This is a genomic window from Flavobacterium xizangense, from assembly GCF_054075145.1.
Genome location: NZ_JBSIPG010000016.1, coordinates 1 through 56677 on the forward strand (window position 1 = coordinate 1; position 56677 = coordinate 56677).

Here is a 56677-nt window from a genome sequence, read left to right on the forward strand (position 1 = left end):
CTGAACCCAAAACCACGGCACGCAGTCTTGACGTTTCGTTCTTTACATTTAATTGCAACATAACTTTATTATATTTTGAGCAAAGATAAAAAAAGCTTCACATGTAAGTGAAGCTTTCTATTTTTTATTTGTTAGGCTTAAATTCTCTTAACGGATGCCCTGTGTAAATTTGCCTTGGTCTTCCAATTGGCTCTTTGTTTTCACGCATTTCTTTCCATTGTGCGATCCATCCCGGCAATCTTCCGATAGCAAACATTACTGTAAACATATCTGTTGGAATTCCTAACGCTCTGTAAATAATTCCTGAGTAAAAATCAACATTTGGATATAAGTTTCTTGATTTGAAGTACTCATCTTCAAGAGCTGCTGTTTCTAATTTTCTAGCAATATCTAAAATTGGATCTTCAACACCTAAAGTTTCTAAAACTTCTTTAGCTGCTTTTTTGATAATTTTTGCTCTTGGATCAAAGTTTTTATAAACTCTGTGTCCGAATCCCATTAAACGGAAAGGATCATTTTTATCTTTAGCTTTAGCCAAGAATTTATCAGTATCTCCACCGTCTTTGTTGATTTCTTCCAACATTTCAAGTACAGCCTGATTTGCTCCTCCATGAAGAGGTCCCCAAAGAGCAGAAACTCCAGATGAGATTGAAGCAAATAAACCAGCATGAGATGAACCTACCATTCTTACTGTTGAAGTTGAACAATTTTGTTCGTGATCTGCGTGAAGAATAAATAATTTATCCAATGCATCAACAACAACAGGATTTGCTTTGTAAGGTCCTGTAGGCAATTGAAACATCAATTGCATAAAGTTCTCAACATAACCTTTTGTATTGTCATAATAGTTCAATGGATATCCCATTGATTTTCTGTATGTCCAAGTTGCAATAACTAAAAATTTAGCCATTGTTTTGCAAATTGCCTCATACATTTCTTTTTCGTTATCCACATTTACTGCTTTTGGGTTGAAAGCAGTTAAAGCGCTTGTCAAAGCTGACAAAACACCCATTGGATGTGCTGTTTTTGGGAAACCATCAATGATATTTTTCATTTCTTCGTTAACTAACGAATGTTTTTTAATACCATTTTCAAAGTTTTCTAATTCTGCAGCTGTTGGCAGTTCTCCAAAAATTAAAAGATAAGATACCTCTAAAAAACTAGCCTTTTCAGCTAAATCTTCAATTGAATATCCTCTGTAACGTAAGATTCCTAATTCTCCGTCTAAGAAAGTAATTTCACTTGTACAAGATCCAGAGTTTTTATAACCTGGGTCGATTGTAATAATACCAGTTAAATCACGTAATTTGTTAATATCGATAGCTGATTCATTTTCGCTCCCTGTGATAACCGGAAGTTCAATTTTTTTACCATCTACTTCTAATGTAGCTATTTTTGACATAATATAATCGGAAATAATTCTATAAAATAATAATTTATCAAATCTAAGGAATTTAAGACTAACTAAAAAAAGAATCCTGCTATGAATTTGTTAAAACTCCAAAAAAAAACCATTCGTTAAAACGAATGGTTTGAAATCAATATATAACTCTTACAATTATTTAATTTTGAAAGCGTTCAAGCCCGGGAAATAAGCAGTACTTCCAAGTTCTTCTTCAATTCTTAATAACTGATTGTATTTAGCCATACGGTCAGAACGTGAAGCAGAACCAGTCTTGATTTGTCCACAGTTTAAAGCAACAGCTAAATCTGCAATTGTATTATCTTCAGTTTCTCCAGAACGGTGAGACATTACAGATGTATAACCAGCATTTTTAGCCATGTTTACAGCTGCAATAGTTTCAGTTAAAGTACCAATTTGATTTACTTTTACTAAAATTGAATTAGCAATTCCTTTTTCAATTCCTGTAGACAAACGCTCAACATTAGTAACAAATAAATCGTCTCCAACTAATTGAACTTTGTTTCCAATTTTTTCCGTTAAGTATTTCCATCCATCCCAGTCATCTTCATACATACCGTCTTCGATAGATATAATTGGATATTTAGCAGCAAGTTCAGCTAAATAATCAGCTTGTTCTTCAGAAGTTCTGATTTTTCCAGTTTCACCTTCAAATTTAGTATAATCGTATTTACCGTTTACGTAAAACTCAGAAGCAGCACAATCAAGAGCAATCATGATCTCGTCACCGAAAGAATATCCAGCTTTTTCAACCGCTAGTTTGATAGTATCTAAAGCATCTTCAGTACCACCAGCCAAGTTTGGAGCAAAACCTCCCTCATCACCAACAGCAGTACTTAAACCTCTATCGTGTAATACTTTTTTCAGGTTGTGAAAAATTTCAGTTCCCATTTGCATAGCATGTGTAAAAGAAGTTGCTTTTACAGGGAAAATCATAAACTCTTGAAATGCAATAGGAGCATCAGAGTGAGAACCACCATTAATGATATTCATCATTGGAACTGGCAATGTATTAGCAGAAACTCCACCAACATATCTGTATAATGGCAATCCTAATTCATTTGCAGCGGCTTTAGCAGCAGCTAAAGAAACTCCTAAAATAGCATTAGCTCCTAATTTAGATTTATTTGGAGTACCGTCTAAATCAATCATTAGTTGATCGATAGTATTTTGTTCAAAAACAGAAGTTCCAACTAATTCTTCAGCAATAACAGTATTTACATTATTCACTGCATTCAAAACTCCTTTACCTAGATAAGCTTTACCTCCATCACGTAATTCAACAGCTTCGTGCTCTCCAGTTGATGCTCCAGATGGAACAGCAGCTCTACCTAAAACCCCATTTTCAGTTACTACATCAACTTCAATAGTTGGGTTTCCTCTAGAATCAAGAATTTGTCTTCCGTGAACTTTAATTATAATACTCATTATTTTTGTTTTTTTATTAATAAATTATATTTTTTTTCGAAATTATAAAAATATTTAATAGAAAAAATGCATTCTCATTATTAAACACCTTTATTTATTAACTATATCGTTTTAGCAGAAGCTTCTTTAATGTTCTTTACGAATTGATCAAACAAATAAGACGAATCGTGTGGCCCAGGACTAGCTTCTGGGTGATACTGTACAGAAAAACAGTTTTTGTTTTTCATACGCATACCCGCTACAGTACCATCATTTAAATGCAAGTGTGTAATTTCTAAATCCGGATGATTATCCAACTGTTCTTTATTAACAGCAAAACCATGATTTTGAGAAGTGATTTCACCTTTACCCGTAATTAAATTTTTCACAGGATGGTTAATTCCACGGTGTCCATTAAACATTTTATAAGTTTTAACTCCATTTGCCAAAGCAATAACTTGGTGACCTAGACAAATTCCGAATAATGGCTTATCATCAGCCAATATCTCCTTTGCAACTTCGATAGCTCCAAATAAAGGATCTGGATCTCCAGGTCCGTTTGACAAGAAATATCCATCAGGATTAAATTCAGACATATCTTTATATGTCGAATTATACGGATACACTTTAATATAACAATCTCTCTTTGCAAGATTTCTTAAAATATTCTTCTTAATTCCAAGATCTAGTGCTGAAACTTTGTAAGTCGCATTTTCATCACCAACAAAATATGGTTCAGTTGTAGACACTTTAGACGCAAGCTCTAGACCTTCCATATTTGGAACATCTGCTAATTCCTTTTTCAAGTCTTCAATTGAAGTACCATCTGTACAAATTACAGCATTCATTGCTCCATTGTCACGAATATAACTTACAAGAGCTCTTGTATCAACATCAGAAATACAAATTAGGTTTTGCTTAGTAAAGTAATCTTCTAAACTTCCAGAAGCACCTTCTCTTGAATAATTAAAGCTAAAGTTTTTACAAACCAAACCTGCAATTTTAATGCTGTCTGATTCTACTTCTAAATCATTAACACCATAATTACCAATATGCGGATTAGTCGCAACCATAATTTGACCAAAATAAGAAGGATCTGTAAAAATCTCCTGATATCCGGTCATTCCAGTATTAAAACAAACCTCACCAAAAGTTTTACCGCTAATACCGATAGACTTTCCGTGAAAAATAGTTCCATCACTTAATAATAAAATGGCGCTTTGTCGTGTTGTGTATTTCATTCTTTAATTTGTATTGTTTTTTTTAATTGTGCATGAAACTTGAAAAGCTTCATTTGTAATTAGATATTTTGCAAATTTACTTCTTTAAAAGAGCGCTTCCAAGATTTTTTAAAACTTTCATTCGTAAAAATAAAACCTAACATTTTAAATAAGTTACATTTTTATAGGTTTCAAAAAAAAAACAAAAAAAAAAGGATAAACTAACAATTAGTTTATCCTTGATTTTTATAGAATCATTACTTTCATAATTATTCAGAAGCTTCTGTAGTCGTTTCTGATTCAGCAGCTGGAGCTTCAGGAGCAGTTCCTTCAGCTTTTTTTGCTTTACCACCACGACGGCTTTTAGCTTTTTTAACTTCTTTTTTACCTCCATTGTAAAGCTCATTGAAATCAACAAGTTCGATCATCGCCATATCAGCGTTATCTCCCAAACGATTTCCAACTTTAATGATACGAGTGTATCCACCTGGACGGTCACCAACTTTAGCAGCTACATCTCTGAACAAGTCAGTTACAGCATATTTGCTACGTAAGTAAGCAAAAACAATACGACGGTTGTGAGTCGTATCTTCTTTTGATTTTGTAATTAAAGGCTCAACAAATTGTTTAAGCGCTTTAGCTTTAGCAACAGTAGTATTAATACGTTTGTGCTCGATAAGAGAACAAGCCATATTAGCCAACATAGCTTTTCTATGTCCAGTCTGTCTACTTAAGTGGTTGAATTTTTTTCCGTGTCTCATGACGTGTTTTTTTTATCTTCATCTTGCTACAATCCACTATGGAGAGCAAAATATGAAGTAAATTATTCTTTATCTAATTTGTATTTAGCTAAATCCATCCCGAAAGTCAAATTTTTAACTGCAACAAGTTCATCAAGTTCTGTTAAAGATTTTTTACCGAAATTACGGAATTTCATTAGGTCATTTTTATTGAACGATACTAAATCACCAAGTGTATCAACTTCAGCCGCTTTCAAGCAATTTAATGCTCTTACAGATAAATCCATATCAACAAGCTTAGTTTTAAGCAATTGTCTCATATGCAATGACTCTTCATCATACGATTCTGTTTGTGCAATTTCGTCAGCCTCAAGTGTAATTCTTTCATCAGAAAACAACATGAAATGGTGAATTAAAACTTTAGCAGCTTCAGTAAGAGCATCTTTAGGATTAATAGATCCATCAGTTTTGATTTCAAAAACTAATTTTTCGTAATCTGTTTTTTGCTCTACACGGAAATTTTCGATTGCATATTTTACATTTTTTACCGGAGTAAAAATAGAATCTGTAAAAATTGTTCCAATTGCAGCATTCTGTTTTTTGTTCTCTTCAGCAGGAACGTATCCTCTACCTTTTTCGATCGTTAAATCGAAGTTCAATTTGATTTTAGAATCTAAATTACAGATAACAAGGTCTGGATTCAAAACTTGGAAACCTGAAATAAATTTCTGAAAATCACCTGCTGTTAGCTGATCTTTACCAGAAACAGAAATAGTAACTGCTTCATTATCAATATCTTCAATTTGACGTTTGAAACGAACTTGTTTTAGATTAAGGATAATTTCGGTAACATCTTCAACAACACCTGAAATAGTAGAAAACTCATGATCTACACCTTCGATACGAACAGATGTAATTGCATAACCTTCTAACGCTGAAAGCAAAACTCTTCTAAGTGCATTACCAACTGTCAATCCGTAACCAGGTTCCAAAGGTCTAAATTCAAATTTACCTTCAAAATCGGTTGAATCGATCATGATAACTTTATCGGGCTTTTGAAAATTAAATATTGCCATAAATTTCGACTAAGTCAATTATTATTTGTTGTACAACTCTACGATTAATTGTTCTTTAATGTTTTCTGGAATCTGAAGTCTTGCAGGTACAGAAACGAAAGTTCCTTCTTTAAGATCATTGTTCCAAGTAATCCATTCATAAACATGACTTGAATTTGATAAAGAACGTTCGATAGCTTCTAAAGATTTAGATTTTTCACGAACTGCAACTTTATCACCAGGTTTAAGGTGGTAAGAAGGAATATTTACAACTTCACCATTTACAGTAACGTGTCTGTGAGATACGATTTGACGTGCACCTCTTCTAGAAGGAGCGATACCCATTCTAAAAACAACGTTATCTAATCTTGCTTCGCATAATTGTAATAAAACTTCACCAGTAACTCCTTTAGTAGCTGATGCTTTTTCGAATAAATTTCTGAATTGTTTTTCTAAAATTCCGTAAGAATATTTAGCTTTTTGCTTTTCCATTAACTGAACAGCGTACTCAGATTTTTTTCCTCTTTTTTTAGCCATCCCGTGTTGTCCAGGTGGGTAATTTCTTTTTTCGAAAGATTTATCATCTCCGAAAATTGCTTCGCCAAATTTACGGGCGATTCTTGTGCTAGGACCAGTATATCTTGCCATTTTAAATTGTTTAAGATAGAGATTATGAATTCAGGTCTTATCCTTCGATAATCTATGTTCTATCTAGGTTATACTATAATATTTTTGAGTATTAAACTCTACGTCTTTTCGGAGGACGACATCCGTTGTGAGGCATTGGAGTAACATCGATAATCTCAGTAACTTCAATTCCACCGTTATGAATAGAACGGATAGCAGACTCACGTCCGTTTCCTGGTCCTTTTACATAAACTTTTACTTTTTTAAGTCCTGCTTCAAGAGCTACTTTACTACAATCTTCTGCTGCCATTTGAGCTGCGTACGGAGTGTTCTTTTTAGAACCTCTGAAACCCATTTTACCAGCTGAAGACCAAGAAATAACTTCACCTTTCTTATTAGTCAAAGAAATGATAATATTGTTGAAAGTCGCAGAAATATGAGCTTCACCCGTTGATTCAACGATAACTTTACGTTTTTTTGCAGTTGCTTTAGCCATATTACTTATTATTTAGTTGCTTTTTTCTTATTAGCAACAGTTTTTCTTTTACCTTTTCTTGTTCTAGAGTTGTTTTTAGTTCTTTGTCCTCTTAATGGAAGACCAGATCTATGACGGATACCTCTGTAACAACCAATATCCATTAAACGTTTGATGTTCAAAGAAACCTCAGAACGCAATTCTCCTTCAATTTTGTAAAATGAAACTGCATCACGAATTGCTCCGATCTCGTCATCATTCCAATCTTGAACTTTTTTATCTTGGCTAACTTGAGCTTTTTCTAAAATCTCAATAGCTCTACTTTTTCCTAATCCGAAGATGTAGGTAAGTGCGATAACACCTCTTTTGTTTTTTGGGATATCTACCCCTGCTATTCTTGCCATAATTATCCTTGTCTTTGTTTAAATCTAGGATTCTTTTTGTTTATTACGTACAGTCTCCCTTTTCTACGCACGATAATGCACTCGGCACTTCTCTTTTTTACTGATGCTCTAACTTTCATAGTAATTATCCTTTAATATCGATAAGTAATTCTTGCTTTTGACAAATCATAAGGACTCATTTCCAGTTTCACTTTATCACCAGGTAATAATTTGATGTAATGCATACGCATTTTACCAGAAATATGAGCAATTACAATATGTCCATTTTCTAACTCTACACGGAACATAGCATTTGATAATGCTTCAATGATTGATCCGTCTTGTTCTATTGCTGATTGTTTTGCCATAAATATATTAAGCTACTGCTTTTCTATTTTTACCAGTCTTCATTAAACCATCATAATGTTTGTTTAACAAATATGAATTGATTTGCTGAATAGTATCTATTGCAACTCCAACCATAATTATTAATGAGGTACCTCCAAAAAACATTGCCCAAGCATCTGTTACACCAATAACACTAACTACAATAGCTGGGAACACAGCAATCAAAGCAAGGAATAAAGAACCTGGAAAAGTTATTAAAGACATCACTTTATCAAGGAAGTCTGAAGTTTCAGCACCAGGACGAACCCCAGGAATAAAACCACCACTTCTTTTCAAGTCATCAGCCATTTTGTTAGTCGGCACAGTGATTGCAGTATAAAAGAATGTAAACACAATAATTAAAGTTGCGAATAATAAATTATACCAAAAACCAAACATGTCTTTAAATACTACAAGAATGGATTGTGATGTTTCTGACTGAGATAACCCAGCTACAGCTGCAGGTATAAACATAATTGCCTGAGCAAAAATAATTGGCATAACCCCAGCAGCATTCAGCTTCAAAGGAATCCATTGTCTATTACCACCTGCTAAATCTTGCTCATAATCACCAGTAGTCGTACGACGAGCGTACTGAACAGGAATTCTACGTACTGCCATTGTAAGCAATACACAAGAAATAATCACTAATAACCACAAAATAATTTCAATAACTAACAACATTGGTCCTCCATTGTTATTGGTAACTCTCGTAGTAAACTCTTGAATAAAAGCTTGCGGTAAACGAGCCAAGATACCAACCATAATTAATAATGAAATTCCATTTCCAATACCTTTATCAGTAATTTTTTCACCAAGCCACATAGCAAAAATTGTACCAGTAACTAAAATGATTACAGAAGAGAATAAAAACTCAGGTGAGTTAAAGCCTAGTAGAAAAGCACTACCAGGCAATGTTCTGTATAAATTGTAGATATAGGTTGGACCTTGAACCAATGTAATAGCAATAGTTAACCAACGTGTAATTTGATTAATCTTTTTTCTACCACTCTCTCCATCATTTTGAAGTTTTTGCAAATAAGGAATAGCAATTCCCATTAACTGAACAACAATAGATGCAGAAATATAAGGCATAATACCTAAAGCAAAAACTGAAGCTTTAGAGAAAGCACCTCCTGTAAACATGTCTAGGACAGAACCTAAACCTTGTTTAGTTTGCCCTGCTAAACCTGTTAATTGAGTTGCATCAACTCCAGGAAGGGTAACGTGTGCTCCAAAACGATATACTAAAAGTAATCCTAAAGTAATCAGGATTCTATTCTTTAGTTCTTCGATTTTCCAAACATTGCTAATTGATTCAATAAATTTCTTCATACAATAGAAAAATTATATTGTTACAGCCTCTCCACCAGCAGCTTCAATAGCGGCTTTTGCAGTAGCAGTAAATTTGTGAGCAGTTACTTTTAATTTTGCTTTCAACTCTCCTCTACCTAAAATCTTAACGATTTCATTTTTGGTAGCTAGACGATTTGCAACAAATTCTGTCATAGAAACAGAATCAGTAATTAAACCATTGTCTACTAATAATTGAAGCGTATCTAAATTAACACCTTCGTATTCTTTACGGTTGATGTTTGTGAAACCAAACTTAGGTACACGTCTTTGAAGTGGCATTTGTCCACCCTCAAAACCAATCTTTTTAGAATAACCAGAACGAGATTTTGCTCCTTTGTGACCTCTTGCAGCAGTGCCACCTTTTCCAGAACCTTCTCCTCTACCTAATCTTTTATTTTGATTGTGCGTTGATCCTTCAGCTGGTTGTAAGTTACTTAAATTCATAACAGTATTTGTTATTTAGCTTCTTCAACAGAAACTAAGTGTTTAACTTTGTTTATCATACCAAGGATAGCAGGATTTGAATCATGCTCTACAACTTGTCCCATTTTACGTAGACCTAAAGCTTCCAAACCTCTTTTTTGAGAAAGAGGACAGTTGATTTTGCTTCTTACTTGTTTTACTAATAATTTAGCCATAATTTCCTTGAATTAACCTTTAAAAACTTTTTCTAAAGAAACACCTCTTTGTTTTGCAACAGTATGAGCGCTTCTCATTTGTAATAAAGCATCAAAAGTTGCTTTCACTACGTTATGAGGATTTGATGATCCTTGAGATTTAGATAATACGTCGTGAATACCTACTGATTCAAGAACTGAACGAACAGCTCCACCAGCAATAACTCCTGTACCATGAGACGCAGGAATTAAGAATACACGTGCACCACCAAATTTACCTTTTTGTTCGTGAGGAACTGATTGACCATTCAAAGGAATTTTTACTAAATTTTTCTTTGCATCTTCCACTGCTTTCGCAATTGCTTCAGAAACGTCTTTAGATTTTCCTAATCCATGACCAACTACTCCATTTTCATCACCTACAACTACAATAGCAGAAAAACCGAAAGCTCTACCTCCTTTTGTAACTTTAGTAACACGATTCACACTAACTAGACGATCTTTAAGTTCAAGACCACTAGGTTTTACCAATTCTACATTTTTGTATTTAGACATAATATATTAGAATTTAAGTCCAGCGGCTCTTGCGCCTTCTGCTAATGATTTAATACGACCGTGATATAAATATCCACCTCTATCAAAAGTGATGGTATCAATCCCAGCTTTTAACGCTTTTTCTGCAACTAGTTTTCCAACAGCAGCAGCTACTTCAACGTTAGTACCTTTTCCTATTTCTTTTTCTCTAGAAGATGCAGCTAATATAGTAACTCCATTTACATCATCAATAATTTGAGCGTAAATTTCTTTATTACTTCTAAAAACAGAAAGTCTTGGTCTTGCAGCAGAACCACTAACCGATTTTCTAATTCTGAATTTAATTCTCTGTCTTCTTTCAGATTTTGTTAATGACATAATCTTATTTTTTAAGCTGATTTACCTGCTTTTCTTCTTAATACTTCACCCACAAATTTAACACCTTTTCCTTTATATGGCTCTGGCTTACGGAAACCTCTGATTTTCGCAGCAACTTGACCTAAAAGTTGTTTATCAAATGATGTTAATTTTACGATAGGGTTCTTACCTTTTTCAGATATTGTTTCTAAAGCTACTTCTGGAGCAATTTCTAAAACAATATTGTGAGAATATCCAAGAGCTAAATCTAATTTTTGACCTTGGTTTGAAGCTCTATAACCAACTCCAACTAATTCTAGTTCTTTTGTGAAACCTTCAGATACACCAACAACCATATTACTGATCAAAGATCTGAATAATCCGTGTTTTGCTCTATGGTCTTTATGATCAGACGATCTTTCTACTAAAACTTGATCGCCTTCAACAGTTACATTTACGTCCGAAAACTCCTGAACTAGTTGACCTTTTTTTCCTTTTACTGTAATAATACCGTCTTTAACTTCAACAGTTACACCAGCAGGGATTACAATTGGGCTTTTACCTATTCTTGACATCTTATCTAGTGTTTAAAATTAGTATACGTAACAAATTACTTCACCACCTACATTTAATTGCTTAGCTTGTTTTCCAGTCATCAAACCTTTTGATGTAGAAACAATAGCAATTCCTAATCCGTTAAGGATTCTAGGTAATTTGGCAGCACCTGCGTACTTACGTAAACCAGGTTTACTAATTCTTTGGATATCTTTTATTACAGGCTCTTTAGTATCTTTATCATACTTCAAAGCAATTTTGATAGAACCTTGTACAGTGTTCTGCTCAAATTTGTAACTTAAGATATAACCTTGATCAAATAAGATCTTAGTTATTTCTTTTTTAAGATTAGAAGCTGGAATTTCAACAACTTTGTGGTTTGCAGCCACAGCGTTACGAACTCTAGTCAAATAATCTGCAATAGGATCTGTATACATATGTATTTGATTGCGATTATGGTTTTCGGGAGACACTCGTCCCCCGAACCTTTAATCAATTAAAAATTATTTTTTGGTTTGCAAAAGTAATAACTTATTGCGAGATTACCAAGACGCTTTTTTAACTCCTGGAATTAATCCATTATTAGCCATTTCACGGAAAGTTACACGTGAAATACCAAATTGACGAATATAACCTCTAGGTCTACCTGTTAATTTACAACGATTATGTAAACGAACTGGTGAAGCATTTTTAGGTAATTTTTGTAAGCCTTCATAATCTCCAGCTTCTAATAAAGCTTTTCTTTTTTCAGCATACTTAGCTACCGTTTTCTCTCTTTTCACCTCACGGGCTTTCATTGATTCTTTAGCCATGTCTTAATTCTTTTTAAAAGGTAATCCTAATTCAGCCAATAATGACTTTGCTTCCTTGTCTGTTTTTGCAGTAGTAACAAATGTAATATCCATTCCTGAAATTTTGTTTACTTTGTCAATATCAATTTCAGGGAAAATGATTTGCTCTAAAACTCCAAGATTGTAGTTACCTCTTCCGTCGAAACCAGTAGCTTTAATACCACCAAAATCTCTAACGCGCGGTAAAGCAGAAGTAATAAGTCTATCTAAAAACTCATACATTCTTTCACCACGTAAAGTTACTTTTGCTCCAATAGGCATCCCTTTTCTTAATTTGAAAGACGCAACGTCTTTCTTAGAAATTGTAGATACTGCTTTTTGTCCAGTGATCTTTGTCAACTCATCAACCGCATAGTCAATAAGTTTCTTATCAGATACAGCTGCACCAACTCCACGGCTCAAAACGATTTTTTCAAGTTTAGGAACTTGCATTACGTTTGTATATCCGAACTCTTCTTTAAGAGCAGAGATTACTCTACTCTTATATTCTTCTTTTAGTCTAGGTGTATATGCCATTACTATAGTACTTGATTAGATTTTTTTGAAAATCTTACTTTCTTATCTCCTTCTACTCTAATACCTACTCTAGTTGTTTCCTTAGTTTTAGGATCAATTAAAGCAATGTTAGAAATTTGAATAGAAGCCTCTTTCTTAACGATACCACCTTGAGGGTTTTTAGCACTTGGTTTTGTATGTTTCGAAACCATGTTTACACCTTCAACTATCGCTTTATTTTTCTCACGGTAAACACGTAGAACTTTACCTTCAGCACCTTTATGGTCTCCAGCAATAACCCTTACGATATCTCCTGATTTTATTTTTAGCTTTATCATCTTAAAACGAATTAAAGCACTTCTGGTGCTAATGATACAATTTTCATGAATTGTTTTTCACGAAGTTCTCTTGCTACCGGACCAAAAACACGAGTTCCTCTCATTTCTCCTGCAGCGTTCAAAAGAACACATGCATTGTCATCGAAACGGATATAAGAACCATCAGCTCTTCTCACTTCTTTTTTGGTACGTACAACAACTGCAGTTGAAACAGCTCCTTTTTTAACGTTTCCGTTTGGAGTTGCATCTTTAATAGATACTACAATCTTGTCACCAACAGAGGCATACCTTCTTTTGGTACCTCCTAAAACACGGATAGTTAAAACTTCCTTAGCTCCCGTGTTATCTGCTACTTTTAGTCTTGATTCCTGTTGTACCATAATTATTTAGCTCTTTCTAAGATTTCAACTAATCTCCAACATTTTGTTTTACTTAAAGGACGCGTTTCGCTAATTCTTACAGTATCTCCAATGTTACAGTCGTTTGTTTCGTCGTGTGCAACATATTTCTTTGTTTTCAACACGAACTTACCGTATAATGGGTGTTTTACTTTTCTTACTTCAGCAATAACAATAGACTTATCCATTTTATTTGAAGTAACAACACCTATTCTTTCTTTTCTTAAATTTCTTTTTTCTTCCATCTTTCAGCAGAATACAATTATTGTAACTCTCTTTTAGTTAACTCTGTAGCCAATCTTGCAACTGTTCTTCTAACGCTTCTAATTTGAAGTGGGTTAGCAATTGGAGAAATAGCATGAGCCATTTTTAGGTCAGCATATACTTTCTTAGTTTGACTAAGCTTTTCTTGCAACTCCGCTGCAGAAAGATCTTTTATTTCTGATTGTTTCATAATAAATATAAATTATGCTTCGAAATCTCTAGCAACGACGAATTTAGTTTTTACTGGAAGTTTCTGAGCTGCAAGACGTAAAGCCTCTTTTGCAACTGACAATGGAACTCCTCCAACTTCAAACATAATTCTTCCTGGTTTAACAACAGCAGCCCAATACTCAACTGCTCCTTTACCTTTACCCATACGTACTTCAAGAGGCTTCTTAGTGATAGGTTTGTCTGGAAATATTTTAATCCATAATTGTCCCTCTCTCTTCATGTAACGAGTTGCAGCGATACGCGCAGCTTCGATTTGACGAGAAGTTAAGAACATTCCATCTTCATGTACAGATTTAATACCAAACATTCCATTAGAAAGTTCATGCCCTCTTTGAGAGTTACCTTTCATCTTACCTTTTTGTACCTTACGGTATTTTGTTCTTTTAGGCTGTAACATTTTTCTTTAGTTTAAAAATTTACTTTCTTTTACGAGCGTCTGGTTTACCACCTTTGTTAAAAGGTTTTCTATCTCCTCTAGGAGAATCTCCACCTTTACCACCACCAGTTCCAGATTGTTTTTTATCCATTCCTGCAAGTGGAGAAAGATCTCTCTTTCCGTAAACCTCACCTTTCATGATCCACACTTTGATACCCATTCTACCGTAAGTAGTGTGAGCTTCAGCCAAAGCATAATCAATATCAGCTCTGAAAGTTGATAGAGGAATTCTACCTTCTTTGAAACCTTCTGAACGCGCCATCTCAGCACCATTCAAACGACCAGAAATCAAAACTTTGATACCTTCAGCGTTCATACGCATAGAAGCAGCAATAGCCATTTTGATTGCACGTCTGTAAGAAATACGGCTTTCGATTTGACGAGCGATGCTTGTCGCCACAAGGTAAGCATCTAACTCAGGTCTTTTAATTTCAAAGATGTTGATCTGAACCTCTTTGTCAGTAACTTTCTTAAGTTCTTCTTTTAACTTGTCTACCTCTTGTCCACCTTTTCCGATAATGATACCAGGTCTAGCAGTAGTGATAGTAACGGTTACAAGTTTCAAAGTTCTCTCGATGATTACTTTTGATACACTAGCTTTTGATAAACGAGCATGGATATACTTTCTGATTTTGTGATCTTCGGCAAGTTTATCACCGTAATCATTTCCACCATACCAGTTTGAGTCCCACCCTCTGATGATACCAAGTCTATTTCCAATTGGATTTGTCTTTTGTCCCATGCTGCTTAAGAATTGCTTTGTGTGTTATTGATAGCTCCAAGCACGATTGTAACGTGATTAGAACGCTTTCTGATTCTGTGTGCACGACCTTGTGGAGCTGGACGAAGTCTTTTCAACATCATTCCACCATCTACTCTGATCTCTTTAACAAATAATCCAGCTTCTTCTAAATTACCTTCACTATTTTTTTGCTCCCAGTTGTTGATTGCAGATAATAATAGTTTTTCTAATTTTCTTGAAGCTTCTTTAGAACTGAATCTTAAAATGTTAAGTGCTCTTTCTACCTTCTGACCTCTTACCAAGTCCGCTACTAAGCGCATTTTTCTAGGTGAAGTAGGGCAGTTATTCAATTTTGCGAAAGCAATAGACTTATTAGCCTCTTTTCTCGCATCTGCTGTTTCTCTTTTACGAACTCCCATTGCTTCTTATTTTTTACCTTTATTTTTTGCTCCAGCATGACCTCTAAAAGATCTAGTTGGTGAAAACTCTCCTAATTTGTGACCTACCATGTTTTCTGTTACGTAAACTGGTACAAATTGACGACCGTTATGAACTGCGATAGTTTGTCCAACGAAATCTGGAGTAATCATTGAAGCTCTAGACCAAGTCTTAACAACTGCATTTTTACCACTTTCTACGTTTTCCTGAACTTTCTTGTCTAATTTATAATGAACGAAAGGTCCTTTTTTTAATGAACGTGCCATATCTTATTATTTCTTTCTACGTTCTACGATATACTTGTTACTCGGGTTTTTCTTAGAACGAGTTCTGTAACCTTTAGCTGGCAATCCGTTTCTTGAACGTGGGTGCCCTCCAGAAGAACGTCCTTCACCACCTCCCATAGGGTGATCAACTGGGTTCATCGCTACTGGTCTAGTTCTAGGTCTTCTTCCTAACCATCTTGTTCTACCTGCTTTTCCAGATACAACTAATTGGTGATCAGAATTAGAAACAGCTCCAATTGTAGCCGAACAAGTTAACAAGATCAATCTTGTTTCACCAGATGGCATTTTAATTGTTGCATATTTCCCGTCTCTTGCCATTAACTGAGCAAAAGTTCCAGCTGAACGAGCAATAACTGCCCCTTGTCCTGGACGTAACTCAATACAAGATATAACAGTTCCAAGAGGAATTCTGCTTAAAGGTAATGTATTACCAATTTCAGGTTGAGATTCTGGACCAGAAACTAATTTCTGACCAACTTTCAATCCGTTTTGAGCAATTACATAAGTTTTCTCTCCATCAGCGTAAGCTAATAAAGCGATAAATGCAGTACGATTTGGATCGTACTCGATTGATTTCACTGTAGCCGGAATTCCGTCTTTAGTTCTTTTGAAATCAATAATACGATATCTCTGCTTGTGACCACCACCCGTATAACGCATGGTCATCTTTCCTTGACTATTTCTACCTCCAGAGTTTTTTATCGGCGCTATCAAAGAGCGTTCCGGCTTATCAGTTGTAATGGCGTCATAACCATTCACAACTCTAAATCGCTGACCTGGGGTAATAGGTTTTAATTTTCTTACTGACATTTTTCTATCTTAGATATTGTTGTAAAAATCAATTGTTTCTCCTTCTTGTACTTGAACAATCGCTTTTTTAATTGCATTTGTCTTTCCACTGATTAAACCACTTTTAGTGTATTTAGTAGATCTGTCTGGTCTCACATTCATAGTGTTAACAGAAACGATAGTTACTCCATAAGCAGCTTCAACAGCTTTCTTAATCTGAACTTTGTTCGCTTTTTTGTCAACAACGAATCCAAAACGGTTTAGAACTTCACTTTCTTTGGTTACTTTTTCCGTTACTATAGGTCTGATAATGATGCTCATATTCCTATTATTTACTTAAATTTTCTTCAATTAACTCTAAAGAACCTTCCAAAAGCACTAAATTATTAGCGTTTAATATTGCGTAAGTGCTTAATTCTGAGCTAGTTACGACGTTTGAAGCCTTTAAATTACGTGACGACAAATATACATTTTTATTTGACTCACCCAATACAAATAGAGATTTTTTATTTTCTAACCCTAAAGCTTTCAAAACGTTAATGAAATTTTTAGTGTTTGGCGCTTCAAAATTAAAGTCTTCTAGAACAACAATATTTGCCTCTTTTGCTTTAATTGAGAAAGCTGATTTTCTAGCCAATCTTTTCAAGTTTTTATTCAATTTGAATGAATAACTTCTTGGTCTTGGCCCGAAAACTGTTCCACCACCTTTAAACAAAGGATTTTTAACACTTCCTGCACGAGCAGTACCAGTTCCCTTTTGTTTTTTAATCTTACGCGTACTTCCAGTTACTTCAGCTCTTTCTTTAGCTTTATGAGTACCTTGTCTTTGATTAGCAAGATATTGCTTAACATCAAGATATACTGCGTGATTGTTTGGTTCAATTGCGAATACTGAATCAGAAAGTTGAACTTTTCTTCCAGTATCTTTTCCGTTGAAATCTAATACTTTTACTTCCATTACTTCTGAATGATTACATAAGAGTTTTTGTGCCCAGGAATACACCCTTTAACAACAAGCAGGTTCTTTTCAGCAACTACTTTTAAAACTCTAAGGTTTTGAACTTTCACATTTTCTCCTCCCATTCTTCCAGCCATACGCATTCCTTTGAATACTCTAGATGGATAAGAAGAAGCTCCTACAGAACCTGGCGCTCTTAAACGGTTGTGCTGACCATGAGTAGCTTGTCCAACACCACCAAAACCGTGACGTTTAACAACACCTTGGAAACCTTTACCTTTAGACACACCTTGTACATCTACAAATTCTCCTTCTTCAAAAATAGAAACATCAATAAGATCTCCTAATTTTTGTTCAGTTGCGAAATCTTGGAATTCAACGACTTTTTTCTTAGCAACAGTTCCAGCTTTTTTAAAGTGACCTAAAGCCGCTTTAGTAGAATGTTTCTCGTTTTTGTCATCGAAACCAAGTTGCAACGCTTCGTACCCGTCAACACCTTTGGTTCTGACTTGGGTAACAACACATGGACCAGCTTCGATTACTGTACAAGGAATGTTTTTCCCGTTTTCATCAAAAATACTAGTCATGCCGATTTTCTTACCAATTAACCCAGACATAAATATTAATTATTAATTACTAAAATTCCCTTCAATTTGAAAATAACAGAAATTTCCAAACAGGGAGTGCAAAAGTAGACATTAAAATTGAATATACCAAACGGTTACAAAAATTAAATCGCTCATTATCAAAATCCAAGGTCTAAAATGACATCAAAAACAACTTTGCTTATCTCAAAATTTCAACCTTTTTTTTTAATCTTAAGACAATTCAGACTTAACAATTACTTAATAAAATTGAAACAAAAAACTTTGGCACCACCTTAAAACAAAGGCGTTTACACAAAACCAAAAGACTACTAAAATCGTAAAACACTCAAAAAATAAGCAAATCAAAATCATCTTTCAAAAACAAAAAAAAGCGAGACATTTCTGTCTCGCTTTTTATATAAAAAAATATAAAAAAATTATACTTTTATCTCTACTTCTACTCCACTTGGCAATTCAAGCTTCATTAAAGCATCAATAGTTTTAGATGAAGATGAATAAATATCAATCAATCTCTTGTATGACATTACTTCAAATTGCTCTCTCGCTTTTTTGTTAACGTGCGGAGAACGTAATACAGTGAAAAGTTTTTTGTGAGTTGGCAACGGAATAGGACCTGTTACAACTGCTCCAGTAGTTTTTACTGTTTTTACGATCTTTTCAGCAGATTTATCCACCAACATGTGATCGTAAGACTTTAGTTTTATTCTGATTTTTTGACTCATTTTCTTAAGAATTAAGCGTTACCTTTTGCTTTTTTAATTACCGCTTCTGAAATATTAGAAGGCGTTTCTGCATAGTGAGAAAACTCCATTGTTGAAGTAGCTCTACCTGAAGACAATGTTCTTAATGTAGTAACATAACCAAACATTTCAGATAAAGGCACATCAGCCTTGATAGTTTTAGCCCCATTTCTATCACCCATATCATTAACCTGACCTCTACGACGGTTCAAGTCACCAACGATATCACCCATATTTTCTTCAGGAGTAATAACTTCGATTTTCATGATTGGCTCAAGAATAACAGCTCCAGCAGCACGTCCAGACTCTTTATAACCCATTCTAGCAGCTAACTCAAAAGAAAGCGCATCAGAATCCACTGGGTGGAAAGACCCATCCAACAAAGTTACTTTTAAACTATCAACAGCATATCCAGCCAAAGGTCCAGTTTTCATAGCTTCACGGAAACCTTTTTCAACAGCAGGAATATACTCTTTAGGAACGTTACCACCTTTTACCTCATTCACAAACTGTAATCCAACAGGAACTTTACCATCAACTTCATCAGCAGGTTCGATTCTAAATACGATATCACCGAATTTACCACGACCTCCAGATTGTTTCTTGTAAGTTTCTCTATGTTGAGCAGATTTTGTAAACGCTTCTTTGTATTCAACCTGAGGCTCACCTTGATTAACCTCCACTTTAAATTCACGTTTCATACGATCAACCAATATGTCTAAGTGAAGCTCACCCATACCCGAAATAATCGTTTGACCTGAAGCCTCGTCAGTTCTAACTGTAAATGTTGGATCTTCTTCAGCCAATTTAGCCAGAGCCATACCCATTTTATCTACATCAGCCTTAGTTTTAGGCTCAATAGCAATACCGATTACTGGATCAGGGAATTTCATAGATTCCAAAATAATTGGATTCTTTTCATCACATAAAGTATCTCCAGTCTTAATATCTTTAAATCCTACAGCAGCTCCAATATCTCCAGCCTCAATAAATTCGATTGGATTTTGTTTATTAGCGTGCATTTGGTAAATACGAGAAATTCTTTCTTTGTTACCAGAACGAGTATTTAAAACATAAGAACCAGCATCTAAACGTCCAGAATAAGCACGGAAGAAAGCTAAACGACCTACGAATGGGTCAGTAGCAATTTTAAATGCCAAAGCAGCGAATGGCTCTTTTACATCTGGCTTACGTAAGATTTTAGTTTGATCTTCTTCTAACAAATCAGCATCATCAGGATGAATACCTTCGATACCTTCTTTATCTAATGGAGATGGTAAATACTTACAAACAGCATCTAACATGAACTGAACTCCTTTATTTTTGAAAGAAGAACCAGCAAGCATCGGAATGATTGCCATATCAATAGTAGCAGCTCTTAATGCATTATTGATTTCCTCCTCTGTAATAGAGTTTTCATCTTCCATGTATTTATCCAAAAGATTTTCGTCATAAGTAGCAATCTCTTCGATAAGAATAGAACGATAATGCTTTACATCATCAATCATATCAGCTGGGATGTCAACAATATCAAAAGTAGCTCCTTGCGTTTCATCATGCCATACGATAGCTTGATTTTTAACCAAGTCAACAATACCTTTAAAATCAGCTTCATCACCAATAGGCAAAGTAATTGCAACCGCATTCGATTTCAACATATCTTTAACCTGTCCGCATACAGCTAAAAAGTTAGCACCTTGACGATCCATTTTGTTCACAAATCCCATACGAGGAACTCTATATTGATCAGCAAGTCTCCAGTTAGTTTCTGATTGTGGCTCAACACCATCAACGGCACTAAACAAGAAAACTAAACCATCAAGTACACGCAAAGAACGGTTTACCTCTACAGTAAAGTCTACGTGCCCAGGAGTATCAATAATATTAAAGTGATAAGGTAATGATTCTGGAAGAACTTTACCTTGCTCAGTTGGAAAATTCCAAGTACAAGTTGTAGCAGCAGAAGTAATTGTAATACCTCTTTCCTGCTCTTGCGCCATCCAGTCCATTGTTGCAGCACCATCGTGTACCTCACCAATTTTATGCGACTTTCCAGTGTAAAAAAGAATACGCTCAGTTGTTGTTGTTTTACCAGCATCAATGTGAGCAGCAATTCCGATATTTCTTGTATATTTTAAATCTCTAGCCATTTCTTACGAATTAAAATCTAAAGTGAGAGAATGCTTTGTTAGCTTCTGCCATTTTGTGAGTATCCATTCTTTTCTTAACCGCAGCACCTTCTTCTTTAGCAGCCGCTAAACATTCTGACGCTAAACGCTGTGCCATAGATTTTTCATTTCTTCTTCTTGAATAAAGTATTAACCACTTCATTGCCATAGAAATTTTTCTATCTGGACGAATCTGCATCGGGATTTGGAATGTAGCTCCACCAACTCTACGGCTACGTACTTCTACGTGAGGCATAACGTTTGTTAAAGCATCTTTCCAGATCTCTAATGAAGTTTTCTCATCATTTTGCTTTTTAGATTCGATGATATCAATTGCATCATAAAATACTTTAAAAGCTGTAGATTTCTTACCGTCCCACATTAAGTTATTTACAAAACGTGTTACCAATTGGTCGTTAAACCTCGGGTCTGGTAAAAGTGGTCTTTTCTTTGCCGCTCTTTTTCTCATGTCTTTTTCTTAAAAGTTTTTAAATTACTTTTTTGCTTCTTTTGGGCGTTTAGCACCGTACTTAGATCTTCTTTGCGTTCTTCCTGCAACTCCTGACGTGTCAAGCGCTCCACGAACGATATGATATCTAACACCTGGTAAATCTTTTACCCTTCCGCCTCTAACTAATACTATCGAGTGCTCTTGTAGATTGTGTCCTTCTCCAGGAATGTAAGCATTCACCTCATTACCATTTGTCAAACGCACACGCGCAACTTTACGCATTGCAGAGTTTGGTTTTTTTGGTGTAGTAGTGTAAACACGCGTACAAACCCCTCTTCTTTGAGGACAAGAATCTAAAGCAACCGATTTACTCTTCTTAGTTATCTGAGTTCTTCCTGTTCTTACTAATTGTTGAATTGTTGGCATAATTAATACTAAAAATTATTATGTTTATTAAATTCCCGCTTTTTACGGGGTTGCAAATGTATAAAATATTTTTCACTATACAAACGTTAATTCATTAATTTTCAAGAACATTATTTAACCTTATGTTTTTACAAACAAACAATAGATATTTGCAATACTATTAACAAATGAAAAAAAGCTTTTGAAACTCTTATTACAAATATCCCTTCTTTGCTTAATGAGCTTATCTAGCTATGCACAAAATTTTCATTTAACAATAAAGGGAACAAACAAAACTGAAAATCAAATCATTGATTCTTTAAACTACAGCAAAGAGCACTTAAATATAAAATCATTAACTGATGAGATAAAAAACATATCAGAAAAACTATCAAAAATTGGCTATACAGAAAACAAGATTCAAAACACAATTAAAATAAACGACAGCATTTATACTGCAGAAATTGACTTAAAAGAACAAACAAAATACATACATATATATATAGGTACAAATAATTCTTTTTTTTATTCGGAAGAACCAACAAATGACACCATAATTATTCCATACATTAAGGTAGAAAACTATTTAAATCAAAAAATCATTGATGCAGAAAAACAAGGTTTCGCACTAAGCAAAATCAAACTTGAAAATATCCGAAAAAAGAAATCCATAATTTATGCAGACTTAAATTTCAAATCAGAAAAAAAAAGAACTATAAATTCAATTATTCTCAATTACACAAATTCGAAAGCAAAAGATTTTTTCCCTAAAGGACACCTCAAACAACTTAACAAAAAATATCTAAACAAGACATTCAATCAAGAAACAACACAGCAACTTTACGAAGACATAAACAGTTATGAATTTATTTCGCAAACGAAATATCCCGAAATACTATTCACCACTGATTCAACAAAAATTTACACTTATATAGAAAAAAGAAAAGCAAATACTTTTGATGGTTATATTGGATTCTCAAACGACGATGAGAGTAAAATGAATATAAATGGATATATAGACATTACCTTATTAAACACGCTTCATGCTGGCGAACAATTTTCTTTGTACTGGAAAAGCGATGGAAACCAACAAAAAACTTTCAACGCAAAATTAGAAATTCCGTACATCTTCAAATCTCCATTAGGAATAAAAGCCCAATTGAACATATTCAAACAAGACAGTACTTTTCAAAACACAAAAAACGCAATTGATTTAGGATACTACATAAATTACAATTCCAAAATTTATGTAGGATATCAATCAACGGAATCGAGCGATATTCAAAATATTAACAATTTACAAATCAGCGATTTTAAAAACGCATTTTTAACGTCAAGTTTTGATTACAAACGAATTGACCACAAAAACAATCTAGTTCCGCGAAAAGCATTTGTTAACTGGATAATTGGTTACGGAAAAAGAAACACAAACAATGATCCTGAAACAGCTGGACCGAGTACGCAATTTTACACAAATTTAAATGCATCGTATAATTTTGAGATTAACTCCAAAAATTTCATTAACATAAATTCACAAAATTTTTATCTTCAGAGCAAAAATTATATCTCTAGCGAATTGTTTCGTTTTGGCGGTATGAATTCCATTAGAGGATTTTTAGAAAACAGTTTGCAATCAAACTTTAATTTTTTAATTCTTACAGAGTATCGATATAAATTCACACCAAATATTTATATACATACAATAGCAGATTATGGCATATATCAAGACTTAACATCCGCAATTGACCCAAACAAAACAAAAAAATTAATAGGATTAGGAATCGGCACAGTTTTACAGACACCAAACGGATTATTAAAAATAAATCTCACAAATGGTGGTCAAAATATTGAAGAGTTACAATTATATAACACTATCGTAAACATATGTTATAATGTTAAATTTTAGCAGTAACTGAAAAAAGTTTAATCTAATATTAGGATAGTTAACAAATTATTAAGAGTTTTGCGATACTAATTCAAAATATTTAAAAATGAAACTAAAGTTCAATGGATTCTTAGTGCTTTTATTAGTGCTAGTGGCGCAACTTACTTTTGCGCAAGAAAGAGCCGTTTCAGGGACAGTTTCTGACAATGCCGGAATGCCTTTACCAGGTGTGAGTGTATTAGTTAAAGGAACAAAAGCTGGAACGCAAACTGATTTTGATGGTAAATTTACTATCAAAGCAACATCAAGCCAAGTCTTGGTATTTAGCTACATTGGAATGAAAACCCAGGAAGTAGCAGCAAGTTCTACTTCATTAAACGTAAAATTAGCAGCAGCCGCTCAAGAACTTGAAGGAGTTGTAGTAACGACTGCTTTAGGTATTAAAAGAGAGAAAAAATCTCTTGGTTATTCTGCTCAAACAGTATCAGCTGAGCAAGTTGGAACTGTACCAACAGGAAACTTTACTAACAACTTATCTGGTAAAGTTGCTGGTCTTAGTGTAACTCAGGGTACTAACTTTGGAGGATCTACAAACGTGGTTCTTAGAGGTTTCAAATCACTTTTGGGTGACAACCAGGCTTTATTTGTAGTTGATGGTGTGCCAATTTTGAACAACAACGTAAACAGTAATGATCAAAAAAGTGGTAGAGGTGGTTACGATTACGGTAACGCTGCATCAGATATCAACCCAAACAACATTGCTGAGATCAACGTATTAAAAGGTGCTGCTGCAACTGCACTTTACGGATCTAGAGCACAAAATGGTGCAATCATCATTACAACTAAAAAAGGAAAATCTAGAACTGATTTATCAGTTGAGTTCTCTTCTTCTTACACTATGTCTACTGTAGACAAAACAACTTTCCCTAAATACCAAACTGAATATGGTCAAGGTTATTTCGGACAAAGATTCTCTACCTACAACGGACAACCAAGATCTAGATCTGGAGACGATGCTTCTTACGGACCAAAGTATGATGGCTCATTAGTATGGCAATATGATGCTTTTACTCCAGATTCTCCTAATTACGGAAAACAAACTCCATGGAAAGTTGCTAGCAATGGTCCAATCGAATTTTTTGATACAGGAACATCTACAATCAACAACATCTCGTTAAACGGAGGTACTGAAAAAGCTACTTACAGATTAACTTACGCAAATACAGACAGCAGAGACATTTTGCCAAATTCATTATTAAGCAAAAACAACTTTAACTTTGCCGGTACTTACAAATTCAACGACAAATTAAGTTCTACTTTCAATGCGACTTATGTTTCACAAAACACAAGAAACAGAAACTCAACTGGATACGGAGGAAACCAATTAGCTGGTTTCAGACAATGGTGGGCAACAAACGTTGACCTTAACGAGCAAAGAGATTTATATTTCGCACACCGCCAAAATTATACTTGGAACATCAAAAGTGCTGCAGATATTACTCCAGCATACTGGGATAACCCTTACTTCCAAAGATATGAAAACTACAACAACGATAGCAGACAAAGAGTTGCTGCTAACGCAAGTATTACTTACGACGTAAATAAAAACTTAAGCTTTACAGGTAGAGTTGGTACTGACGGCTTCAACTTAAAAACAGAAGACAGAATTGCTCCAGGTTCAACTCCAGCAACTCTTGGTTCTAACTCAAACCTTCAAAATCTTCCTGCTCAGCCATCAGGTTACGCATTAGATTTGTACAACTTCAGCGAGCAAAACTATGATTTCTTAGCTACGTATAAAAAAGACTTAAGCGAAGATTTAAATCTTAACGTTCTTCTTGGTACAAACTACAACGTACAAAGCAGATTCATTAACCAACAAATGACTTCAGGAGGTTTATACATCCCTGGATTATACACTATTTCTAACTCACTTTCTGCTCCTGCACTTCCTAGAATTGTAGACACAAGAAAAGAAGTATTGGGTTTATTCGCACAAGCGACTTTAGGATACAAAGGAACATACTACTTAGAAGGTTCTGTTAGAAGAGATGAGTCTTCTGCTCTTCCAGCTGATAACAATGCATACTGGTATTCTGCAATATCTGGAAGTGTTGTTTTCTCAAACTGGTTAAAAGATGTTGAGTTCATCAACTTTGGTAAATTCAGAGTTGCTTATGCTCAAGTAGGTTCTGATACAGATCCAAACCAATTAATGGATTCTTATACTGCTAGAACTCCATTTGGAACTCCAGTATATTCATTCAATACTACTGCTAAAAATGCAAACTTAAAACCACAACAATTAGACAACGTAGAGATTGGTTTGAATATGCAATTTGCACAAAATAGACTTGGATTTGATGTTGCTTGGTTCCAAAACAAAGCATTTGATCAAATTTTACCATTACCGGTATCAACATCAACCGGATCAGCTTTCAGCACTGTAAACGCTGGTACGTTGACAACAAAAGGTTTTGAGGTTACTCTTACTGGAACTCCAGTTAAAACAGACAACTTCTCTTGGGACATTAGTGTTAACTGGTCAAATCCTAATACTAAAGTTACAGAATTGGCTCCAGGTATTGAAAACATCAACATCAACTCTCTTCAAGGAGGTATTAGTATCAATGCTCCATTAAACCAAGATTATGGCCAAATTTGGGGAACAACTTACGTATTAGATGATGCCGGTAACAGAATTATTGGTGCTAACGGTGCATACGAAGTTTCTACAACTACTGACAACAAATTGGGAACTTACCAAGCAGATTGGATTGGTGGTATCAACAACAAATTCAACTACAAAAACCTTTCTTTCAGCTTCTTAATTGATATGAAAAAGGGAGGAAGCGTTTTCTCACTTGACCAATATTACGGATACGGAACAGGTATCTATGCTAACTCAGTTGGAAACAACGACTTAGGAAACCCTATCAGAAATACATTAGCAAACGGTGGTGGTGAAGTTTTACAAGGTGTAATGCTAAATCCTGCATACACACCTGGAGGATCTCAACCACAATATGTTACAAACACAACAAGATTAGACAGATCTCAGTCTAGCCAGGTTTTAGGTACTGACCCACCTGCTGCTGCATTTGTTTATGACGCTGGATTTGTAAAATTAAGAGAGGTTGTATTGACTTATAATCTTCCTTCAAGCATTTTAGGAAGTGCAATTAAAGGAGCTTCTTTTAGTGTAATAGGTAACAATCTTTGGATCATTGACAAAAGCTTGCCTTACTCAGATCCAGAAGCAGGATTGTCTTCAGGTAACACACAAGGTTACCAATCAGGACCTATGCCGACAACAAGAAATATTTCTTTTAATGTCAAAGTTAATTTTTAAAAAAAATGAAGATGAAAAAAATCATAGCAATATTAGCAATAGGCTTGTCAATGACGGCTTGTGTTAATGAAGATGCAAACACCGACCCAAATAGTGCCTATACCACTGTACCGGGATCATTGATCACTTACGCACAAAAAGAATTAAGCGACTATGTTAATACTCCAAGCGTAAACGAGAACAACTTTAGATTGACAATGCAATACTGGCAAGAAACAACGTATGTAAACGAAAGTAATTATGACTTTACAAACCGTAATGTTTCTAACCAAATTTACTCAGATAATTACGTTAACGTACTGAAAAATCTAAACAAAGCTAAAGAGATTATCAATGCTTATGCTCCAACTGCAAGTGAACTTGCTGACTGGCCAGTAAACAAAAAGAATCAATTAGCTATTATTGAAATCATGCAGGTGTACACGTACCAACTTTTAGTAGACACTTTTGGAAATATTCCTTACACTCAAGCTGCAGATCTTAATAAATATCCATTACCTGCATATGATGACGGAGCAACTATCTATCAAGATTTAATTACAAGAATCACTGCTGCAACAGCTAACTTGACAAATGTTGCTGAGGATCATGACTTCCCATCTTTCACTAAAGGTGACAAATATTACAATGGAGATATTCCTAGCTGGAGAATATTTGCTAACTCTTTAAAATTAAAATTAGCAATTGGAATTGCCGATTCTAACCCAAGTTTAGCACAAACAACAGCTAATGCCGCTATTGCAGCAGGAGTGATGACATCACCAGCTAATAATGGACATTTCCCATATTTACCAGATTCACCGAACTACAATCCTTTGTATGAAAACTTAGAAGCTAGTGGTAGAGAAGATTTCGTTGGTGGAAAAACTCTAGTTGATTACATGAATGCTTCTAACGATCCTAGAAGACCTGGTTACTTTACAACAAAAGGTGGTCAATACATTGGCCTTCCAATTGGTGAAGGTGGTGAATTTGCAGATTATTCTCATGCTGGAGATTATGCATATACTCCAGATACTCCAGGAAATATCTTAACCTATACAGAAGTTGCTTTCTACGTTGCTGAAGCAAATGCACGTTGGAATACAGCTGCAGCACCGGCGGCTTACAATGCAGCAGTTACTGCTTCAATCTTAGAATGGGGTGGTACAGCTGCTGAAGCTACTGCTTACCTTGCAACAAAACCATACGACCCAGTTAACTGGAAAAAATCAATTGGAGAGCAAGCTTGGGTAGCGATGTATAATCAAGCTTTGACTGGTTGGAATTTCTGGAGAAGGTTAGACTTCCCTGTATTATTAGCTCCTCCTACAGCAATCAACAATGCTGGTGGAAAAGTTCCTGTAAGAATGACTTACCCAGTTCTTGAGCAACAAACAAATAGCACAAACTGGAAAGCTGCTTCTACAGCAATCGGTGGAGATTTGTTAACAACAAAACTTTTCTGGGATAAATTCTAATTTTAGACCGAAAAACTTAATATCAAACCACTCTGTTCATTCAGAGTGGTTTTTTTTTATATAAACAATATACCTATATTTGCATCATGGAAAAAGAACATCAAATATTTGGAATTAGAGCCATTATAGAAGCAATTCAGGCAGGAAAAGAAGTTGACAAAGTATTTATACAAAAAGAAATTTCTGGAGAATTAATGAAAGATTTAATGAAAGTGATGAAACGCGCTAACATTAATTTCTCTTATGTACCGGTTGAAAAACTAAATCGCCTGACTCCAAATAATCACCAAGGTGCTGTCGCAACAATTTCACCTATTGGTTTTATTGAATTAGAGCATTTAGTTGAATCAACTATTGAATCTGGTTCAAAACCATTATTTTTAATTCTAGATCAAATTTCTGACGCAAGAAATTTTGGCGCAATTATCAGAACTGCAGAATGTACTGGAGTAAATGGTATCATTATTCAGAAAGCTGGTTCAGCGCCTGTAAATGGTGATACTGTAAAAACTTCAGCTGGAGCTGTTTTTAATGTTCCAATCTGTAAAGTTGAACATATTAAAGACGCCATTTTTTATCTTCAAGGTTCAGGAATCAAAACTGTTGCTGCAACTGAAAAAACAGATCAAAATATTTACGATGTAACGCTAAACGAGCCTGTAGCAATTATTATGGGTTCTGAAGACAGAGGAATCAATCCTTCGGTGCTTAAAATTGTAGACGAAAAAGCAAAACTGCCAATGTTTGGTTCAATAGGATCCCTAAATGTTTCTGTAGCTTGTGGTGCTTTTTTATACGAAGCTGTTCGCCAAAGAAATTAAAGAGCGATATTGAGGATTAAGTGGACTCATAAATAACCTAATGAATGTCTTCAAAAAATACTCATACCATATTTAAAAAAAACAGTTTAATACTTGTGATTTTTTTAATTACAAGTATTATTCATGGACAGAGCACAACATACAATCAATTCTGGAACGAGATTCAGCTAAATAGAACCATAAATAAAAAATGGTCTACAGAATTAGATATTGCCGCAACCTACAGTAGTACAGAATCTTCATCAAATATATTTGAGCAAAACATTCAAAGATCGCTTCGTGGCTGGGGTCATTATTATTTAACGCCAAGATGGAAACTATCAGGTTTCATTGCTTATTACAACAATAAAGATGTTCCGGAAATTGGTCAGTTTGAATCTCCCGAATGGAGATTTGCTTTACAGGGAATTTATTACTTTCATAAAACCGGCTATACTTTAAGTACTCGAATGAGAGTAGAGCTTAGACACATGAAAAATCAAGACGACGATTACGAAAATGTACTTCGTTATCGTCAACAAATTAAATACATAAAACCTATTAATAGTAAAATTCTAAGAGAAGGTGTCATTTATGTAATCGCCTCAGACGAACTTTATTTTAAATCAGGAACAAAAGTAACCGGAGAAAGCTTTTTTGACCGAAACAGATTTAATATTGGTGCAGGATATTTATTTACAGATGACATCCAACTCGAATTAACATATGCTAATGAATATCTTCCCAGAAATAACGGCAACCAAACAGTAAACGCAGCATCTATAGCAATAACATTCAATAATCTTTTTGAAAATCTAAATAAAAAATTATTGCATAAAAATGATTCGCCGCCAAGCGACGAGTAAATCTCACTTTTCTTCTTCTTTCAAAAAGCAAGCAAGTTGCCTTATAATAGCTCGTTTATGCAATTTAAAATTATAGTCTCTGACAAATTCAGTCCCTTCCATTTTAATTTCAGCAACTAAAGCTTCAAATTTAGAAAACGAATCGAGATCCTTATCATCAATTAAATACAAAACCTGCATTATTGAATCATTTTTAATATACTGCGTATCATAATGCGCCAACTTATATATTTTATTATCCGCCAAGTGCATAATTAAATCATCTTTAATTTTCTTCCCTTCTTTTTTTGATGGAAATGGAGTTGGCTGAAGTGCTATGAAATAATGTTCTTTATCGGTCAAGATATTAATTTTTAGCGATTTTGATGTAGTTGTGTAAAAAACTTCGGGATCAAAATAATACACCATTGATCCATCAGCTAATATTCTATTTTTAATATCGCATTGCGCCATTCCTTTATTATTTACTAAAAAGAACAAAACAAAAAACACAAATCCTATCTTCTTCATAACAAGTAAAATACATTAGAATATTTCACACAAAAATAACCTTTTAAAGTCAAATTAGAAATACCATTATTCTTTATTCTCTGATTCAGAATTTGTTACAACATAGTAAACAGAAACATTTGAACTAAAATAATTATTCCCTAAATCTGATTCTTCCACTGGAAATTCAGTATTTACAAAATTTCCATTTTCATCGAAATGTTTCATAAAAGGGTCATCCTCTGGATTAAAATCAGGTTTTTGCCAATCGTAAATTATAGGTTTTGCATATTCTGGCGTTCTATAAAACAATGAAAGTACAAAACCAGTAATGAAACCGGCCAAATGCCCTTCCCACGAAATGGTTTTATCTACATCTGGAAAAACATACCAAATCATTCCGCCATATAACAAAATAACAGAGAGCGAAAGTGCCACCAATCGATAGTATCCCGTTTGAATTCCCTTGAAAAAAATAAAACTCACCAAAACATAAATCAGCCCGCTTGCGCCAATATGATAATTTTCCCGACCAATAACCCATGTAATTAAACCAGAGAACAAAATTCCATAAGCAATAACCGGAATAGTTTGCTTTGGATAAAAAAATTGCAACGCAGCCAGCAAAACAAGCAGCGGAATCGAATTATTATACAGATGTTCTAAATTTTCATGAATAAAAGGACTGAACAAAACACCTTGCAAACCCGAAAAATCCCTTGGATAAATTCCGTTTTGATAAAAATCAAAATCGAAACGAATCTGAAACCAATAAACTATCCATAAAAAAAGGACAAAAAATAAAGGAAGCCCAATTACAGCTGTTGAAAATTTAAAATCTTTTTCATTCATATTTTAAGAAATCAATTCAGTTATTGGCATCAAAAAACTGTCCAAATCTAATTTACTGATAATTTGTCATATTATAAAACATGTCTCAGATTGTAACAATCTTCTCTGAATCATTTGTTTTAACTTTTAAGAGACAAAATCTAAAATTAAAAAATACTAATTTTACAAAATGGAAGCACCGTTAGCCGAGCGTATTCGCCCACAGAAATTAGAAGATTATATTAGTCAAAGTCATTTGGTTGGCCCGAATGGATCTTTGACACAACAAATTTCAAAAGGAATTATTCCCTCTTTAATTTTTTGGGGACCACCTGGCACAGGAAAAACTACTTTGGCACAAATTATTGCACAAGAATCAAAACGTCCATTTTATATATTAAGCGCTATCAATTCGGGTGTAAAAGATATTCGAGATGTTATTGATAAAGCAAAACAAAGCGGTGGTCTGTTTACTGCCAAAAATCCAATTTTATTTATTGATGAGATTCATCGTTTCAGCAAATCTCAGCAAGATTCGCTTTTGGCCGCTGTTGAAAAAGGTTGGATCACACTAGTTGGCGCAACAACAGAAAACCCAAGTTTTGAAGTTATTCCTGCATTATTGTCGCGTTGTCAGGTTTATATCTTAAATGCATTTACAAAAGAGGATCTGGAAGCCTTATTGCATCGCGCAATGAAAGTGGACAGTTATCTTGCTTCCAAAAAAATTATTTTAAAGGAAACAGAAGCTTTATTACGACTTTCTGGCGGTGATGGCAGAAAGTTGCTCAATATTTTTGAATTGGTTGTAAATGCTTCAGCTGGCGATGAAATCACAATAACAAATGATCGCGTTTTTGAACTCGTACAACAAAATACTGTTTTATATGACAAAACAGGCGAGCAGCATTATGATATTATTTCAGCATTTATAAAATCAATTCGAGGAAGTGATCCTAACGGAGCTGTATATTGGCTTGCCAGAATGATTGAAGGCGGTGAAGATGTAAAATTCATTGCCCGAAGAATGCTTATTTTATCCAGCGAAGATATTGGAAATGCAAACCCAACGGCATTTATTATGGCAAATAATACTTTTCAGGCCGTAACCACTATTGGTTATCCGGAAAGCCGAATTATTTTGAGCCAATGTGCCATTTATTTAGCAACTTCTCCTAAAAGCAATGCTTCGTATATGGCAATTGGAAACGCACAGCAATTAGTAAAACAAACTGGGGACTTGCCAGTTCCTATTCATTTACGAAATGCTCCTACGAAATTGATGAAAGAGTTAGGATATGGAGATGATTACAAATATTCGCATGATTATGCCAATAATTTTGCGGAACAAGAATTCCTGCCTGATGCCGTAAAAGAAACGGTTCTTTACAATCCCGGAAACAATTCTAGAGAGAACAGCAACCGCGAATTTTTAAAGAACCGTTGGAAAGATAAATATGGTTACTAAAACCATATTTTATATTTAGAATTTCACTGAAACTTTTTCAGAAACTAATTTATCATTTTGATAATATTCAAAAAACCATTGATTGTCTTTTGCATTCAGAGTGCCCTGAACTCCATCTTTAATAGCAATGAATGAATCTGGACGTGAAGTTTTCAATAATTTCATTACTACTTTTGGTGTTTTGTCGATCAACTGAAATCCATTTTCTGTTGGTTGTGCGTAAAGTAAATTTGGATCTGTGACATCAGCAACTGGAGTAGAAACAGGAGTTACAACAGGTTGAGAAGGTCTTGCAGTTGCTGCAATCGCAACCGGAGCTGCGGTAATCATACCTGCTTTTCCAGTAGGTGTAGCAGTTTTTCCGCTATATTTATAATGAAGACCATTAATTGAAACAAAAGCCATGTTCAAACTCTCTCTATACGCCACTTCGTAATCTTTTTCTTTGCTTTTCCCAATTTCTGAAGTATAAACCACTGTACCGTAGCAATCTTTCAACTCAACAAAAAGTTTAGTAACCAAAAAACCATTATCTTTTTTTACATCCATATATAAAAGCTGACAACGGTCGTTAAGTTCTGCTGGAAGTTCTTCGTTTGCATAAAAAGCCTGAAAACCAGCTTTAGTTAAATTTCCTTTGCTTATCGTTGACATTCTATATTGATTTTCAGATTTTAAAAAATCATATTTCAACGGTACAATAACCGCTTTGTAATCATTTACAGATTGTGCAAATCCGATAACTGAAATGAAAAATACAGTCAGCAAAAATTTAATTCTCATCATTATAAATATTTTTTAAGTTCTAATAAATGGTTTACTTGTTTTATATTTTGTGCAACATCAATTTTTTTCTCATTAAAGAAAATCGCATCAAGACCAGCATTTAAAGCTCCGTTTACATCGGCATCTAAACAATCACCAATCATGATACTATTTTCTTTTGAAGCCTGAGCTAAATTAACAGCATAATCAAAGATAATACTATTTGGTTTTTTTACACCAGCTAATTCTGAATTTGTAATAGTATTAAAATAATCGGAAAGTGATGCATTCTTGATTTTCTTGTCCTGAACTTTTGCAAAGCCATTGGTTATAATATGTAGTCTATATTTTGGTTTTAAATAGTCCAAAACTTCAACTGCTCCATCAAAAAGATGATTATTATCCGTCAAAAATTCGATATAATCAGTAGCAATCGCGTTGATATTTTCATCTGAAATTTCATAATTCAAAGCATCGAACGAAAGCTTTAATCTGTTATAACGCAGTTCAGTGTGTGTTATTTCATCGTTTTGATATAACTTCCAGCACGCCTGATTGATTGGAATATATTTTTCAATAAAATCCTCTGTTTTGATTTCTGGAAATTTACTTTTGAAAATACGATCAAAAGCCATTTCTGAATTTTTGTCAAAATCCCAAAGCGTGTGATCTAAATCAAAAAAGACATCTGTAATATTGGTGTTCATAAACTAAAAAATTCCTTCGTCTACAAAACTATAATATTTTGTTTCAGTAATAATCAAATGGTCCAAAACTTTAACATCTAAGCTTTCGCCCGCCAATTTAATGCGATTCGTAATGAGTTTGTCAGCCTCACTTGGTTGCGTATTTCCAGATGGATGATTGTGACACAAAATCAAGCTAGTAGCTCCATTTTCAAGGGCTAGTTTAAAAACCAGCCGAACATCTACAATAGTCCCCGTGATACCTCCTTTGCTCAGCTGTGATTTCGAAATTACTTTATTAGAATTATTCAGAAAAAGTACCCAAAATTCTTCATGAGCCAATTCTCCAATAATAGGAAGCATCAATTCAAAAACCAATTTGCTTGAAGTAATTTTTATTAATTCGACAGCATCTTCGGCTCGGCGACGACGACCAAGCTCCAATGCAGCAATAATTGTAATAGCTTTCGCCTCTCCTATTCCTTTAAAATTCATCAATTGAGAAATCGACATTTTTCCCAATGCATTTAAGTTATCGGCATTAGCCAAAATCCTTTTGCTCAATTCCACTGCCGATTCATTTCGGCTGCCTGAACCTATCAAAATTGCAATTAATTCAGCATCGCTCAAGGCATTTTTTCCTTTTAGCATTAATTTCTCGCGAGGTCTGTCATCCTCCGACCAATTGGGAATTGGGAAGTGGGATTTTTCCATGTAAATATATTTTAATGAAAAGCGAATATATTTAAAAAAGAAGAAAAATCTCTCAAAAAAAATAAAACAATTAGAAAATGTGTCAATTAGAAAATTTGATAATTTTAAAAAAAAAGTGCCAACTGCAATGCAATTGACACATTATCTAATTTTCTAATTGATTAATTACTCAATCAAACCTTTTACTTCGTCAAAATTTAAGCCGCCATAATTTCCGGAACTCATTAATAAAAGTGCCGAATTGTCTAAATTCAAATTGAATAAATATTCTTTGAATTCAGCAGGATTAGTATAAATAACAAGATCTTCACGATTAAATGCTTTTGCAATTTGCTCGTAAGTTACTTCTTCCAATTGCTTAATTTTTACGGCATCTGGCGAATAAAACACTACTGCAACATCAGCATACTCAAGTGCCCCTTCATATTCTTTTAAGAATTCAGCATTTAAACTGCTATACGTATGAAGTTCTAAACAAGCCACCAAAGTTCTGTTTGGGTATTGTTCTTTTACCGCTTTTGTAGTTGCTGCAACTTTACTTGGTGAATGCGCAAAGTCTTTATAGGCTACTTTTCCTTTACCTTCAGCAATTTTTTCTAAACGCTTAGATGCGCCTTTGAAACTTGCAATTGCTTCATAAAAATCAGCTTCATCAACGCCCATATTCTGGCAGATCCATTTGGCTCCGGCTAAATTGTTTAGGTTATGAGCACCAAAAACTTCAATTGGCATATCGCCTTCAGGAGTTTCTAACAAAGTTACACCGTCACTTACTGTATAATTTGGAGTTGAATAAGCCAGTTTTCGAATTGGATTTGTAGCTGCTTCAGCAACGCGTTTAACTTCTGGATCATTTTCATTGTAAACCAAAATTCCTCCATTTGTAATTTTTCCAATAAAAATTTCAAACTGCTCAACGTAATTTTCATATGTTGGAAACACATTAATATGATCCCATGCAATTCCAGAAATTAAAGCAATATTTGGCTGATACAAATGAAATTTCGGGCGTCTGTCAATTGGTGAAGATAAATATTCATCTCCTTCCAGAACCATAAAATCATTTTCTTCAGTTAAGTGAACCATTGTATCAAAACCTTCCAACTGTGCACCTACCATATAATCTACAGCAATATTATGGTAATGCATTACGTGCAAAATCATCGAAGTAATTGTAGTTTTTCCGTGCGAACCGCCAATTACAACTCGTGTTTTGTTTTTAGATTGTTCGTATAAAAATTCTGGATACGAGTAAATTTTCAATCCCAATTCCTGCGCTTTCAGCAATTCCGGATTATCTGCTTTTGCGTGCATTCCTAAAATGATTGCATCGATATCAGCAGTTATTTTTTCTGGAAACCAGCCTAATTCAGCGGGCAAAATTCCCTTTTTTTCTAATCTTGATTTTGATGGTTCAAAAATAGCATCGTCGCTTCCTGTAACCTGATATCCTTTGTTATGCAATGCTAATGCTAAATTGTGCATGGCACTTCCGCCTATCGCGATGAAATGTGTTTTCATTTAAAATTCCAATTTATTTAAATACTAAATTCCAATTTATTTTTCAGAATTCAGTTTTGAGATTTGATTATTATGCGTCAAATTTTCGTTTCAGTTCCTGTGCTTTTTTAGGATCTTTTAATTTGTTCAAATATAAATTATATAATTTTTGAAACGTGACTTTTGAATTGCCAATTTCATGTGCTTTTTTATAATTTTTTTCGGCTGCATCATAACGTTTAAAATATTCATCGATTCTTCCTTTTGACAAATAACCATCAATTGGTGAAAACTGTGCCAATTCATTAGAATATGAAATTGCTTTCGATTCGCTTCCTCCCAAAATTCCGGGTAATTGCAGATATATTTCTATCAAAGCCCATCTGGCCTGAACATGCTTTGGGTTAAGTTCGATTGCTTTTTCAAAAGCTTCTTTCATATCACCTACCATTGAAAAAGCTTTAATTTTATTTACTTCGACAGCACGCATCGCCAGACAGCCTCCGTATTTAAAAAAATAGTCAGCAACTGTAGGTTTCAATTCTTTTAGTTTTTTGAAATATTCAGCTCCTTTCACCCAAGATTTTTGATGCGCTGCAATTTCGCCCAAATACTCCAAAGTTTTTAAATCTGATGGATTGTTTTTTAATATTCCCTCAAAAAGTAATTGGGCTTCATTGTATTTTTTAGATTGAAATAATTTTTCTGCTTTTTCAAAATTAGATTGCGACCAACAATAGATCGGGACAATTAAAAATAAGATTAGCAGCTTTTTCATATATCAAAAATAAGGAAATATATAAAACAAAAAACCCGACAAGATTCAGAAACTGTCGGGTTTAATTTTATAAAGAAATTGAGATTATTTTGCAATCGTCAATTCATCAATAATGTTTTTAGCTCCAGCGTATTTATCAATAATCCAAAGAACATAACGAATATCAACGTTGATCGTTCTTTGTAATTTCGGATCAAAAATAACATCTCCGGCCATTGCTTCGATATTTCCGTCAAAAGCAATTCCGATTAATTCTCCTTTTCCGTTAAGAACCGGTGAACCTGAGTTTCCTCCTGTAATATCGTTATCAGTCAAAAAGTTGATTGGCATATATCCTGCTTTATCAGCATATTGTCCGTAATCTTTTGCTTTGTTTAATTCTAACAAACGAGCTGGCAAATCAAATTCCTGATCTCCTGCTTTGTATTTTTTCACCATACTTTCCATTGTAGTATAGTTGTTGATTTTGGCATCATTACGAGGATCAGCAGGTAAAGCGCGAACTTTTCCGTAAGTCAATCTTAAAGTTGAGTTTGCATCTGGATATTTGATAGCATTCAGTTTTGATTCTCTCAAACCTTCAACTAATTTGCGGTAAGCAATTGCGAAACCGTCATCAGCTTTTGCCTGATCATCAGTTTTTGCACGGAATTTAGTCATAAGATCATTAGAAATAATATACAAAGGATCGTGTACAATTGCCAATGGTTTTGGATCAGCTAAAAATGCCAATACTTTTTCTTTAGTTGTGAAATAACTAATCTCAGTTGCTTTTGTTACATCTGCAGTGAAATCACCATTATTAGCAGCTTTCATTTTTGCTACTTCTGGAGCAAGCCCATATTCAGAAGCGTTTGCAGCGTATAAATTTAGCTGAGCAGTTAAAACATCTTTTTCTAAAGGTGCATAAAAATCACCATAAATGTTCTCAACCATTGCATTGATCTTAGGAAGCATTTCAGCTTTTTTAGCATCGTTCTCTTTGTAGTAAGCAATTAATGCATTTCCAAGATTTGCAGGACCAGTTGCATAAGCTGATGTACGTAATACTTGTGACAAATAATTATCGTGACGCGCTTTTAAATTCGTTTCTCTATAATAATCGTTAATCGTCGGAATTACATTTTCATATTTATCTTTATTTGCCGGCTTGCTTGCCCACTCATAGAATTTATCTTCTTGTTCTGCTTTTGTATCTGCCGTTCCAGCTTTTGTTAAAGCATCAATCATACCTTGACGGTTTTTCCAGTAATTTGCAGTCGAAGCATATTTAGAAGCGTACTTTAGACGAACAGTCGCATCTTTATCCATATACTTTTTCATTTGGTCCATGCTAGTTTTAGCACCTTCAACCCATGCTGGGTAAGCAAATTTTACATTTTGCTCAATTCCACCAGCCGGCATCCAGCGATTTGTTCTACCTGGATAACCAAGAATCATTGCAAAATCATTTTCCTTAACTCCTTTGATGCTTACCGGTAAATAATGCTTTGGCTGTAATGGCACATTATCTTTCGAATACGTTGCAGGATTTCCATCTTTATCAGCATAAACTCTAAACATTGAAAAATCTCCCGTTTGACGTGGCCATTCCCAGTTGTCAGTATCTCCGCCAAATTTACCAACACTTTCCGGAGGCGTTCCAACTAAACGAACGTCTGTATAATCTTGGTAAACAAAATAGTAATATTCATTTCCTTGGAAGAAAGGACGAACAGAAACAGTATATTTTCCGTTTTCGCTGTTTTCCTTTTCAATTAAACTGATTTCTTGCTGAATGATTTTGTTTCTTTCAGTTTCTGTCATTTGATCATTTACTTTTGACAAAATTCTTTTTGAAACATCGTCCATACGAACGAAGAAACGAACATATAAAGATTTAGGTTTCAATTCTTCTGAACGATTTTTTGCCCAAAAACCATCTTTCAAATGATTTTGTTCGGCAGTTGAAAGTTCTGCAATCGCACTATATCCACAGTGATGATTAGTTAATACCAAACCGCTGTTTGAAACGATTTCAGCAGTACAACCTCCATTGAACTGTACAATAGCATCTTTTAAACTATGATGATTAATACTGTAGATTTCTTCTGCTGTTAACTGAAGTCCCATTTTCTCCATATCTCTATGGTTCAATCTCTCGATAAACATCAAAAACCACATTCCTTCATCGGCTCTTACAGGAAAAGCCATCAAGCACATGGTTAAGAATAAAACTATTTTTTTCATGTTATTTTATTTAAGTGATGCGAATATAGCGCATTTTCGCAAAAAAAACAGGATTTCAACGCAAATTCAAAACATATTAAATAAAAGAAAAGATGATTTTGCGAAATCCATAATTTAAGCGAACACAAAAATTATCTTAAAAATCGAGTATAAATCTTCAAAAAACATTTAAAAATTTAGAAAACTTAATAATGCGACCTTTAAAAAACGGCATAATTTGTAAAAATATACTTTCTTTTTAAATTTTTAATTATAAATTATTTCTTACAATTATAAATATTTTACATTTGTTCACTTATAAAAATTTAAAAGATGAAAAAATTATTAGTAGCAGTAGTTGTAATGATTACAACTTTTGCAAATGCACAAAAAAATTCAATTCTACTAGGTGGAAATGTTGGATTTTCTTCAGAAAAGATTGGAGACTCTAAACTTGAAAACTTTGAATTTTCTCCAAAAGTTGGATATCAGTTTGCTGATCAATGGACTGCCGGAGTTGAAGGTTCAATCATGAATGTTAAAACTTCTGGATCGGACACAACTGAGCGATATAAAATTGGAGGTTTTGTACGTTATACGGTGCCGCTTTCAGATTTATTTTCTGTTTTTGGAGATTTAGGTGCCGGATACCAATCTACAAACTTAAACGATGCGAAAGGAATGTATGCAAATTTAACGCCTGCATTATTCATTAACATGAAAAGAGGATTTGGTTTAAATTTCTCTATTGGAGGATTAAACTATGATAATCTTGACGGTAAAAATGATCCAAGACAAGAACGTTTTGGATTTGATTTTGGAAAAACTTTAAAAATTGGAATTTCTAAAAACTTCGGATTATAATTTTTGGGATAATTTAAAGTTAAAAAAATATCCCACCTGCTTTTTGTTTTTTCGTGCAAAAAGCAAAAACCCGACAATAGAAATTGTCGGGTTTTGTATTTATAAACTAAACGAATTTTACTCGTTAAGCATTTTCCAAAGTTTATCTTTTAAATCTGTCAAGCCTTGTTGTGCAACAGATGAAATAAACATATACGGAACATCTTTAAAAGAAACATCAAGTTCAGCTTTTAATTCGGCTTTTAATTCATCATCCAGCATATCACATTTTGAGATTACTAAAAGACGTTCTTTATCCAGCATTTCAGGATTGTATTTTGTTAATTCGTTAACCAAAATATCGTATTCTGCTTTAATATCTGGCGTATCAACAGGAACTAAAAATAGTAAAGTTGAATTACGTTCAATATGACGCAGGAAATAATGTCCTAAACCTTTTCCTTCGGCAGCGCCTTCAATAATTCCAGGAATATCAGCAATTACAAAAGATTGAAAATCTCTGTAAGCAACAATACCTAAGTTTGGTTTTAAAGTCGTAAACGGATAATCAGCAATTTTTGGTTTTGCCGAAGTCAATACAGACAATAAAGTCGATTTTCCAGCATTTGGGAAACCAACTAAACCAACATCTGCCAAAACTTTAAGCTCCAGAATTACATCCATTTCTATTCCTGGTAAACCAGGTTGTGCATAACGAGGCGTTTGGTTTGTTGAACTTCTAAAATGCCAGTTTCCTAAACCTCCCTTTCCTCCTTTTGCAAGAATTCTTTTTTCGCCGTGTTCTGTAACTTCAAAAAGTGTCTCACCAGTTTCTTTGTCTTTTACAACAGTTCCTAGAGGCACTTCAATGATTTTATCATCTCCATCTGCTCCTGTGCTACGATCTCCTCCTCCGTCTCCGCCATGTCCAGCTTTAATGTGACGCGCAAACTTTAAATGAAATAATGTCCAGAGTCCTTTATTTCCCACTAAATACACATGTCCTCCGCGACCTCCGTCACCTCCGTCAGGACCTCCTTTTTCAATAAATTTCTCTCTATGTAAATGCGTAGATCCTTTTCCTCCTTTTCCGGAAGAAACATATATCTTAACGTAATCTACAAAATTTCCTTCTGTCATTTTTCTGAATTTCAGATTTTAGATTTTAAATTTCAGATTGCTCTAAATTCTATATCTAAACTCTATTTTATTTATTTTTCAATATCAGTCCATATTTTCAGTACAAACTGCGACTGTAAACTGTGACTGCAAACTTTTTTTATTCTTTCAAAGCTTTTACAAGCACTTTATCGATCTTAACGCCGTCCATATCGATGACCTCTAAAACGAATTTTTGCCAAACCAATTTTTCACCTTCTTTTGGAATATGCGAAAGCTCGGTCATAATCATTCCACTTACCGTGTTTACTTCGTAATCGTTTGTCAATTCGTCTAACTCAAAATAAGTTAAGAAATCATGTAATGAATAATGTCCGTCAACCAACCATGAACCATCTTCTCTTTCGATCAATTGAAATTCATCTTTATAAAACTCAGATGCATCGCCGACTAAAGCTTCCAAAATATCATTCAAAGTAATCATACCCTGAAAAACACCATATTCATCTGAAACTAAGGCATAATGCACTCCCGTTTTTTTGAAATTTTCCAACGCTTTATAAGCTGTCGTCTGCTCCATTAAATAAGGAGCATCAGATAGTATTGAAGTCAAATCAAAATTATCATTTTCGATGTTGGCAAAAATATTTTTTAAAGTTACAACACCAACTATATCGTCGTAATTGTCTTTGTAAACCGGATAAACAGTATGTAAATCCTGAACAACTAATGCTTTAATCTTTTCTTTATCTGCTTTTAATGGAAGCATATCAACAGATTTTCTGTGCGTCATTAACGAACTTACTTTTCTATCTCCAATATGAAAAACACGTTCTACAATATCCTGCTCAATTTCCTGAACTTCACCAACTTCGGTTCCTTCTTTTATAATAGCTTTGATTTCTTCTTCAGTAACTTTTCCGTCAGCGGTTGGTTTTATCTGAAGAATATTCAATAAAAAATCAGTCGAAGATGTTAAGAGCCAAATGAATGGCGCTGTAATAATCGAAATTACTTTCATTGGCATTGCAAACATTTTTGCGATTGCTTCAGGATAATTTAATCCAATTCGTTTTGGAAGCAATTCTCCCAAAACCAACGAGAAAAAAGTTAAAACAACAACCACAATTCCAACTGCAAGTGAATGAGCGTAAGGTTTTAAAACAGCAAAACCGGAAACAAAACTTTCTACATCTATTGTGATTTTATCACCACTATAAATACCCGTCAAAATCCCGATTAAGGTAATTCCGATTTGTACCGTTGATAAAAATTTATTTGGAGAATTCGCCAGATCGAGCGCAATTTTGGCACCTTTATTTCCTTTTTTCGCCGCCGTTTCCAATCTGTTTTTTCTGGCTGAAATCAATGCAATTTCAGACATCGAGAAAACTCCGTTTAATAGTATTAGAAAAAATATTATTAGTATTTCCATTTTTAAGTTTAAAGTTAAAAGCCAAAAGTTAAATGTTTTTCAGAACTTATTTCAATTTCCCTCTAAACATTTAACTTTTAACTTCAAACAGGTTTTGTTACAAATTATCTATAACCGATGTTAATCTTTCTGTAATTTGTTCAATTGTTCCAATACCATCTACGGCATGAAATTTATTTTGTTCTTTATAATAGCCAATTAATGGAGCTGTTTTTTCGTTGTATTCCTGATATCTTACACGAATTTTTTCTTCGTCCTGATCATCAGCTCTTCCGCTAGTTTTTCCTCTTTCTAGTAAACGTGCTACTAAAATTTCGTCATCAGCTTCTAAAGCAATTGTAGCAGTAACGCTTGAACCAATTGTTGGCAAAAATTTATCTAAAGCCTCAGCCTGATCGATTGTTCTTGGATAACCATCAAATAAAAATCCTGCTGTATCAGGGTGTTTTTTTACTTCATCAATTAACATTGCAGTTGTTACTTCACACGGAACTAATTCTCCGTTGTCCATAAAAACTCTTGCTTTTTTTCCTAGTTCAGTATCATTTTTTAAATTGAAACGAAAAATATCTCCCGTTGAAAGGTGTGTTAAGTTGTATTTTTCTTTTAAAAATTCTGCCTGAGTTCCTTTTCCTGCACCAGGCTTTCCAAATAAAACGATGTTAATCATAATGACTGTTAGTGTTGCGACTTCTTACTTTAAGAAGTTTAAAATGAATATATAGTTGTGTTTGTTTTAAATTATTCGGCTAATTTATAAACCTCTGTCAGGTTTCTTCCTAGACCATCATAGTCTAATCCGTAACCTACAATAAATTTATTCGGGATTCTGATTCCGATATAATCGATTTTAATATCTTTTTTGTACGCTTCTGGCTTAAAAAATAATGTTGCAATTTTAAAATGCTTTACATTTCGTTCTTTAAATAAGTGCTTTAATTCTTCGATTGTATTTCCGGTATCGATAATATCCTCAATAATAACTACGGTTCTGTCTGTCAAATCATGATTGATTCCGATTAATTCTTTAACCGAATTTGTACTTTCAGTTCCTTCATACGATGCCATTTTTATAAATGAAACTTCGCATGGTTTTTTATATTTTTTCAAAAAATCGGAAACAACCATAAAGGCGCCGTTTAAAACTCCAATAAAAATTGGGGTATCATCTCCAAAATCGTCTTCTACCTGAGCCACTAATTTCGTTAAAGCAAAATCAATTTCTTTAGCCGAAATAAACGGAACAAATTGTTTATCGTGAAGTTGTATCATTATTTTTAAATTTAAAATAATGGACAAAGATACAGAATTACAACTTAACTGTAAGTATCAAAATAAACTGTCTGAGTTTTTTTTAAGCACATTAACCACATCTTTTCGAAAAAAATCTTTTTAATTTTAGTAAATTGAGAACTTTTAAACTTTAATACAAATCTCCATGAAAACCACAATACAAATCTTTTCAGCGTTCCTGATATTAACAGCATGTCAAGGACAAGTAACAAAAGAAGAAAAAGAAGCTTTGTCTAAACAACCTGCAAATGTTGTAAAAACTGCCATTGGCGATCTCACTCTGCCACCTCCGTATGCAACCGAATCAAAAACGAAAAACAGTAAAGTTATTGGTTGGCCAGAAGGAAAAACGCCAATAGCACCAGAAGGTTTTACCGTTACAAAATTTGCTGACGGTTTTAATAATCCTCGTTGGAGTTATATTGGGCCAAACAATGATATTTTTGTTGTTGAAAGCGGAACAAGAACGAGTAAAAACCAAATTATAATTTTGCGCGACGCTGACAAAGATGGAACCTATGAAACTCGTGAAGTTTTTTTAAAAGATCTTAACCGACCTTTAGGAATGTTAATTTTAAAAGACTTTTTTTATGTTGCCAATACTGACGGACTTTACCGTTATCCTTATAAAAATGCACCTTTAAAATTAGAAACTAAAGGAACTAAAATTGTTGAATTACCAGCTGGTGGATACAACAACCACTGGACAAGAAGTTTGCTTGTTAATTCTGAAGGAACAAAAATTTATATTGGTGTTGGTTCAGGAAGCAATGTTGGAGAAAACGGAATGGATAAAGAAATTCGCCGTGCTGCAATTTTAGAAATCAATCCTGATGGAACGGGCGAAAAAATATATGCTGACGGACTTAGAAACCCAATGGGAATGGATTGGAACCCGGCCAACAAAAACGAACTTTGGACTGCAGTAAATGAAAGAGATGAACTTGGCGATGATCTAGTTCCAGATTATATTACAAGTGTAAGAAGAGGCGGTTTTTACGGATGGCCTTATTCGTATTTTGGAAGTATTCCTGATCCAAGATTGAAAGGCGAACGAAAAGATTTAGTAAAAAAAGCAATTGTTCCCGATGTTCCAGTTGGTTCGCATACCGCTTCTTTGGGATTGGCTTTTTACACTAAAGATGTATTTCCTACAAAATATAAAAATGGTGCTTTTGTTGGTCAGCATGGTTCTTGGAACCGTTCTAAAATTTCAGGCTACAAAGTGCTTTTCGTTCCTTTCAAAGATGGAAAACCTTCAGGAAAACCAGAAGATTTTTTAACCGGATTTATTTCTGATAATGAGAAAGCTGAAGTTTACGGACGTCCAGTTGCGGTTACTGTTATGAAAGACGGATCACTTTTGGTAAATGACGATAGTGGAAATACGATTTGGAAAGTGACAGCGAATAAGTAAATTCCAAACACAAATATTCATAAACACATAGAAACATAGGTTTTTGTTTCGCAGAATAAAGATTGAAAAGAAAACTCATTTTTCAGACATAGAAATTATGTGAATTTAAAATAAGTGAAACGTCTTTTTACCTTAATCAATACTATGTTTCTATGTGTTAAAAACATTCGACCTTAATTTCACTCCTTTATGATTTCAAAAAAATATTTTTCTCTTCTTCTTTTTGTGCTTTTTGTTTCTCTAAACATTTTTGCACAGGAAATAGAAGTTCGAAATATTGATTCTGTAAAAACTCAAAAACTAAACGAAGTTTTAATAAGTCCGCTTCATATTAATCGCGATTTGCAAAACAGTCCGGCTTCAATTGGCATTTTATCCGAAAAAGAATTACTTAGAAATAATACCACAGATATCAGTAATGTCATTAATACGATACCGGGTGTTTTTATGCAATCATCCAATATTACCACAACCCGAATTTCGATTCGCGGCATTGGCGCAAGAACTCCGTACGGAACGAATAAAATTAGAGCTTTTTACGGAACTATTCCGCTGACTTCTGGAAACAGTGAAACCGTAATTGATGATATTGACCTTCAAAATATCAATCAAATTGAAGTTATAAAAGGTCCGCTTTCGAGTATTTATGGTGCTGGATTGGGCGGAGCGATTTTAATTTCCCCTCAAACATTAAAAAAAGGCAATTATCAAGCTGAAGTTAGTTCTGTGTTTGGTTCTTTTGGATTATTAAAAAACAGAGTCAGTTTTAATTTGAATGAAAAAAGCAGTTCTTTATATCTTAGTTATCATAATTTAAAGACAGATGGCTGGCGACAAAACAGTGCATACAATCGCGAAGGAATTACGCTTGGCGGAGAATTATTTCGAAAGAAAAAAAGCAAACTGACTTATTTCTCTAATTATACTTATGTAAAAGCTTTTATTCCGAGCTCAATAAACAAAACCACTTTTGAAAATAATCCACAAGCAGGTGCACCAACTTGGGTTGCTTCAAAAGGATTTAAAGAATACAAATCGACTTTGGGAGGATTAGCCTATGATTTCAAAATAAACGATCACCTCAACAATTCTACTTCTGTTTTTATCAATTATAAAGACAGTAATGAACCTCGTCCTTTTGATATTTTATATCAATATACTTTTGCTTCGGATGCAAGAACGCAGTTTTCGGGCGATTTTAAAATCGGAAAAATCAAAAATCAATTTATTGGCGGAATTGAATATTTCGCAGACAATTATAGCGGAAATACTTTTCAAAACTTATATCAGCAAAATAATGGAAACGGAAGTCTGCAAGGTGATCAGCTTACAGCAACCAATCAAAAAAGACAATTTTATAATATTTTTTCGCAAATCAGAACTTTACTTTCTGATCATTTTGAAATTCAGGCAGGTTTAAATTACAACAAAACTAAATTTGAACTTCAGAATGATTTTCCCGCTTCCGCGAATAATCCGAAGGAAGAATATAGTTATGACGACATTTTTTCGCCACAACTTTCCTTTTTATTTAAGCCGAATGAAATCCGAACCTTTTATTTTTCTGTAAGTCGAGGATTTTCTCTTCCTGCAACCGAAGAAACTTTAACGGCAACAGGAAACATCAATCAAAATATTAAACCCGAAACAGGTTATAATTTTGAATTGGGAGGAAAACTCCATTTTTTCAACAAAAAATTATTCACACAAATTGCCATTTACCGAATGGAAATTAAAGATTTATTAGTAGCCAAAAGAATCGGAGACGATCAATATGAAGGTGTAAATGCTGGGAAAACATTTCATGAAGGAATCGAAATTTCGTTGAATCACAATTGGACAATCAATCGAACTTTTAATTTAGATTCATATATAGGAACTTCAATCGGAGATTATGAATTCAAAGAATTCGTCGATAATGGAAATGATTATTCAGGAAACAAATTAACCGGAGTTCCTGCCAATACAGCAAGTGCAGGTTTTGCTTTAAACACAAATTCTGGATTTTACTTCTCAGCCGATTTTCAGTTTACGGATAAAATTCCAATGAACGATTCGAATGCTAATTTTTCTGATTCTTATTCGCTTTTGAATTTAAAAACGGGTTATCAATTCGAAATTTTATCTGGTTTAAAAGCACATTTAGACGCAGGAATCAACAATGTCACAAATGAAAAATACGCTTCGATGATTTTGACCAATGCAACGGCAATTGGAAATGCACAGCCAAGATTTTATTATCCTGGATTACCAATAAATTATTACGGATTTATCTCATTAAATTATCTATTTTAGCCTCGTAATTAAATATCGCAAACATGCTTTCTGAATTGCAAAAAAAACTCCATTATGTAAATGCTTATAGAGAAAATCGTCTCAAAACGGCACAAGATGTTTTAGAAAATCCTTCCCTTTTTAGCGAGTTGGTTTTGATTTGCTTTTCGCCCGAAAATAAAAACAATCATAAAGCTTGCTGGATTTTAGAATTTGTTTCGTACGAAGAATTGCTTTGGCTCCAGCCACATCTTGATTTTTTCTGTTCGAATTTGAAAATTTTAAAAGATGAAAGTGCCATTCGGCCAATGGCAAAAGTGATGCAACTTCTTGTAAAATCACATTTTAAGAAAGGTGAAAATAGCATTAAACTCTCTGAAGAAAATCTGCAAGACTGTATTGAAGCTTCTTTCGATTGGTTAATTACCAACGTTAAAGTTGCTACAAAAGCGTACTCCATTAGAACTTTATTTATCCTAGGAAATTATTACGATTGGATTCATCCTGAACTTAAAGTAATTATTGAAAAAGATTATGCCGATCATTCCGCAGCCTACAAAGCGGTTGCAAAAGAAGTTTTGAAGAAAATAAAATAGTTTTCGCAAACTCTTGAAAATTACAGGCAAAAACATTTAAATTCTGTAATATAATTATTTTACGTACATTTGTAAAAACTTTACGTATATGAATACTAAACTCACTTTGTCGCTCGAAAAAGAAGTTATCGAACAAGCGAAATCGTATGCTAAAAAAACAGGCAGAAGCTTATCTGAGATAGTAGAAAGTTATTTTAAAAATCTGACTGAAAAAACAGAAACTTACGATGATATTCACCCGAAAGTGAAAAAACTTATTGGAAGAATTACATTACCACCAGATTTTGATGAAGAAAAAGTAAAAGAAGAACACTATAGAGAAAAATATGGCTTTTAAAAACATTTTTCTCGATACTAATATATTGGTTGATATTGTTGCTAATAGATTTCCTTTTTCAAAAAATGCAATTTCTATTTTTGATTACTGCCAACGTCATAAAATTAAGATGCATTCAACATCTCATTCTATTACAACTGTACATTATATTGCGAAAAAAGTAGTTGATGAAAAAGAACTACGTTCGATTATTGAAGATTTATTAGACACAATTTCAATAATTGCGGTAACAGAATCAATCTTAAAAAAAAGTTTAAAATCCAATCATAAAGATTTTGAAGATGCCATTCAAATAACATCTGCTCAATCAATAAATTCAATGGACTGCATTATTACTAGAGATTTGAAAGATTTTAAATTTTCAGAAATCAACGTGTTTACTCCTGATGAATTTTTAAATACACTATAACACAATGAATTATTTTTCTTCTGATTTTAAATTAGGAATATTAGGCGGCGGACAATTGGGTAAAATGCTTTTGTCTGACACCAGAAAATTTGACATACAAACTTATGTTTTAGATCCGAGCGATGAAGCGCCAAGTAAAATTGCCTGCAACAAGTTTTTTCAAGGCGATTTGATGGATTATGAAACCGTTTACAACTTCGGGAAACAAGTCGACGTTTTGACTTTTGAAATTGAATTGGTAAACCTCGAAGCTTTAACGCAATTAGAAAACGAAGGGTTAAAAATATATCCATCTCCAAAAACCTTAAAAGGAATTCAGAATAAAGGCGTTCAAAAAGATTTCTACGCTAAAAATAATATCCCAACTGCACCATTCGAAAGATTTGAAAATTTAGATCAACTAAAATCTAAAATCAATGATCTGAAATTACCATTTGTATGGAAATGCACCGAATTTGGTTATGACGGAAATGGTGTAAAAATAGTGCGCCAAATTACAGATTTAGATACGCTCCCAAATGTAGAATGCATTGCAGAAACTATGGTTCCGTTCAAAAATGAATTGGCAGTAATTGTGGTAAGAAATCCATCTGGAGAAATGAAAACGTATCCAGTAGTAGAAATGGAATTTCATCCAGAAGCTAATCAGGTTGAATACGTAATCTGTCCGGCAAGAATCGATGATAAAGTAGCTGAAAAAGCAAGAGCAGTTGCTTTAAAAGTTTCAGAAAACTTCAACCACGTTGGACTTTTAGCTGTTGAGATGTTCCAAACTCAGGATGATGAAATTTTGGTTAATGAAGTAGCGCCACGCCCACACAATTCTGGACATTATTCTATCGAAGCAAGTTATACTTCACAATTCGAAAATCATTTACGCGCTATTCTAGATCTTCCATTAGGAAATACAGACAGCAAAGTTGCCGGAGTTATGGTCAATTTAGTGGGCGCCGAAGGTTTTTCTGGAGATGTAGTTTATAAAAACATCGAAACCATTTTAGGCTGGAATGGCGTTACGCCGCATATTTACGGTAAAAAACAAACACGTCCTTTCAGAAAAATGGGCCACGTGACAATCGTAAACGAAAATATGCAAGAAGCTAGACGTATTGCTGAGGAAGTTAAGAATACTATTAGAGTGATTAGTGCGTAGTAATTAGTTTTTAGTCGCAGTCACAGTTATCAGTTTCCAACAACTTGAAACTTTAAACCTGAAACAAAACACAACAAAAACAAAAACAAAAAAACACATGAGCAAAGTAGCCATTATAATGGGAAGCATCTCAGACATGCCAGTTATACAGGATGCCATCGACATATTAAAACAATTCAATATTGAAGTTGAAGTAGATATCGTTTCGGCACACAGAACGCCGGAAAAATTATTCGATTTCAGTAAAAATGCACACAATCGCGGAATTTCTGTAATTATTGCTGGTGCGGGCGGTGCAGCTCATTTGCCAGGTATGGTAGCGTCAATGTCGCCGCTTCCTGTAATTGGAGTTCCTGTAAAATCTAGTAATTCAATTGATGGCTGGGATTCGGTTCTTTCGATTTTGCAAATGCCGGGTGGTGTTCCTGTTGCAACTGTTGCTTTGAACGGAGCAAAAAATGCCGGAATTTTAGCCGCGCAAATCATCGGAAGTCATGATAAAAAAGTCCTTGATACTATTATTGCTTATAAAGAAGAATTGAAAGCAGCGGTTAATAAAGCCGCTGAAGGTTTGAAAAAATAGATTATCCCGCAGCGTTACACAAAGAAATACACAGAGATTCGCTAATTTTTTTTTAAAAATTCTATTATTAAAGAAAAAACTTTGTGAATCTCTGTGCATTTTTTATGAGTGTCTGTGAAACAAAAATTTATTTATAGTTTCTTATGCTTCGTCTTCAACTTCCTCCAAAACAGATTCAAATTCAGATTCTTTAATATCCTCTTTATTGATCCAATTCTCTGAAGTAACCAGATCGTAATTTATATTGTCTTCTGTTTTCAATTCCCAAATAATACTTTCGGCTTCCGGAAATGGAATATTTTGAGCGATTTGATTTTCGAATAATCTTTTGATCAGATTTCTATCAGATAAACCATTATTCAATAATTTCAACACATTTTCGGCTGTCAGCTTCTGTGGCTCTGAATCTTTTGGTGTCATTGAGAAATGAACTATAGAAGCTTTTGCATTTGGAAATTTTCCATTGTAAGCCTTAAAAAGCAATTGATTAATATGAAATAAAGTGCCTTGCATATGTATTTCTGGATATTCTTCACAAACCTTATCAATTAACATATTGTTCGATATCTGCTCCACTTGTCCTTCGGTTAATTCCTCTCCCAATTTATATTCTAAAACTATTGCTGCGGCTTCATTAGGCTCGTAATCAGAAATGGCCATTTCTAATAATTCTGGCAAACTGCTTTTCTCAGCCGTCGCGCCGTCGGGATAATTAAATTTTCCTAATAACTGAACAAAATCTTCATCAGACCAATATCCTTCTACTTCATTTACCGTATCAATATTCTTTATTACAACTTGATAATTCATCCTTTTTATTTTTACAATTATGAATAGCATCTTATAATGCTAAATCTATATTTTCTCAATTTACGCTTTTAAAACCGCTTAACGCAATAAATAACATATCTATAACACAATTTAAGAGGAAATTATGCCGAGAATCAATTTTACATAGCCGATTAGATTTTTATAAATTGTTATCTTTGGACTTCAAAAATTTCGAGTTCAATTAATAAAAAATTTTATACCATAATGAGCGTCTTACTTTCAAAATTTATAACTAAACACAATACAGCCCCTTTTTCTCAAATTAAAATAGAAGATTACGTTCCGGCTTTTCAGGAAGGAATTGCTTTGGCTAAAGCCGAAATCGATGCCATCGTAAATAATCCAGATGAACCGACTTTTGAAAACACCATCGTGGCGATGGATTTTTCTGGTGATATTTTAGATCGTCTTTCGAGTATTTTCTTCAATTTGAATTCGGCTGAAACCAATGATGAGATGCAAAAAATTGCACAGGAAGTTTCACCTTGGCTTTCAGAATTTGGAAATGACATTCGCCTAAATGCTGAACTATTTGCTCGAGTAAAAACCGTTTACAATCAAAAAGATAGTTTGAATCTGAACCCAGAACAAACCACTTTATTAGATAAAAAATACAAAAGTTTTTCGAGAAACGGAGCCAATTTGCCAGAAGACAAGAAAAACCAGTTAAGAGAAATCGACAAAGAATTATCTAAATTGAGTTTACAGTTTGGCGAAAATGTTTTGGCAGAAACCAATAACTTCGAATTGCATTTAACAGATGAAAAAGATTTAGCCGGATTACCAGAAGGAACAATCGAGGCGGCAAGATTATTGGCGAAAAACCAAAATAAAGAAGGCTGGATTTTTACTCTAGATCATCCAAGTTACGTTCCGTTTTTGACTTATGCCGATAATCGCGAATTGCGTAAAAAAATGGCGATTGCTTTTGGAGCGAAAGGTTTTCAAAAAAACGAATTCAACAATGAAGAAAATGTTCTGAAAATCGCCAAACTTCGTCATGAAAGAGCTAATTTATTAGGTTACAAAACCCACGCTCATTTTGTTTTAGAAGAAAGAATGGCCGAAAGTCCAGAGAAAGTTTTTTCTTTCTTGAATGATTTATTGGCAAAAGCCAAACCGGCAGCTCAAAAAGAATTTGCAGAATTAACGGCTTTCGCCAAAGAACTAGACGGAATCGAGCAATTAGAAAAATGGGACGGTGCTTATTATTCTGAAAAATTAAAACAACAGCTTTTTAATTTAGATGATGAAAAACTGAAACCTTATTTTCAATTAGAAAAAGTTTTAGACGGCGCATTCACAGTTGCTAAAAAACTATACGGTTTAACTTTTACGGAAGTTTTTGATATCGATAAATATCACGAAGAAGTGACCACTTATGAAGTAAAAGATGCCAATGGAAATTTAGTTTCGATTTTCTACGCCGATTTCTTCCCAAGAAAAGGAAAAAGAAATGGCGCCTGGATGACTTCATTCAAATCGCAATATGTGAAAGACGGCGTAAACGAAAGACCACATATTTCGAACGTTTGTAATTTTACAAAACCAACCGAAACAAAACCTTCGTTATTGACTTTCAATGAAGTAACGACTTTATTTCACGAATTCGGTCACGGGTTGCACGGAATGTTGGCAAACACAGTTTATCCGAGTTTATCTGGAACTTCTGTTTATTGGGATTTCGTAGAATTACCAAGTCAAATTATGGAAAACTGGTGTTACGAACCTGAAGCTTTGGCTTTGTTCGCAAATCATTATGAAACAGGAGAAATCATTCCGATTGAATATGTTCAGAAAATTAAAGAAAGTGCAAGTTTTCAGGAAGGTTTAGCAACGTTACGTCAATTGAGTTTTGGATTATTAGACATGGCTTGGCATGGACAAGATCCTACTTCTATTACAGATTTAAAAGCTTTCGAAACAGAACAATTTGCCAACACACAATTGTATCCTGACGTAAAAGAAAATGCAATGAGTACGGCATTCTCTCATATATTTCAAGGCGGCTATTCTTCTGGATATTACAGCTACAAATGGGCTGAAGTTTTAGATGCTGATGCTTTTGAATATTTCCATGAAAATGGAATTTTCAACGAAGAAGTAGCGAAAAAATTCAAAGACAATGTTCTTTCAAAAGGAGGAACAGAACATCCAATGACCTTATACAAACGCTTCAGAGGTCAGGAACCAAAACCGGAAGCTTTATTGAAAAGAGCAGGATTATTGTAACGATTCTAAGATACTAAGGTTCTAAGTTGCTAAGCTTTTTAGAGAACCAAATTTTGAAACCGAAGCTTTTTTGTTTCGGTTTTTTTATTTGAGTTTTCTTAGAAATAAATTTAGTTATCTTCGTACTTTAAATCTTAATCTTACAAATACAAGCCGTGAAAAAATATTTCAAAATAGCGCTTTATCTTGCAATTATTGGACTAATTGTAATTGTTTCTGTAAATTATTACGTAAAATCTTCAACTAAAAAGAACATTTATTATTCGATAAAAAAGTTCCCTAAAAATGATGTCGGAATTATTTTTGGTGCAGGTATTAATGGAAATCAGCCAAGCAAATACTTAAAAGATCGTTTGGATGCAGGAATCATGCTTTGGAAGGCAAAACGAATTAATAAAATTTTACTTTCTGGAGATAACGGCCGTCAGGAATATGATGAATTAACGGTTATGAAAAACTATTGTTTTAATCACGGAGTTGATACTACAAAAATCTTTATTGATTATGCGGGCTTCGACACCTACTCGACCATGTATCGTGCAAAACATATTTTCAAAATTAAAAAAGCAACATTAATTTCTCAGGAATATCATTTGAATCGTGCTATTTATATTGGGCAAAAACTCGGAATTAAATCTTCTGGATATTCTGCCAATAAAGGAGAATACTTGGGGTACAATTATGTTCGCTTTAGAGAATATGGTTCGATATTTAAATCCTTTTTTGATGTTTTGAGAAACCGCGAACCACGTTTTTTAGGTGGAGAAATCAATATTAATGGAGAATCGAATTATTCGAAAGATGATAAACGATAAAAACAAAACCCTGCAAAAAAATCTGCAGGGTTTTTAATTAAAAATTTAATGACAAAGAATAAAAATCTTGCTTCTTTGCTCTTGTTTCCATTTCTAGATCTTTACTCTTTCTCCAAAACCCTTTTTGCCAATTTCCCAACAGTAAGTCCTTGCACTACAATTGAAAATAATACCACGATGTAAGTCACTTCCAAAAGTAGATTTTTGTATTCGCCTTCGGGCATTGAAAGTACCAAAGCGATAGAAACTCCACCACGAATTCCTCCCCAAACCAAAACCATCAAAGAACCTTTATTATAAGCTGATTTGATTCCGAAAAACTTGAATATATCAAAAAATTTCCATGGCAATACGATAGAAAAAATTCTAGCGAACAACACAATAAAAATAGCTACAACACCTGTCAATAACTGTTTGTCCAGATTTGGAAGTAACAACAATTCAAAACCTATAAATAAGAACAAAACTGCATTTAAAATTTCATCGATAAGCTCCCAAAACTTACCAAGATAATCTTGTGTTACTTCACTCATCGCGACTTTTTTGCCGTAATTTCCAATAATTAATCCGGCCACAACCATCGCTAGCGGGCTAGAAACGTGTAATGCTTGAGCAACCAAAAAACCTCCCATTACGATAGAAAGTGTAATTAAAACCGAAACTTTATAATCATCAATTCGCTTCATCACTTTTGATGCAGTAAATCCAAAAACAGCTCCTAGTAAAAGTCCGCCAATTCCTTCTTTTGCAAAAAGCCATGCTATGGAACCAAAACTTACATCAAAAGTTGGATCGGTTGCCATTTTTAGAACTACGGCAAACATTACTACCGCTACTCCATCATTAAATAAGGATTCGCCAACAATTTTGGTTTCGATTCTCTTCGGAACTTGCGCTTCTTTTAAAACTCCCAAAACCACAATTGGATCAGTTGGAGAGATTAATGTCCCGAAAACCAGGCAAAATATATAAGGGATTTTTATTCCTAAAAGTGGTGAAATATAATAAACCAACATCGAAATAATTAAGGCTGATAGCACTACACTAATCGTAGAATAAATCATGATTGGGACTTTCTGTTCTTTAAGATCGGAAATGTTTACGTGTAAAGCTCCTGCGAATAAAAGGAAATTCAACATCGCTCCCATTAAGATTTCGTTGAAATCAAATTCTTTTATCAAATCAAAAAAATGCTTGGTGGTAGCAGGAAAATAAGAATCTCCCAAAAGGCGAATTCCAACAGAAACCAACATGGCAATAATCATTATTCCGATAGTTCCCGGAAGTTTTAAAAATCTTAAATTCAAATAGGCAAAGAAAGATGCCAATACAATTAGCACCGAAAAAGTGTAGTATAATTCCATAAAATTCGATTTTTACAAAAATAGCTGTATCATTATTTAATCGAAAATTTGCGGACTTGAATTAACACAACTTTATAATTTGTTAAATAAGTTTCATTTATTTTTGAAAGTTTAAAAACTTTTACCTACATTTGATCCATGGAATTCAAAGAAGCAAAAAATAAGTTTGTACAAACCTGGGGAGCATTAGGTTCTCAATGGGGAATTAATAAAACGATGGCGCAAATCCACGCTTTATTAATGGTCTCGAAGGAGCCTGTTTCTATGGAAGACATTATGGAAGAATTGCAAATTTCGCGCGGAAACGCCAGCATGAACCTAAGAGCTCTAATGGATTGGGGAATTGTTTACAAAGAATTTAAAGCCGGAGAAAGAAAAGAATTCTTTACTGCCGAAAAAGATTTGGACGAATTGGCGGCAAAAATTTCCAGAGAAAGAA

At 34.0% G+C, this 56677-nt stretch carries 66 protein-coding genes (1 of these 66 cut by a window edge); 17 read left to right on the forward strand and 49 right to left on the reverse strand.

Annotated features, from left to right (window positions below):
- Window positions 1-124: 124 nt before the first annotated feature.
- From ACWA1B_RS21455 to rpsL, 35 genes are all read right to left on the reverse strand, one after another.
- Window positions 125-1402: a citrate synthase gene (locus tag ACWA1B_RS21455; protein ID WP_035650438.1), complete on the reverse strand. Its 1278-nt coding sequence runs from the start codon at window positions 1400-1402 to the stop codon at window positions 125-127.
- Window positions 1403-1558: 156 nt separating this feature from the next.
- Window positions 1559-2851, reverse strand: coding sequence for a phosphopyruvate hydratase (gene eno, locus ACWA1B_RS21460; RefSeq protein ID WP_456910526.1), 1293 nt, complete (start codon window positions 2849-2851; stop codon window positions 1559-1561).
- 101 nt (window positions 2852-2952) lie between these two features.
- Window positions 2953-4071 carry a glutamine-hydrolyzing carbamoyl-phosphate synthase small subunit gene (carA, locus tag ACWA1B_RS21465; RefSeq protein WP_456910528.1) on the reverse strand — a complete coding sequence of 373 codons (1119 nt, stop codon included), beginning with the start codon at window positions 4069-4071 and terminating at the stop codon, window positions 2953-2955.
- Between the two features lie 248 nt (window positions 4072-4319).
- Complete coding sequence (gene rplQ / locus ACWA1B_RS21470; RefSeq protein ID WP_026727865.1) at window positions 4320-4811, reverse strand: 50S ribosomal protein L17; 492 nt, start codon at window positions 4809-4811, stop codon at window positions 4320-4322.
- Window positions 4812-4873: 62 nt separating this feature from the next.
- The gene (locus ACWA1B_RS21475) at window positions 4874-5866 is read right to left on the reverse strand and encodes a DNA-directed RNA polymerase subunit alpha (RefSeq protein WP_026109818.1); all 993 of its coding nucleotides are present in this window, start codon (window positions 5864-5866) and stop codon (window positions 4874-4876) included.
- A 21-nt stretch (window positions 5867-5887) separates the two neighbouring features.
- On the reverse strand, window positions 5888-6493 hold the full coding sequence (gene rpsD, locus ACWA1B_RS21480) for a 30S ribosomal protein S4 (protein WP_035619621.1): 606 nt from the start codon (window positions 6491-6493) through the stop codon (window positions 5888-5890).
- 91 nt (window positions 6494-6584) lie between these two features.
- A complete protein-coding gene (gene rpsK / locus ACWA1B_RS21485) occupies window positions 6585-6968 on the reverse strand; it encodes a 30S ribosomal protein S11 (protein WP_007803677.1) in 384 nt (127 codons plus the stop codon).
- An 8-nt stretch (window positions 6969-6976) separates the two neighbouring features.
- Window positions 6977-7351 carry a 30S ribosomal protein S13 gene (gene rpsM / locus ACWA1B_RS21490; protein ID WP_012022478.1) on the reverse strand — a complete coding sequence of 125 codons (375 nt, stop codon included), beginning with the start codon at window positions 7349-7351 and terminating at the stop codon, window positions 6977-6979.
- A gap of 2 nt (window positions 7352-7353) precedes the next feature.
- Entirely contained in the window at window positions 7354-7470 is a 117-nt protein-coding gene (ykgO, locus tag ACWA1B_RS21495; RefSeq protein WP_002987490.1) for a type B 50S ribosomal protein L36, read from the reverse strand.
- 12 nt (window positions 7471-7482) lie between these two features.
- Window positions 7483-7698, reverse strand: coding sequence for a translation initiation factor IF-1 (infA, locus tag ACWA1B_RS21500; RefSeq protein ID WP_007136545.1), 216 nt, complete (start codon window positions 7696-7698; stop codon window positions 7483-7485).
- Between the two features lie 7 nt (window positions 7699-7705).
- The gene (gene secY, locus ACWA1B_RS21505; RefSeq protein WP_035650446.1) at window positions 7706-9052 is read right to left on the reverse strand and encodes a preprotein translocase subunit SecY; all 1347 of its coding nucleotides are present in this window, start codon (window positions 9050-9052) and stop codon (window positions 7706-7708) included.
- Window positions 9053-9064: 12 nt separating this feature from the next.
- A complete protein-coding gene (gene rplO / locus ACWA1B_RS21510) occupies window positions 9065-9517 on the reverse strand; it encodes a 50S ribosomal protein L15 (protein WP_142452007.1) in 453 nt (150 codons plus the stop codon).
- An 11-nt stretch (window positions 9518-9528) separates the two neighbouring features.
- Window positions 9529-9711, reverse strand: coding sequence for a 50S ribosomal protein L30 (gene rpmD / locus ACWA1B_RS21515; RefSeq protein WP_017495010.1), 183 nt, complete (start codon window positions 9709-9711; stop codon window positions 9529-9531).
- Window positions 9712-9723: 12 nt separating this feature from the next.
- A complete protein-coding gene (gene rpsE, locus ACWA1B_RS21520) occupies window positions 9724-10248 on the reverse strand; it encodes a 30S ribosomal protein S5 (protein ID WP_085950926.1) in 525 nt (174 codons plus the stop codon).
- A 3-nt stretch (window positions 10249-10251) separates the two neighbouring features.
- Window positions 10252-10602, reverse strand: coding sequence for a 50S ribosomal protein L18 (gene rplR, locus ACWA1B_RS21525; protein WP_035650451.1), 351 nt, complete (start codon window positions 10600-10602; stop codon window positions 10252-10254).
- Window positions 10603-10613: 11 nt separating this feature from the next.
- Window positions 10614-11156 (reverse strand): 50S ribosomal protein L6, encoded by a 543-nt coding sequence (gene rplF, locus ACWA1B_RS21530; protein WP_035650454.1) that lies wholly within the window; start codon window positions 11154-11156, stop codon window positions 10614-10616.
- Window positions 11157-11174: 18 nt separating this feature from the next.
- A complete protein-coding gene (gene rpsH, locus ACWA1B_RS21535; protein ID WP_008464306.1) occupies window positions 11175-11573 on the reverse strand; it encodes a 30S ribosomal protein S8 in 399 nt (132 codons plus the stop codon).
- 105 nt (window positions 11574-11678) lie between these two features.
- Window positions 11679-11948: a 30S ribosomal protein S14 gene (gene rpsN / locus ACWA1B_RS21540; RefSeq protein WP_031456037.1), complete on the reverse strand. Its 270-nt coding sequence runs from the start codon at window positions 11946-11948 to the stop codon at window positions 11679-11681.
- A 3-nt stretch (window positions 11949-11951) separates the two neighbouring features.
- Complete coding sequence (gene rplE / locus ACWA1B_RS21545) at window positions 11952-12503, reverse strand: 50S ribosomal protein L5 (protein WP_012022484.1); 552 nt, start codon at window positions 12501-12503, stop codon at window positions 11952-11954.
- 2 nt (window positions 12504-12505) lie between these two features.
- Entirely contained in the window at window positions 12506-12820 is a 315-nt protein-coding gene (rplX, locus tag ACWA1B_RS21550) for a 50S ribosomal protein L24 (protein ID WP_026727873.1), read from the reverse strand.
- Between the two features lie 11 nt (window positions 12821-12831).
- A complete protein-coding gene (gene rplN / locus ACWA1B_RS21555) occupies window positions 12832-13200 on the reverse strand; it encodes a 50S ribosomal protein L14 (RefSeq protein ID WP_007803649.1) in 369 nt (122 codons plus the stop codon).
- 2 nt (window positions 13201-13202) lie between these two features.
- Window positions 13203-13463 (reverse strand): 30S ribosomal protein S17, encoded by a 261-nt coding sequence (gene rpsQ, locus ACWA1B_RS21560; RefSeq protein ID WP_007803646.1) that lies wholly within the window; start codon window positions 13461-13463, stop codon window positions 13203-13205.
- A 17-nt stretch (window positions 13464-13480) separates the two neighbouring features.
- The gene (rpmC, locus tag ACWA1B_RS21565; protein WP_008464297.1) at window positions 13481-13672 is read right to left on the reverse strand and encodes a 50S ribosomal protein L29; all 192 of its coding nucleotides are present in this window, start codon (window positions 13670-13672) and stop codon (window positions 13481-13483) included.
- A 12-nt stretch (window positions 13673-13684) separates the two neighbouring features.
- Complete coding sequence (gene rplP / locus ACWA1B_RS21570) at window positions 13685-14110, reverse strand: 50S ribosomal protein L16 (protein ID WP_017495016.1); 426 nt, start codon at window positions 14108-14110, stop codon at window positions 13685-13687.
- A gap of 19 nt (window positions 14111-14129) precedes the next feature.
- A complete protein-coding gene (gene rpsC, locus ACWA1B_RS21575) occupies window positions 14130-14891 on the reverse strand; it encodes a 30S ribosomal protein S3 (protein ID WP_007803635.1) in 762 nt (253 codons plus the stop codon).
- Between the two features lie 5 nt (window positions 14892-14896).
- Window positions 14897-15310 carry a 50S ribosomal protein L22 gene (gene rplV, locus ACWA1B_RS21580; protein WP_007803631.1) on the reverse strand — a complete coding sequence of 138 codons (414 nt, stop codon included), beginning with the start codon at window positions 15308-15310 and terminating at the stop codon, window positions 14897-14899.
- 6 nt (window positions 15311-15316) lie between these two features.
- Entirely contained in the window at window positions 15317-15595 is a 279-nt protein-coding gene (rpsS, locus tag ACWA1B_RS21585) for a 30S ribosomal protein S19 (protein WP_008464288.1), read from the reverse strand.
- A 6-nt stretch (window positions 15596-15601) separates the two neighbouring features.
- Window positions 15602-16426, reverse strand: coding sequence for a 50S ribosomal protein L2 (rplB, locus tag ACWA1B_RS21590; protein ID WP_035650459.1), 825 nt, complete (start codon window positions 16424-16426; stop codon window positions 15602-15604).
- 9 nt (window positions 16427-16435) lie between these two features.
- The gene (gene rplW / locus ACWA1B_RS21595; RefSeq protein ID WP_012022489.1) at window positions 16436-16726 is read right to left on the reverse strand and encodes a 50S ribosomal protein L23; all 291 of its coding nucleotides are present in this window, start codon (window positions 16724-16726) and stop codon (window positions 16436-16438) included.
- A gap of 7 nt (window positions 16727-16733) precedes the next feature.
- Window positions 16734-17363 (reverse strand): 50S ribosomal protein L4, encoded by a 630-nt coding sequence (gene rplD / locus ACWA1B_RS21600; RefSeq protein WP_035650461.1) that lies wholly within the window; start codon window positions 17361-17363, stop codon window positions 16734-16736.
- The gene (rplC, locus tag ACWA1B_RS21605; protein ID WP_035650463.1) at window positions 17363-17980 is read right to left on the reverse strand and encodes a 50S ribosomal protein L3; all 618 of its coding nucleotides are present in this window, start codon (window positions 17978-17980) and stop codon (window positions 17363-17365) included. The genes rplD and rplC overlap by 1 nt, the downstream gene beginning before the upstream one ends.
- Window positions 17981-18387: 407 nt before the next feature.
- Window positions 18388-18693: a 30S ribosomal protein S10 gene (rpsJ, locus tag ACWA1B_RS21610; protein WP_007803605.1), complete on the reverse strand. Its 306-nt coding sequence runs from the start codon at window positions 18691-18693 to the stop codon at window positions 18388-18390.
- A gap of 11 nt (window positions 18694-18704) precedes the next feature.
- Window positions 18705-20861, reverse strand: a complete 2157-nt coding sequence (fusA, locus tag ACWA1B_RS21615) for an elongation factor G (RefSeq protein WP_456910537.1) — start codon at window positions 20859-20861, stop codon at window positions 18705-18707.
- A gap of 10 nt (window positions 20862-20871) precedes the next feature.
- Window positions 20872-21348: a 30S ribosomal protein S7 gene (gene rpsG, locus ACWA1B_RS21620; protein ID WP_017495022.1), complete on the reverse strand. Its 477-nt coding sequence runs from the start codon at window positions 21346-21348 to the stop codon at window positions 20872-20874.
- Window positions 21349-21372: 24 nt separating this feature from the next.
- A complete protein-coding gene (gene rpsL, locus ACWA1B_RS21625) occupies window positions 21373-21756 on the reverse strand; it encodes a 30S ribosomal protein S12 (protein ID WP_007136570.1) in 384 nt (127 codons plus the stop codon).
- A 217-nt stretch (window positions 21757-21973) separates the two neighbouring features.
- Here rpsL and ACWA1B_RS21630 point away from each other — a divergent pair, with 217 nt between their 5' ends.
- The 5 genes from ACWA1B_RS21630 to ACWA1B_RS21650 all read left to right on the forward strand — a co-directional run bounded on the left by ACWA1B_RS21630 (window position 21974) and on the right by ACWA1B_RS21650 (window position 30098).
- Window positions 21974-23641 carry a BamA/TamA family outer membrane protein gene (locus tag ACWA1B_RS21630; protein WP_456910539.1) on the forward strand — a complete coding sequence of 556 codons (1668 nt, stop codon included), beginning with the start codon at window positions 21974-21976 and terminating at the stop codon, window positions 23639-23641.
- 85 nt (window positions 23642-23726) lie between these two features.
- Window positions 23727-26972 (forward strand): SusC/RagA family TonB-linked outer membrane protein, encoded by a 3246-nt coding sequence (locus ACWA1B_RS21635; protein WP_456910541.1) that lies wholly within the window; start codon window positions 23727-23729, stop codon window positions 26970-26972.
- 11 nt (window positions 26973-26983) lie between these two features.
- Complete coding sequence (locus ACWA1B_RS21640) at window positions 26984-28432, forward strand: SusD/RagB family nutrient-binding outer membrane lipoprotein (RefSeq protein ID WP_456910543.1); 1449 nt, start codon at window positions 26984-26986, stop codon at window positions 28430-28432.
- Between the two features lie 86 nt (window positions 28433-28518).
- A complete protein-coding gene (gene rlmB, locus ACWA1B_RS21645; RefSeq protein ID WP_456910545.1) occupies window positions 28519-29253 on the forward strand; it encodes a 23S rRNA (guanosine(2251)-2'-O)-methyltransferase RlmB in 735 nt (244 codons plus the stop codon).
- A gap of 44 nt (window positions 29254-29297) precedes the next feature.
- On the forward strand, window positions 29298-30098 hold the full coding sequence (locus ACWA1B_RS21650) for a DUF2490 domain-containing protein (protein WP_456910547.1): 801 nt from the start codon (window positions 29298-29300) through the stop codon (window positions 30096-30098).
- Window positions 30099-30101: 3 nt separating this feature from the next.
- Here ACWA1B_RS21650 and ACWA1B_RS21655 read toward each other — a convergent pair whose 3' ends face one another.
- Both ACWA1B_RS21655 and ACWA1B_RS21660 read right to left on the reverse strand, forming a co-directional pair.
- Entirely contained in the window at window positions 30102-30608 is a 507-nt protein-coding gene (locus tag ACWA1B_RS21655) for a hypothetical protein (protein WP_456910549.1), read from the reverse strand.
- Between the two features lie 66 nt (window positions 30609-30674).
- Entirely contained in the window at window positions 30675-31439 is a 765-nt protein-coding gene (locus ACWA1B_RS21660; RefSeq protein WP_456910551.1) for a rhomboid family intramembrane serine protease, read from the reverse strand.
- Between the two features lie 169 nt (window positions 31440-31608).
- Between ACWA1B_RS21660 and ACWA1B_RS21665 the strand changes: the two genes are divergently transcribed.
- A complete protein-coding gene (locus tag ACWA1B_RS21665; RefSeq protein WP_456910553.1) occupies window positions 31609-32886 on the forward strand; it encodes a replication-associated recombination protein A in 1278 nt (425 codons plus the stop codon).
- 15 nt (window positions 32887-32901) lie between these two features.
- Here ACWA1B_RS21665 and ACWA1B_RS21670 read toward each other — a convergent pair whose 3' ends face one another.
- The 6 genes from ACWA1B_RS21670 to ACWA1B_RS21695 all read right to left on the reverse strand — a co-directional run bounded on the left by ACWA1B_RS21670 (window position 32902) and on the right by ACWA1B_RS21695 (window position 39558).
- On the reverse strand, window positions 32902-33669 hold the full coding sequence (locus ACWA1B_RS21670) for a hypothetical protein (protein WP_456910657.1): 768 nt from the start codon (window positions 33667-33669) through the stop codon (window positions 32902-32904).
- A 2-nt stretch (window positions 33670-33671) separates the two neighbouring features.
- Complete coding sequence (locus ACWA1B_RS21675; RefSeq protein WP_456910555.1) at window positions 33672-34358, reverse strand: YjjG family noncanonical pyrimidine nucleotidase; 687 nt, start codon at window positions 34356-34358, stop codon at window positions 33672-33674.
- A gap of 3 nt (window positions 34359-34361) precedes the next feature.
- A complete protein-coding gene (gene radC / locus ACWA1B_RS21680; protein WP_456910557.1) occupies window positions 34362-35051 on the reverse strand; it encodes a RadC family protein in 690 nt (229 codons plus the stop codon).
- A gap of 165 nt (window positions 35052-35216) precedes the next feature.
- Window positions 35217-36572, reverse strand: coding sequence for a UDP-N-acetylmuramate--L-alanine ligase (locus ACWA1B_RS21685; RefSeq protein ID WP_142452018.1), 1356 nt, complete (start codon window positions 36570-36572; stop codon window positions 35217-35219).
- 70 nt (window positions 36573-36642) lie between these two features.
- A complete protein-coding gene (locus ACWA1B_RS21690; RefSeq protein WP_426483822.1) occupies window positions 36643-37329 on the reverse strand; it encodes a tetratricopeptide repeat protein in 687 nt (228 codons plus the stop codon).
- 84 nt (window positions 37330-37413) lie between these two features.
- The gene (locus ACWA1B_RS21695; RefSeq protein WP_456910560.1) at window positions 37414-39558 is read right to left on the reverse strand and encodes a S46 family peptidase; all 2145 of its coding nucleotides are present in this window, start codon (window positions 39556-39558) and stop codon (window positions 37414-37416) included.
- 312 nt (window positions 39559-39870) lie between these two features.
- On the opposite strand from ACWA1B_RS21695, the gene ACWA1B_RS21700 reads away from it, so the two are divergent.
- On the forward strand, window positions 39871-40401 hold the full coding sequence (locus ACWA1B_RS21700; RefSeq protein WP_456910562.1) for an outer membrane beta-barrel protein: 531 nt from the start codon (window positions 39871-39873) through the stop codon (window positions 40399-40401).
- A gap of 117 nt (window positions 40402-40518) precedes the next feature.
- Here the strand turns inward: ACWA1B_RS21700 and obgE are convergent, their stop codons facing one another.
- From obgE to hpt, 4 genes are all read right to left on the reverse strand, one after another.
- Window positions 40519-41520 (reverse strand): GTPase ObgE, encoded by a 1002-nt coding sequence (gene obgE / locus ACWA1B_RS21705; RefSeq protein ID WP_115889886.1) that lies wholly within the window; start codon window positions 41518-41520, stop codon window positions 40519-40521.
- Between the two features lie 139 nt (window positions 41521-41659).
- Window positions 41660-42934, reverse strand: a complete 1275-nt coding sequence (locus tag ACWA1B_RS21710; protein ID WP_081909369.1) for a hemolysin family protein — start codon at window positions 42932-42934, stop codon at window positions 41660-41662.
- Between the two features lie 97 nt (window positions 42935-43031).
- Window positions 43032-43604, reverse strand: coding sequence for an adenylate kinase (locus tag ACWA1B_RS21715; protein ID WP_035650501.1), 573 nt, complete (start codon window positions 43602-43604; stop codon window positions 43032-43034).
- A 71-nt stretch (window positions 43605-43675) separates the two neighbouring features.
- Window positions 43676-44206: a hypoxanthine phosphoribosyltransferase gene (gene hpt, locus ACWA1B_RS21720; RefSeq protein WP_456910565.1), complete on the reverse strand. Its 531-nt coding sequence runs from the start codon at window positions 44204-44206 to the stop codon at window positions 43676-43678.
- A 166-nt stretch (window positions 44207-44372) separates the two neighbouring features.
- Here hpt and ACWA1B_RS21725 point away from each other — a divergent pair, with 166 nt between their 5' ends.
- From ACWA1B_RS21725 to purE, 7 genes are all read left to right on the forward strand, one after another.
- Window positions 44373-45644, forward strand: a complete 1272-nt coding sequence (locus ACWA1B_RS21725) for a PQQ-dependent sugar dehydrogenase (RefSeq protein ID WP_456910567.1) — start codon at window positions 44373-44375, stop codon at window positions 45642-45644.
- 189 nt (window positions 45645-45833) lie between these two features.
- Entirely contained in the window at window positions 45834-47939 is a 2106-nt protein-coding gene (locus tag ACWA1B_RS21730) for a TonB-dependent receptor (protein ID WP_456910569.1), read from the forward strand.
- 23 nt (window positions 47940-47962) lie between these two features.
- Window positions 47963-48514 (forward strand): hypothetical protein, encoded by a 552-nt coding sequence (locus ACWA1B_RS21735; RefSeq protein ID WP_456910571.1) that lies wholly within the window; start codon window positions 47963-47965, stop codon window positions 48512-48514.
- An 88-nt stretch (window positions 48515-48602) separates the two neighbouring features.
- On the forward strand, window positions 48603-48851 hold the full coding sequence (locus ACWA1B_RS21740) for a DUF6364 family protein (RefSeq protein ID WP_456910573.1): 249 nt from the start codon (window positions 48603-48605) through the stop codon (window positions 48849-48851).
- Complete coding sequence (locus tag ACWA1B_RS21745) at window positions 48841-49260, forward strand: type II toxin-antitoxin system VapC family toxin (protein WP_456910575.1); 420 nt, start codon at window positions 48841-48843, stop codon at window positions 49258-49260. Before ACWA1B_RS21740 ends, ACWA1B_RS21745 begins: the two co-directional genes overlap by 11 nt.
- Window positions 49261-49264: 4 nt before the next feature.
- Window positions 49265-50413: a 5-(carboxyamino)imidazole ribonucleotide synthase gene (locus ACWA1B_RS21750; protein WP_456910577.1), complete on the forward strand. Its 1149-nt coding sequence runs from the start codon at window positions 49265-49267 to the stop codon at window positions 50411-50413.
- A gap of 97 nt (window positions 50414-50510) precedes the next feature.
- A complete protein-coding gene (gene purE / locus ACWA1B_RS21755; protein ID WP_456910579.1) occupies window positions 50511-50996 on the forward strand; it encodes a 5-(carboxyamino)imidazole ribonucleotide mutase in 486 nt (161 codons plus the stop codon).
- Window positions 50997-51137: 141 nt separating this feature from the next.
- On the opposite strand, the gene ACWA1B_RS21760 is transcribed toward purE, so the two are convergent.
- Window positions 51138-51806: a hypothetical protein gene (locus ACWA1B_RS21760; RefSeq protein WP_456910581.1), complete on the reverse strand. Its 669-nt coding sequence runs from the start codon at window positions 51804-51806 to the stop codon at window positions 51138-51140.
- A gap of 225 nt (window positions 51807-52031) precedes the next feature.
- Between ACWA1B_RS21760 and ACWA1B_RS21765 the strand changes: the two genes are divergently transcribed.
- Window positions 52032-54059 (forward strand): M3 family metallopeptidase, encoded by a 2028-nt coding sequence (locus ACWA1B_RS21765; RefSeq protein WP_456910583.1) that lies wholly within the window; start codon window positions 52032-52034, stop codon window positions 54057-54059.
- Between the two features lie 155 nt (window positions 54060-54214).
- Entirely contained in the window at window positions 54215-54874 is a 660-nt protein-coding gene (locus ACWA1B_RS21770; protein WP_456910585.1) for a SanA/YdcF family protein, read from the forward strand.
- Between the two features lie 101 nt (window positions 54875-54975).
- Here ACWA1B_RS21770 and ACWA1B_RS21775 read toward each other — a convergent pair whose 3' ends face one another.
- Window positions 54976-56238, reverse strand: coding sequence for a cation:proton antiporter (locus ACWA1B_RS21775; RefSeq protein ID WP_456910587.1), 1263 nt, complete (start codon window positions 56236-56238; stop codon window positions 54976-54978).
- Between the two features lie 138 nt (window positions 56239-56376).
- On the opposite strand from ACWA1B_RS21775, the gene ACWA1B_RS21780 reads away from it, so the two are divergent.
- Window positions 56377-56677 carry the 5' portion of a GbsR/MarR family transcriptional regulator gene (locus tag ACWA1B_RS21780; RefSeq protein WP_456910589.1) on the forward strand. Its footprint extends 203 nt past the window's final position, so the window shows 301 of its 504 coding nt (coding positions 1-301); its start codon is at window positions 56377-56379; its stop codon lies off the right edge, out of view.

What these genes read in the sequence shown, in the direction of transcription:
- ACWA1B_RS21455 (WP_035650438.1), bottom strand. Translation starts at nt 1,402, where the DNA reads ATGTCAAAAATAGCTACATTAGAAGTAGATGGTAAAAAAATTGAACTT.
- eno (WP_456910526.1), bottom strand. Translation starts at nt 2,851, where the DNA reads ATGAGTATTATAATTAAAGTTCACGGAAGACAAATTCTTGATTCTAGA.
- carA (WP_456910528.1), bottom strand. Translation starts at nt 4,071, where the DNA reads ATGAAATACACAACACGACAAAGCGCCATTTTATTATTAAGTGATGGA.
- rplQ (WP_026727865.1), bottom strand. Translation starts at nt 4,811, where the DNA reads ATGAGACACGGAAAAAAATTCAACCACTTAAGTAGACAGACTGGACAT.
- ACWA1B_RS21475 (WP_026109818.1), bottom strand. Translation starts at nt 5,866, where the DNA reads ATGGCAATATTTAATTTTCAAAAGCCCGATAAAGTTATCATGATCGAT.
- rpsD (WP_035619621.1), bottom strand. Translation starts at nt 6,493, where the DNA reads ATGGCAAGATATACTGGTCCTAGCACAAGAATCGCCCGTAAATTTGGC.
- rpsK (WP_007803677.1), bottom strand. Translation starts at nt 6,968, where the DNA reads ATGGCTAAAGCAACTGCAAAAAAACGTAAAGTTATCGTTGAATCAACG.
- rpsM (WP_012022478.1), bottom strand. Translation starts at nt 7,351, where the DNA reads ATGGCAAGAATAGCAGGGGTAGATATCCCAAAAAACAAAAGAGGTGTT.
- ykgO (WP_002987490.1), bottom strand. Translation starts at nt 7,470, where the DNA reads ATGAAAGTTAGAGCATCAGTAAAAAAGAGAAGTGCCGAGTGCATTATC.
- infA (WP_007136545.1), bottom strand. Translation starts at nt 7,698, where the DNA reads ATGGCAAAACAATCAGCAATAGAACAAGACGGATCAATCATTGAAGCA.
- secY (WP_035650446.1), bottom strand. Translation starts at nt 9,052, where the DNA reads ATGAAGAAATTTATTGAATCAATTAGCAATGTTTGGAAAATCGAAGAA.
- rplO (WP_142452007.1), bottom strand. Translation starts at nt 9,517, where the DNA reads ATGAATTTAAGTAACTTACAACCAGCTGAAGGATCAACGCACAATCAA.
- rpmD (WP_017495010.1), bottom strand. Translation starts at nt 9,711, where the DNA reads ATGGCTAAATTATTAGTAAAACAAGTAAGAAGCAAAATCAACTGTCCT.
- rplR (WP_035650451.1), bottom strand. Translation starts at nt 10,602, where the DNA reads ATGTCATTAACAAAATCTGAAAGAAGACAGAGAATTAAATTCAGAATT.
- rplF (WP_035650454.1), bottom strand. Translation starts at nt 11,156, where the DNA reads ATGTCAAGAATAGGTAAAAGCCCAATTGTAATCCCTGCTGGTGTAACT.
- rpsH (WP_008464306.1), bottom strand. Translation starts at nt 11,573, where the DNA reads ATGTATACAGATCCTATTGCAGATTATTTGACTAGAGTTCGTAACGCT.
- rpsN (WP_031456037.1), bottom strand. Translation starts at nt 11,948, where the DNA reads ATGGCTAAAGAATCAATGAAAGCCCGTGAGGTGAAAAGAGAGAAAACG.
- rplE (WP_012022484.1), bottom strand. Translation starts at nt 12,503, where the DNA reads ATGGCATATACACCTAGACTAAAAGAAGAATATAAGAGTAGAGTAATC.
- rplX (WP_026727873.1), bottom strand. Translation starts at nt 12,820, where the DNA reads ATGATAAAGCTAAAAATAAAATCAGGAGATATCGTAAGGGTTATTGCT.
- rplN (WP_007803649.1), bottom strand. Translation starts at nt 13,200, where the DNA reads ATGGTACAACAGGAATCAAGACTAAAAGTAGCAGATAACACGGGAGCT.
- rpsQ (WP_007803646.1), bottom strand. Translation starts at nt 13,463, where the DNA reads ATGGAAGAAAAAAGAAATTTAAGAAAAGAAAGAATAGGTGTTGTTACT.
- rpmC (WP_008464297.1), bottom strand. Translation starts at nt 13,672, where the DNA reads ATGAAACAATCAGAAATAAAAGATCTTTCTGCAGCGGAGTTGCAAGAA.
- rplP (WP_017495016.1), bottom strand. Translation starts at nt 14,110, where the DNA reads ATGTTACAGCCTAAAAGAACAAAATACCGTAAGGTACAAAAAGGTAAG.
- rpsC (WP_007803635.1), bottom strand. Translation starts at nt 14,891, where the DNA reads ATGGGACAAAAGACAAATCCAATTGGAAATAGACTTGGTATCATCAGA.
- rplV (WP_007803631.1), bottom strand. Translation starts at nt 15,310, where the DNA reads ATGGGAGTTCGTAAAAGAGAAACAGCAGATGCGAGAAAAGAGGCTAAT.
- rpsS (WP_008464288.1), bottom strand. Translation starts at nt 15,595, where the DNA reads ATGGCACGTTCATTAAAAAAAGGACCTTTCGTTCATTATAAATTAGAC.
- rplB (WP_035650459.1), bottom strand. Translation starts at nt 16,426, where the DNA reads ATGTCAGTAAGAAAATTAAAACCTATTACCCCAGGTCAGCGATTTAGA.
- rplW (WP_012022489.1), bottom strand. Translation starts at nt 16,726, where the DNA reads ATGAGCATCATTATCAGACCTATAGTAACGGAAAAAGTAACCAAAGAA.
- rplD (WP_035650461.1), bottom strand. Translation starts at nt 17,363, where the DNA reads ATGGAAGTAAAAGTATTAGATTTCAACGGAAAAGATACTGGAAGAAAA.
- rplC (WP_035650463.1), bottom strand. Translation starts at nt 17,980, where the DNA reads ATGTCTGGGTTAATTGGTAAGAAAATCGGCATGACTAGTATTTTTGAT.
- rpsJ (WP_007803605.1), bottom strand. Translation starts at nt 18,693, where the DNA reads ATGAGTCAAAAAATCAGAATAAAACTAAAGTCTTACGATCACATGTTG.
- fusA (WP_456910537.1), bottom strand. Translation starts at nt 20,861, where the DNA reads ATGGCTAGAGATTTAAAATATACAAGAAATATCGGAATTGCTGCTCAC.
- rpsG (WP_017495022.1), bottom strand. Translation starts at nt 21,348, where the DNA reads ATGAGAAAAAGAGCGGCAAAGAAAAGACCACTTTTACCAGACCCGAGG.
- rpsL (WP_007136570.1), bottom strand. Translation starts at nt 21,756, where the DNA reads ATGCCAACAATTCAACAATTAGTAAGAACAGGAAGAACTCAGATAACT.
- ACWA1B_RS21630 (WP_456910539.1), top strand. Translation starts at nt 21,974, where the DNA reads ATGAGCTTATCTAGCTATGCACAAAATTTTCATTTAACAATAAAGGGA.
- ACWA1B_RS21635 (WP_456910541.1), top strand. Translation starts at nt 23,727, where the DNA reads ATGAAACTAAAGTTCAATGGATTCTTAGTGCTTTTATTAGTGCTAGTG.
- ACWA1B_RS21640 (WP_456910543.1), top strand. Translation starts at nt 26,984, where the DNA reads ATGAAAAAAATCATAGCAATATTAGCAATAGGCTTGTCAATGACGGCT.
- rlmB (WP_456910545.1), top strand. Translation starts at nt 28,519, where the DNA reads ATGGAAAAAGAACATCAAATATTTGGAATTAGAGCCATTATAGAAGCA.
- ACWA1B_RS21650 (WP_456910547.1), top strand. Translation starts at nt 29,298, where the DNA reads ATGTCTTCAAAAAATACTCATACCATATTTAAAAAAAACAGTTTAATA.
- ACWA1B_RS21655 (WP_456910549.1), bottom strand. Translation starts at nt 30,608, where the DNA reads ATGAAGAAGATAGGATTTGTGTTTTTTGTTTTGTTCTTTTTAGTAAAT.
- ACWA1B_RS21660 (WP_456910551.1), bottom strand. Translation starts at nt 31,439, where the DNA reads ATGAATGAAAAAGATTTTAAATTTTCAACAGCTGTAATTGGGCTTCCT.
- ACWA1B_RS21665 (WP_456910553.1), top strand. Translation starts at nt 31,609, where the DNA reads ATGGAAGCACCGTTAGCCGAGCGTATTCGCCCACAGAAATTAGAAGAT.
- ACWA1B_RS21670 (WP_456910657.1), bottom strand. Translation starts at nt 33,669, where the DNA reads ATGAGAATTAAATTTTTGCTGACTGTATTTTTCATTTCAGTTATCGGA.
- ACWA1B_RS21675 (WP_456910555.1), bottom strand. Translation starts at nt 34,358, where the DNA reads ATGAACACCAATATTACAGATGTCTTTTTTGATTTAGATCACACGCTT.
- radC (WP_456910557.1), bottom strand. Translation starts at nt 35,051, where the DNA reads ATGGAAAAATCCCACTTCCCAATTCCCAATTGGTCGGAGGATGACAGA.
- ACWA1B_RS21685 (WP_142452018.1), bottom strand. Translation starts at nt 36,572, where the DNA reads ATGAAAACACATTTCATCGCGATAGGCGGAAGTGCCATGCACAATTTA.
- ACWA1B_RS21690 (WP_426483822.1), bottom strand. Translation starts at nt 37,329, where the DNA reads ATGAAAAAGCTGCTAATCTTATTTTTAATTGTCCCGATCTATTGTTGG.
- ACWA1B_RS21695 (WP_456910560.1), bottom strand. Translation starts at nt 39,558, where the DNA reads ATGAAAAAAATAGTTTTATTCTTAACCATGTGCTTGATGGCTTTTCCT.
- ACWA1B_RS21700 (WP_456910562.1), top strand. Translation starts at nt 39,871, where the DNA reads ATGAAAAAATTATTAGTAGCAGTAGTTGTAATGATTACAACTTTTGCA.
- obgE (WP_115889886.1), bottom strand. Translation starts at nt 41,520, where the DNA reads ATGACAGAAGGAAATTTTGTAGATTACGTTAAGATATATGTTTCTTCC.
- ACWA1B_RS21710 (WP_081909369.1), bottom strand. Translation starts at nt 42,934, where the DNA reads ATGGAAATACTAATAATATTTTTTCTAATACTATTAAACGGAGTTTTC.
- ACWA1B_RS21715 (WP_035650501.1), bottom strand. Translation starts at nt 43,604, where the DNA reads ATGATTAACATCGTTTTATTTGGAAAGCCTGGTGCAGGAAAAGGAACT.
- hpt (WP_456910565.1), bottom strand. Translation starts at nt 44,206, where the DNA reads ATGATACAACTTCACGATAAACAATTTGTTCCGTTTATTTCGGCTAAA.
- ACWA1B_RS21725 (WP_456910567.1), top strand. Translation starts at nt 44,373, where the DNA reads ATGAAAACCACAATACAAATCTTTTCAGCGTTCCTGATATTAACAGCA.
- ACWA1B_RS21730 (WP_456910569.1), top strand. Translation starts at nt 45,834, where the DNA reads ATGATTTCAAAAAAATATTTTTCTCTTCTTCTTTTTGTGCTTTTTGTT.
- ACWA1B_RS21735 (WP_456910571.1), top strand. Translation starts at nt 47,963, where the DNA reads ATGCTTTCTGAATTGCAAAAAAAACTCCATTATGTAAATGCTTATAGA.
- ACWA1B_RS21740 (WP_456910573.1), top strand. Translation starts at nt 48,603, where the DNA reads ATGAATACTAAACTCACTTTGTCGCTCGAAAAAGAAGTTATCGAACAA.
- ACWA1B_RS21745 (WP_456910575.1), top strand. Translation starts at nt 48,841, where the DNA reads ATGGCTTTTAAAAACATTTTTCTCGATACTAATATATTGGTTGATATT.
- ACWA1B_RS21750 (WP_456910577.1), top strand. Translation starts at nt 49,265, where the DNA reads ATGAATTATTTTTCTTCTGATTTTAAATTAGGAATATTAGGCGGCGGA.
- purE (WP_456910579.1), top strand. Translation starts at nt 50,511, where the DNA reads ATGAGCAAAGTAGCCATTATAATGGGAAGCATCTCAGACATGCCAGTT.
- ACWA1B_RS21760 (WP_456910581.1), bottom strand. Translation starts at nt 51,806, where the DNA reads ATGAATTATCAAGTTGTAATAAAGAATATTGATACGGTAAATGAAGTA.
- ACWA1B_RS21765 (WP_456910583.1), top strand. Translation starts at nt 52,032, where the DNA reads ATGAGCGTCTTACTTTCAAAATTTATAACTAAACACAATACAGCCCCT.
- ACWA1B_RS21775 (WP_456910587.1), bottom strand. Translation starts at nt 56,238, where the DNA reads ATGGAATTATACTACACTTTTTCGGTGCTAATTGTATTGGCATCTTTC.